This window comes from Brevibacillus sp. NRS-1366 (assembly GCF_050467985.1).
On sequence record NZ_JBITPN010000042.1, the window covers coordinates 1 to 56,180 of the forward strand.

Here is a 56,180-nt window from a genome sequence, read left to right on the forward strand (position 1 = left end):
TTTCACGACTAACCTTGTGGTCTTTGTCTTTCATCCATCGTTGTTCTTTGTCGTCTACGTTGCGAATAGCGTTCACTTTCTTTTGTTTTCCTAGCTTTTTGATTCTCCAATCAAGCTGTTAGAAAAGTAAGCAAACCCCAATCCATATAGAGACATAAAGAAAACCATTCCAATCATCATAAAAAATGAAATAGATAGAATCACAAATCCCTTCCTAGATTTGTCATAGGGTAAAGATAAAGCAATTTTCTTAGCAACCGGACCAACAATGAATACTTCCAATAAGAAAGCAACAATAAAGCCTAGAATAAATTGAAAAAGTATATCTTTCAGAGATACCGTGCCAATCAAGCCATTTTGAATTAAATTATAAAGCGTCATGATTACGACCATTCCAAAGCACATCATCAACCCAAAATAAAAATCTTCTCTTTTAGTTGTTGGCAATTTCCATCATCCTTTCTTTTTCCCCTTGTTATTATAGAGATAGTGAAAAACTCCTCATAAGTGAAAAGTCTGTGAACATTTTGGCGATGAATGTTTTTTTACTTCATTTGATCCATGATTGCCCTTCAGCACATAATTTTCTGTCTTTTCCAACTATTTAAAAATTACGGATTGACTACCCAACTAATATCCAATATATTGGTTTTATGAACACGACCTTTATAAAACACATCAACCGCCCCTCTCTGCGTGATCAAGTGTATCAATCGTTAAAAGCAGCGATCGTCATGCTGCAAATGGAACCGGGACAGCGTCTGAATGACAACGAACTCGCTACCCAATTTGGAGTAAGCAGGACACCTGTCCGGGAAGCATTGAAGCGGCTCGAGGACGAAGGATTAGTAGAATCCATCCCGGGCTCTCTCACTCGCGTAACACCATTAAACATAGAGGAGGCTCAACACGCTTTTCCTGTTGTTGCCGCATTGCATGCATTGGCTGCACGTTTGGCAGTCCCACAAGTAAAGGAGGCTGATATCGCCGAATTGGAAAAGTGGAACGACAGCTTGTATGACGCACTGGAACAAAAAGATGTTATGAAGGCAATCGAGGCGGATGACGGATTTCATGAGGTTTTTTTACACATTGCGGGAAATCGGGAAATCTACATTGCTCTCGAGCGAGTTGTACCCAAAATCAGACGGCTTGAGTTTGCACGATTCGGCTCTTTGGAAGGTCTAGATTCATTTGAGCAGCACAAAAAAATAATTACAGCGATGAAAAACAGTCAAAGTCAGACTGCAGCTGAACTCGTTGAAGAAAACTGGCTCAGTCTTGGCAGGTTACTTACTGAGGATACAATTTAATTGAGTAGGGGGTAACACGCATGAGCACTGTAGATCTGAAAGGGGAAGTTCACGATACCAGCGTTCTGGCACGGGCGCGCGAAATCATTGAGAATAGTCCGTCGCCCCGATTGGTTCAGGAGGAAATCGTAAATGCAGTCAATCGTAATGCCATTTGGCGCGGAACTGAGTGTCTGAATCTTCTGGCACCAGAGGCACCTGCGAGTCCGCTTGTTCGTCAGCTCTTGGCATCAGAAGTAGGTACCCGTGCTGCTGAAGGACATATCGGCTCCCGGCAGCGATGGTTTGCCGGCACCAAATATATTGATGAAATTGAAGCCCTTTGTGTTGAGCTGTTGAAGAAAGTTTTTCAAGCCAATTTTGCCGATCACCGTCTGGTAGCAAGCATGATTGGCAACATGACCGTCTACTCCGCCTTGACTCAGCCCGGCGACAAAATCATGACCATCTCCCAACCATTCGGCGGACATTCCAGCAATCGCATGGACGGTCCCGCTGGAGTCCGCGGCTTACATATTACGGACGTGCCGATGGACCCGGTTGAACTGACGGTTAATCTGGATGAATTCGCCAAAGTAGCCAGACAGGTTCGCCCCAAATTAGTCACACTCGGGGCGTCCATGACACTGTTTCCTTTCCCTCTGAAAGAGATGTCAGCGATCGTGGCAGAGTGGGGCGGAAAAATTTTCTTTGACGGTGCCCATCAGCTCGGACTCATTGGCGGCGGACAGTTCCAGGATCCTCTGCGCGAAGGTGCCTGCGTCATTACCGGCTCAGCAGGAAAAACGTTCAGCGGACCGCAAAGCGGCATCATCGTCTGGAACGATCCAGAACTTTCCGTACCGATTACAGATGCCATCTTCCCTACACTTGCAGCAACTCATCAAGTAAACCGGGTCGCGGCGCTCGCTGCTGCTGCTGCAGAATTCCTTGCTTTTGGCAAAGAGTACATGGCGCAAATCGTTGCCAATGCCAAGGCGCTCGGCAAAGCTCTCCACGAGCGAGGCGTCCGTGTACTGGGCGATCATAAAGGGTATACGCAGACTCATCAGGTGATTCTGGACGTACGTGATTACGGCGGCGGATACAAAGTCGCGAAGCAATTGGCAGAGTCCAATATCATCACAAACAAAAATTTGATCCCAGGAGACAATCCAGAAGATTGGGATTATCCAAGCGGCTTGCGCATCGGCACCACCGAAGTGACACGGTATGGAATGAAAGAAGCCGAGATGGATATCATTGCGGACCTCATCGTGCGGGGATTGACGGAAAAAGACAAGCCAGAAGTGATCAAAGCCACAGTCATCGAGCTACGAAATTCCTTTACCAAGCTGCAATACTGCTATCAAGATTAGAAAACCTGGCTACGCCATGCCTTTTGGCGGAGTCGCGGTTGCCCTTATACTGGATAAGAATTTTATAAATTCTTATCTGTACTAGATAGACAGTCGGGGAAGTAATTCCTCCTCCTTGTCAAAACGAAAACCCAGTCTAAAACGACATGACGTGTTTTAGACTGGGTTTTTACCCTGCGAGATGAAGGGCCTCGTATTTAGCCAAACAAGTAATACCGAGAGAGATCAATCCGATACTCTTTGATGACTTGGTCAATCTCCTGTTTTCCCCGCATTAGGATTTCATGGTACTTTGCGATTTTTTCTTCCGGCATCCGGTAAAGCGGGCCAGATATCGTCAGCGATCCCATGATATGACCATCATAATGGAACAACGGGCAAGCGATAGCCAATACGTCCGGTGTATATTCACCCGTGCTCCGCGCCCACCCCTCTTCCCGGATATGAACCAGCTCTGCACGCAATTGATCTGGATCTGCAATCGTATTTTTGGTGTACTGCCTGAGGCCCTGCAAAATAATGCGCTCGATGTGCTCCTTCGGCAAATAGGCCATAATGGAGCGATAGGACGCCCCTACGAACAAAGGAGAACGGCTGCCTATCGAGACCGAATATTTCACGACATGATCAGGCTCGAGTGCATCCAGGGTCAACCCCTCATCCCCGTCCAGGCAAGTCAAAAAGATAGACTCTCCCGCCTCGACCATCATTCGCTCTAAAATGGGACGAAGCAGTCGTGAAACATGGAACGACTCTTTCATTGTCAGACCCAGTTCCCACAGCCGAATACCCAAAGCGTATTTTTTCGTCTCCGGATCCTTCACCAGAAAGCGATTTGCCTCAAAAGTGGACAAGACGCGGTAAACATTCGTGTGATTCAAACCGGTTTCCTTGGCCAACTCCCGGGCTCCCCACTCTGGCTTTTCTTTTGTGAATAACTGTAACAATTTGAGTGATTGATCCAATGTTTTTAACACGACGACTCCCCTTATTTTGTTTGATGTTGTAAGATGGGCAAAAGCTTAAGCTCCGTCCTGCCCATGCAAAAAGTCAATGGCTGCAGCCACATACACTTTCGCGCAGCGAATGACGTCTTCTACGAGCACTTTTTCATTAAAGTTGTGAATGCTTGGCAAATACGCCGGTCCGTATTGCAGGACTGGAATGTTGTAGTCGCGGAAGTGTCTGGCGTCACTGCTCGCCCACTGCTGCACCCCGTATGCATGCTCTCCGGTTACAAACGTAATGTTGTCGACAATCGCGCGGCAAACAGGGTCGGAAGGATCGGTGTAGTTCGCATGACTCATAATGCCAAACGGCTTGATATCATAGTCAATCTCCAAAGCATCCAGCTTCCCGTGAATATACGCCATCACTTCTTCTCTCGTTACGCCAAATGGCAGACGGCAGTCCACCTCGACCGTGCAGGTGTCAGGAACGACATTTGACTTCGTTCCACCCTGGATCGTTCCAATATTGCAGGAAATCCGCTCCAGTACGCCTTGATACGGCTCGCGTTCTGTTCCGAGCATGTATTCCTTGGAAATTTCGACTAGTGGTTTCACTTCGTCCGGGATCGTTACGGGATAATCCCACACGGTACGGATGCATTCGACCGCTCTCATCGCATCAATGATTGCATTTTTTCCGGCAATCGGTCCGAGGCTGCCATGCGCAGGCTTCCCATATACAGTCAGTTGGAACCAGCAAGATCCTTTTTGACCGAGTGTCGGATTGTATGGTGATGAAGGTTCAGCGATGAGGCAGCCATCTCCCTCTACCAGCTTGCGTTCCAAAATCCACGGTACGCCCAGCTCTCCGCCCGTTTCTTCGTCAGGAACGATTGCCAAAATCAATTCCCCGGGCAATTCTATTCCGAGCCTTTTCAAAATAGTGGCTGCAAAAATCAGACCAGCCAGCCCGCCTTTCATATCGGAAGCCCCACGGCCTAGTATCCAGCCGTCTTTGACTTCTCCGCTGAACGGATCGAATTCCCACTTGGAGAGATCCCCAGCCGGTACGACGTCGGTGTGACCGCAATAAATCAGGCGTTTACCCCCAGCATTGCCAATTCGGGAGATCAGGTTATACATTTTTGTACCCGCTTCATGCCACTGCGTCTCAATTCCAAAACGCTCGAGGTATTCATGTATATAACGGCTGATCGGTTCAGAATCGCCCGGCGGGTTTTCGCTCGGAAATTGAATCAGGCGACAACACAGATCAATCAGCTCATCTTTGTTCTCTTCAACGGCGGCGACGGCTTGGTCTTTTAGTTGTTTGATTTGATCGCTCATGCTTCGCTCACCCTGCCATCCAGTGTCAGCAGATGCTTCATGCTTCCATACAACGAGCTCATGATCTCAAAATCTTTCTCATCGAAGAACGCGCACTTGCCGACTCCGTAAAGCTTGGCCACTTCAATCACGAAACGAACGACTTGCTCGACATGAATGAGGTGGGTAGCGCCCGTTGCACAACCAGCTACTGGCACTTGGGTCGTCAGAGCAATCCCTACGACAGGACTGTCCGTTACCACGCACGGCTGCATGATACTGTTGATGTGATGTACATTGTTGCCGTATGGGGTGATATCTTGCGTCGTAATTGGCAGTGTCACTGGCATGTTGCCAGAGGTTTGCTTCATTACTTCAAGCAAATCCGTGCTGATGCGCAGAATATATCCTTCTTTTACCGTAGGGGTAATGGCATATCCGGTATGGTTGAGGATCATGTTCCCTTTTGTGGTGTCGATGGACAAGATCGCATCCATCTCTTTTGATACTTCGTATTCATTCATCTGTTTCATATCGACAGGCGAATTCATGAAAGGCACCGGATCATGCGGCAGAGTCGGCGCATCCGGGCAAATGTGGGTGGTGAGAATGACATCCCCTTCCAGGATGTCACCCCGCTGCTGCATATCTGCCAGTTTTGCGGCAGCAGCCATGCAAGCGAGGGCACCGTCCCCATCGGAAACAAATCCGATTTGCTCAGGACGTGCTCCAATTCCTCCCAGTCGGCCAATGATGCCGAGCGTCGGCGCATTTCCGCCATTGCTCTTTCCATTTTTGCCTTTAATGGTTACTTTTACAAAATCGGTCTTTCCTTTTTCACCTGTTACGGTAGAAACTTCCACATTTGAAAAATGACGCTGCTCAAAATATTCTTTCAGGTCATTCCCGCTAACAAAAGCGCTATCCATCAGATCATACATTTCAATAACGTGTTTGAATGACATAGAACAAATCTCCTTCAGTTATTATGATATATCTCCTAGTAGATGACAAGAAACCCGATGCTGCCCCTCAAACAACTCCAGCGCTGGTGTTTCTGTCTTGCAGCGATCCGTGGCATAAGGGCAGCGCTGGTGAAAATGACATCCAGAAGGCGGATTCATCGGGCTTGGTACATCCCCGGTCAAAATCATGCGTTCTTTTTTAACCAGCGGGCTTTCTTTTGGCACAGCCGAGAGAAGCGCGCGCGTGTAAGGATGCTGTGGATTGTGATAAATCTCTTCGTATGTCCCCATCTCTACGACTCGACCCAAGTACATGACAGCGATACGGTCACTGATGTAGCGAACGACGTTCAGGTCATGAGAGATGAAGATATAAGTGAGATTAAATTTGGCTTGCAGCTCCTTCAGCAGGTTGATGACTTGAGCCTGGATGGATACGTCCAGCGCGGATACAGACTCATCGCAGATCACAACGTCCGGATGCAGAGCGAGTGCGCGGGCGATATTGATCCGCTGTCTTTGTCCACCACTGAATTCATGGGGATATCTGGTGGCGTGATAGTCGCTGAGCCCCACTACTTCCAGCAATTCCTGCACCTTTTTTATCCGCTCCTGCTGCGTACCCACCTGATGAATCACCAGAGGCTCCATCACGAGCTGCTCTACTGTCTTTCTCGGGTCCAGCGAGGCATACGGATTTTGGAACACCATCTGAATCGATTTCCGCGCCTTTTTCAACTCTTGATCGGACAAGGCAGCAAGGTCTTGGCCACCCAGGATGACAGAGCCGGACGTCGGACGGATCAACTGCATGACGAGCCGGGCCAAGGTCGATTTCCCGCAGCCGGACTCACCTACGATGCCGAGCGTTTCCCCTTTTTTCACCTCAAAGCTGACATCGTCCACTGCCTTGACGAACTTAGAAGGTTTAGCGAACAGTGCTGATTCTTTTACAGGAAAATACTTTTTAATGTTATTCACCTGAAGGATTGCTTCACTCACTCGCTTCTCCTCCTTCCCGCTTTAGTCGCTGATCAGCTGTTTGAAAATGACAGGCCACCATATGCCCCGGGCTTACTTCCACGAGCGGCGGCCTTTCGGTAAAACACTTCTCCTGCGCGTACCCACAGCGAGGAGCAAAGTAGCAGCCTGCAATTTCATTGCGCAGATCAGGGGGATTTCCAGGAATGGAAGGTAATTTGCCCACTGTATCGGACTTGATTTGGGAATCAAGCAATCCCCATGTATATGGATGAAGCGGATTTTGGTACAAATCCTCGACGTTTGCGTATTCAACCGTGTTACCGGCATACATGACGAGTACCTTTTGACAGCTCTCCCAGACTACTCCCAAGTCATGCGTGATCATAATGATGGATGTCTTTAGATCATCCTGGAGTTTCTTCATTAAATCTAAAATTTGTGCCTGAACCGTTACGTCCAAAGCAGTAGTTGGTTCATCGGCAATCAACAGCTTGGGATTGCAAGCCAAAGCAATCGCGATCATCACTCGCTGTCGCATCCCGCCAGAAAATTCATGCGGATATTGCTCCAAGCGCTTTTCCGGTTCGGGGATTCCTACCAGCTTCAGCATCTCAATCGCACGGGTCCGTGCTTCTTTTTTGTTTACTTGCTGATGCAAGCGTATGACTTCCATAATTTGATTTCCTACCGTAAATACCGGATTCAGAGAAGTCATGGGATCCTGGAAAATCATCGAGATCTCATTCCCGCGAATCTTCCGCATCTCATCCTGGGAGAGCTTCGTCAGGTCCTTCCCCTCAAAGAGAATGCTCCCTCTCTCGATTTTTCCAGGGGGAGACGGAATCAGCCCAAGTATGGCGGTAGAGGTTACGCTTTTTCCCGATCCAGATTCTCCCACAATTCCGATCGTCTCTCCCTGTCTCAAGTCAAAACTCACGCCGTTAACCGCCTTAACGACTCCAGACGAGTAAAAATAGACAGCCAAATCTTTCACACTGAGCAATACATCTGGTTTTGCCAATTCCCTTTCACTCCTTTGTTACACTTTCATTTTCGGGTCCAGGGCATCTCGCAATCCGTCACCGAACAGGTTGAAGCCAAGTACGGACAGGAGAATCGCTAGACCGGAGAAAGTAGCCATATGCGGCGAGAGCACGAGAAAATCTTTACCGTCCTTCAAGATGCTGCCCCAAGAAGCAGTAGGTGGTTGGACACCCAAGCCCAAAAAGCTCAAGGCTGCTTCGGAAATAATGGCTCCTGCCACATTCATCGTTGCGTACACGATGATAGGCGCCATACAATTTGGCAGGATATGGTTAAAAATAATGCGAGAATCATTGGCACCGAGTGATCTCGTTACTTCGATGTACTCTTCTTCTTTTACAGCGAGTACCTGGCCACGCACGATCCGGGCAAACCCTGGAATGTTGGCAACCCCAATCGCCAAAATGACGTTAAACAATCCGGCCCCAAGCACAGTCATCAAAGCGATCGAGAGCAGGATGAACGGAAAGGCGAACAATCCATCCATTAAGCGCATGATGATCGCGTCCCATTTACCCCCGTAGTAACCGGCTACCAGACCAAGCAGTGTACCGATCATGCCTCCGAGTCCGATCGCAAAAATTCCGACGATCAACGAGATCTGGGTTCCATAAATGATCCGGCTGAACAAATCGCGGCCGTAGTTGTCTGTACCCAGAATGTGTCCATCAACACCCGGCTCTGACAAGGAGTTGGCGAGATCCATCGCGTTCGGCGGATGCGTTGCAATAAGCGGAGCAAACACAGAGAAAATCACCATGATGGCAATGATGATCATGCCGACTAAGGCAAGCTTGTTTTTCAAGAGGCGTCTCCAAACACTGTTTTCCTTGCTTTTTTTCTTTACAGGAAGCGGTACTGAAACTGGCGAGAGATTTTGGGCATGGTTACTCATGTCGTATCAGCCCTCCCCTTTATTGGAAAAATTCACGCGCGGGTTGACCACCGTGTATAAAATATCAACGAGCAGATTGATCAATACGAAGATCACAGCGATAAACAAAACCGTTCCTTGTACCACGACGAAATCACGGTTTTCGATTGCGTCTACCACCAAACGTCCCATCCCGGGCCAGCTAAAAATTGTTTCTGTCAAAACAGCACCGCCAAGCATAGAGGAAATTTGCATCCCCATTACCGTCAAAAGCGGCGTCAGAGCATTTTTCAAAGCATGCTTCCAAACGACGAAAAATTCACGTAAACCTTTTGCTCGCGCTGTCTTGATGTAATCCTGCCTGATCACTTCAAGCATGCTGGAGCGTGTAATTCGCGCGAAGGTCGCCATGGGAATGGTAGACAGCGCAATACTCGGCAAAACAAGGTGAGTGATGACGCTTCCAAAACCTTCTGACAGTGAACCCATCCCTGTCGCTGGTAGCCAGCCAAGATGAACACTAAAATAGAGAACCAGCATCACCCCGAGCCAGAAAATCGGCATGGAAACCCCGACCAGAGACAAGATCATGACCGTGTAATCCCAAACCGAGTACTGTTTGGTCGCAGAGATGATGCCTGCCGGAATTCCGATCAGAAGTGCGATGGCGAGAGCACAAACGGAGAGAAGCAATGTATTCGGAAAACGCTCCAAAATCAACGATAAAACGGGCTGATGGTACCCAAGGGATGTCCCCAGGTCCCCCTTCAAAAGATTGCCGAGAAAATCAATATACTGGAGGTACATCGGCTCGTTTAAGCCAAGTGTCTCGCGCATCTTCGCTATTTCGTCGGGAGATGCCTGCGGTCCCAAAAGCACCGCCGCCGGATCACCGGGAATCAAGCGAGTGATAATAAACACGGTGGTAGCAACCACCAACAAAGTCGGGATCAGGTCGACTAATCGTTTCAGAATCAGTTTAAGCAATCCTTCTCTCCTCCTTCCTGGTATCTATGGGCTCTCTTCGAGAATAAGAATGTTCGAAGAGAGGAGCTTGGCCCTCTCTTCGATCTGTTGATTTCGCTAGATTGTTATTTGTTCAACCAAACGTTCGTCTCTTCATTCACCAAGAAGATCGAGCTATCAGCACGTACTTGGTAGTCTTGTACATATTTCTTCATGCCCGTCGCCACATCGAGCAGACCTAGCTCTACATGGACAATATCATCGTTGATCATTTTCATGGCTTGGCCGTACATTTCTTTGCGTTTCGCTTCATCTGTTGTTTCGGCCGTCGCACGATCGAGCAGCTTGTCTACTTCCGGGTTGCTGTAGCCGTAACCGTTTCCGAGCGAGCCGATTTGCTTCGAGTGGAACATTTGATAGAGGAAGAAGTCAGGATCTGGATACCAGGACCAGCCCATGATATACAGTGGCGCTTTTCCTTTTGCTACGACATCGCTAAAGGTTCCCCACTCTACAGTCTTGATTTCAGCATCAATGTTCAGGTTGTCTTTCAGTTGCTGAGCTACGATAGTTGCTTGCGGTACACGGGAAGCAATGACGTACAGCTCCGTTTTAAATCCATTTTGGAAACCCGCTTCTGCCAGCAACTGCTTCGCCTTTTGTGGATCAAAAGCAGGCACTGCAGATTCGAGAGCAGGATCATAGCCCCAAGATGCTTTTGGCAAAGGCAGATAGGACTTCTCCGCTCCACCCCATTTGAACACGCCTTTAACTAGTCCTTCTACATCGACAGCGAGGCGGATGGCTTCGCGAACCTTTTTGTCTTTGGTTGGACCCTCATTTTGATTCAAGCCCATATATTCAAGCGAAAGACCTGGTTTGGTCTGTAAATTCAAATTTTGGTCCTTTTCAATGACCGCACGGTTTTGGCCTTTGACATCGGTTACAACATCAATGTCTCCGGAACGCAGCGCATTGGTCATCATGTTGGCATCCGTGATGAATTTAAACTCGACGCCATCCAGATGCGGTTTGGGTCCCCAATATTTGTCCGCGCGTTTCAACGCTACGGAATCGTCTTGATTAAACTTGTCCATTTGGAAAGGACCGGTACCGATCAGGTGTTGGCCAAACTGGTCACCCCATCCTTCAACCTCTTCACGAGGAACGACGATGTTGCCACCGTCTGTCAGCATGGCAAGCAAAGCTGCATTTGGCTGATCAAGATGCAGCGTTACCTCGTTTGCGCTAACGACTTCTACGCTTTGCACACCGCGAAGACGTTTCAGCGCGGATTGTTTTGCGGAACGCTCCAAGCTGTATTTCACATCTTCCGCTGTCATTTTTCGTCCATCCTGGTATTTACCTGGTTGGAAATACACATTGTCACGCAGCTTGAAGGTGTACATCTTCATGTCATCCGATACTTTCCACTCTGTTGCCAAGCTGGGCTCGATCTTGGACAAGTCATTGCTGTAACGGACAAGCGTGTCACCAATACTGCGGATGATGTTTGATTCGTAAGCACCTGTGTAAGCAATTGGATCCAGTGTTTTTGCCGTAGAAGACAAGCCGATTTTTAATATTCCGCCATCTTTCGGTTCGCCGGCAGCGGTTTGTTCTTGTGCAGCCCCTTTTCCATCTTGCGCGGGAGCACTACTCTGTCCGCCACAAGCAGCCAGTGCCATCATCGAAACGACCGTGACAGCAGAAAACAGTGCTTTTCCCCTAAGAAATTTCCTCACTACGAATCCCCCCAGTAGTTTAAGGTGTTTCAAATAATGAACCATATGTTCAATATGTGTTACGTTTTGGATTATAGCAAATCATTAATTTAGTGTAAATACTCAAAAATCTAAAAATTTTTATCTTGATGAACAGTGTTTCCATTCAGTACAATCAGTTATTATTTCAATTCTTTTGGCGGGAGTGTCTGAAAATGAACCATTTGGTTGAGATTAGCCGTAATCTGATCGCTACTTGTTTAGGGGTAAAAGAAAAGGAAGAACTGGTTATCGTGACGGATGAAGAAAAGCGCCCGTTGGCTGAAGCCCTTTACCAAGCCGGACAACAGCTCGGTGCAGAGACCATTCTGTTGGTGATGAAAGAACGTGAAAAATCTGGACAGGAGCCTCCTCAAGCGATTGCCGAAGCGATGAAGCAGGCGGATGTAGCCATCTGTATTACCAAACATTCCCTCACTCACACGCAGGCACGAAAGGTTGCTGCGGCTCATGGCACACGCGTAGCTACCATGCCAGGCATTACCTCTGACATGTTCACAGCCGGAGCGATTGCAGCCGATTACAACGAAGTGAAACGATTGACAGAAGTCGTGACGGACATACTCACCAACGGCAAACTTGTGCGCATCGAAAAGGATGGACATGTGCTGCAATTTTCCATTGATAAGAGATACGGAGTTCCCAGTACTGGGGTGTATTTGGAAAGCGGTCAATCAGGGAATCTGCCTTCTGGTGAAGCTTATATCGCACCAGTAGAGGGCAGCGCCAACGGACAAATCGTGGTGGATGGTTCAATCGCCGGAATCAGCATGGTTGATGAGCCGCATTTGCTGACGGTAAAGGACGGGCGCCTCATTGACGTCCAAGGTCCCATGGCCGCACAGCTTCTTGGCACATTGGGAGAGCAAGACGGTCGCCAGCTCGCGGAATTCGGCATTGGGACCAACCATAAAGCGAGAATTATCGGGATCGTATTGGAGGATGAAAAAGCTTTCGGGACGATTCATGTTGCTTTCGGCAGCAATATTACTTTCGGGGGAACGATTGAGGCGAGGGTACATATTGACCTGATTGTGAACAAACCGAATGTGTACATTGATGACGTAAAAATACTGGAAAACGGGAGCTTTACTTTTTCCAGCAAATCGTAGACATTCCAAAAGACAATCCTAGCTTAAAAAAACGCGGGAAGTGCGCCCACGTCCTTTGACTAAGTGGTCGGTGAGACTGTGGTGGTAGAGAGGAAAAAGAAGAAAACGCTCCAGCTTCCCCAGTCCCTTGTTGTTTATCTCCTGTCATTCCCGTTGATTGGGTATAGCGCTCCAGATGCTTTGTGATCCTGACGAGTTATATCAATCCATACATAACTTACCGCATCAACAAGCGCGCATATTATGCTATCCTAAATAGTGGATAGCTGTCAGCTACATAGACAAAAGAACAAATGGGGTAGTACGTGAATGATAGAAGGCGACAGCTGCCATGACCACAGATGAGATCCATCTGTGGTCTTTTTCATGCAAGTGTACCCAACCAAACACCAAACGGCCAAAGAACTGTCACTTTGGCCGTTTATCTATACACATACGCAAGTCACACGCTGTTTACTGTCTGCAAACCAATTTCCCCAAGTGCTGGCTTAATTTTAGATTCTCTTCGGCATCTACGGGAATTTCTACGATAACGATGTCATTCATGCTTATGGCTTTTCTCAATGTCGGCTCCAGCTCGTCAGCATGATTGACACGCAAACCAACGATCCCGAAGCTTTCCGCAAAACGGACAAAGTCCGGATTCTCAAATTCTACCCCGTAGCTTGCATTAAACCGATTTTTCAACTTCCACTCAATCAAGCCATACTTGGAATCGCTGAGCACAAGGATGGTAAACGCCAATCCCAACCGTTTTGCCGTCTCGATTTCTGCCCCATTCATTAAAAACCCACCATCACCCGTGATGCATATGACCGGATCATCGGCGCAAGCCAGCTTGGCGCCAATCGCTCCCGGTACTGCGATCCCCATGGCAGCAAAACCATTGGAGATGACTACGCGGTTTGGAAGCTTGGGCTGATAATTTCGGGCAATCCAGAGCTTATGGGCTCCTACATCCGAAATCACAATCGTATTCTCTGACGTGATTTTCGATAATTCCTCCAGGATTGTCTTTGGCTTAATCCGCGTGCTGCCATCGCTTGCATCCGCATTGATTTGGGCCAGCTCCTGCTTCAGCTTTTGATGGAGGTCACCACTCGGCGTCCATGCTTTCGCTCCTGTGTGATTTTCCGTCAAATATTCCAATGTGGCTTTGATATCTCCAACCAATTCCGCGCCAACTGGATAATGCTCGTCGACCTCGGCCGGCTCTGTATCAATATGGACGATGGGCTTTGGCTCATGCTCATTCCAGTAGATGGGGAGATACTCGACAAAATCGTAGCCGACGGCAATGATGAGATCAGCTTCATGTATCCCACACAATACATAATCCTTCATCTGCAATCCTACTGTATACATGTTCAAGGGATGATCGGGAGGCAAGACTCCTTTTGCCATGAACGTGTGTGCGACCGGCGCCTTCAACGCCTCCGCAAATGCTCGCAGTCCTTCTGACGCCTGCTGTCGCAGTACTCCGTTTCCTGCGATGATAAACGGTTTTTGGCTTTTCTCCATTAACTCCAGAGCCTTGTTCATGCTGTGCGCCGTGGGAACAGTGATTGGCAATGGTGTTTTCGGAAGGATTTTCGCGTCAATATCGTCTGCCGCAATATCTTCGGGAAGCTCGATCAGCACTGCGCCGGGCTTCTCCATTTCAGCCAGCTTAAAAGCTTTCCGGACAATTTCCGGGATTGTTTCCGGTCGCTTGATCTGAATGGACCATTTTGTCACGGGTTCAAACATGGCGACTACGTCAATGTACTGGTGCGATTCTTTATGCATCCTCTCCATCCCGGCTTGTCCAGTAATCGCAACCACAGGTGCATGATCCAAATGGGCGTCGCCAATACCAGTGAGCAAATTGGTGGCCCCCGGTCCCAGTGTGGCTAAACAAACCCCCGCCTTCCCGGTTAACCTGCCGTATACGTCAGCCATAAACGCCGCTCCTTGCTCATGCCTGACTGCCACAAATTGAATCTGCTCAGAAGAAGCCAACGAGTGAACAAGATCAATGTTCTCTTCCCCCGGAATTCCGAATATGTACCGTACTCCTTCATTTTCCAGGCAATTCACCAGCAAATCCGTTGCTTTCATCATTTCACCCCAAAAATGGATTTTTCATCCCTATTTGCTGTCCCAATGGAAGCTTACGAACTTTTCTTCCATCATATCCATCATCGCGAACCTGACTCCTTCCCTGCCGGTACCGCTGTCCTTTATTCCGCCATACGGCATATGATCCAAGCGGAAGGTCGGAATGTCATTGATCAATACTCCGCCCGTTTCAATTTGGTTGACACAGGCAAAGGCGCGATTGATGTCGCGCGTATACGCTCCCGCGTTCAGTCCGTAGCGCGAGTCGTTCACCAACCGAATCGCGTCCTCGATATGTTCGAAAGGCATGACACTGACGATCGGACCGAATACTTCTTCCTGAATGACCTTGGCCTGATGCAAAACATCAGTGAGGATAGCGGGAGTCATGATTTGACCGTCCACATCACCTCCGTATACCACCTTTGCGCCAAGCCCAACTGCCTCTGAGATCCAGGTGGCGAGCCGCTCCAGCGAGTCTTTGGTGATCACCGCCGTAATATCCGTATTTTCATCGAACGGAGAACCGATCACGAGCTGCTTTGTTCGAGCAATCATTCGTTCAAGGAACGTCTCATACAAGGAATGGTGCACATAAATACGCTGGATGGAAATGCAGACTTGGCCGTTGTACGAAAAAGCCCCCTCCACTACTCGATCCATGATGCTGTCTACGTCAATTCCTTCATCGACGATCAACGCCGAATTTGACCCCAGCTCCAACGTCACTTTGCGAAATTCAGCCAGCTTGCGAATTTCCTTCCCCACTTTTGGACTGCCTGTGAACGTAATATTTTTCACGTACGGATGAGTTTCTAAGATTGGTCCCAGTTCTGGTCCCAACCCCGGGATGATATTGAGAACGCCAGCCGGCAATCCCGCCTCTTGAAAAAGCTCCGCAAGAAACAGCGAGCTGAGTGGTGTTTTCTCTGCCGGTTTCAACACAATGGCATTGCCTGCTGCTATTGCCGGCCCCACTTTGTGAGCCACCAAATTAAAAGGGAAATTGAAAGGAGTGATCGCCGATACCACGCCTTGCGGAACTCTCATCGTGAAACCGACCCGGTTTTCTCCACCGATGGCTGCATCCATGGGAATCCGCTCACCGTATATTCGTTTGGCTTCCTCTCCGGCAAATTGGTATGTCTGGATGGTGCGTACGATTTCCGTTCGCGCTGCTTTTATCGGCTTTGCCGCTTCCGTGGCAATAATTCGGGCTGCCTCTTCTTTTCTTTGTTCCAGAAGTTGCGTTGCCTTCAATAAAATACGAGAGCGTTCATGCGCTGGCAGCCGCTTGAATTCCTGAAACGCACCATGTGCCCCTTCGATCGCTTTTTTTGCATCTTCAGGTGTGGCCTGGGCGATCAGGGCGATTTCTTCTCCGGTATGGGGGGCGTGCAGCGGTTCGTATTTTTCGGCCTCTTCCCATTTTCCATTGATCCACAAATGCCATTTATCCATGCAACAGCCCTCCTTTACATTCTGTTGTCCAGACAAAGCAATTACTGCATACCTTTCTTAACCCACTCGGCTACAGTCACAACACGCTTGGCCTGATGCTGTACTGCCCCTCTGACGTCCTCTTTCATCTTTCCATCCTGGTCTACCGTTACGCTCGTTCCGTACGGGTTTCCGCCAGCAGTAAAAACAGATTGATCGGTATACCCTGGTGCAACCACAATGGCTCCCCAATGGTACATGGTTGTGTAAAGAGAAAGGATGGTTTGCTCTTGGCCCCCATGGGGATTTTGAGCCGATGTCATGGCGCTGACTACCTTGTTCACCAGTTTTCCTTGAAACCAGAGTCCCCCTGTTCGATCTAAAAATTGCTTCATTTGGGACGCGACGTTTCCGAAACGAGTCGGTGTACTGAAAATAATGGCATCCGCCCATACTAAATCATCTTCGGAAACAGTCGGTACGCATGCCGCTTCCTCTACATGCGCCTTCCATGCCGGATTCCCAGCTATAACTGATTCTGGAGCGAGTTCTGGAACCTTCAAAATTCTTACTGTTGCCCCCGCTTCTTTTCCAGCCTGAGCAGCCCAATCAGCTAATTGATAGTTCGTACCAGTGGAACTGTAATAAATAACGGCAAGATTGATGGACATAGCATCAAAGCCTCCTTTATCGATAATTTCCATTAAAATGTTCCCTTGATAGATCGTTTCCATTCCTTATTGCTCTAAAAACCTGGCCCTTGCCTTCTCAAGGAGGAGAGGCAGCGTGTTGAACAACAAAAAGCACCAGAATAATCTGGCGCTAGCCGTACTCATTAGGCAAATCTATACGACCACTTCACGTAGTGTTTCAACCGATACCCGATTCCTGCCTCTTCTGCTCCTCTGCAGAAATTTCATGTGATTAAACTTTTGGTGTAAAAACCGGCAGGGTGAATTTCCAGCCCTGTTGCTTTCAGTTTTTCCTTTATTTCTTCCTCACGTTCACCCTGCACTTCCACATAAAGTTGTTTAAACGTGGTCATTTCAATTTTGGCATCTTTACCCACGATAGAACCAAGAACTGCCAACTGTTCTGGCCGAAAAATAGTTCCTCCTACTTCGAAACCGGGAGTAACCACAAATCTCTTTTTCTCCATAATAAATTGCCTCCCTTCCCTGCGTGTTTTATACTTTAACCCTTTGCAGTCGGATATATAGGTCAATAGGTTTTTACATAAAAAATGTGAGCGTTGCAATTTGAAAGCAAAAAAAACCGAGCTAACGTCAGGTGTGAAACCTGAAGCTACTCAGTTTTTGAATGACGATTGTAGCGAATGCTGACAGGCAATTGTCCGACAGCCTGGCACTTTCCAAACAAGACATCGGCTATGCGCTCGATTGCCTTTTTTCCGTGATCGTATACAGCGAGATAGGTATCCACTTCTGGAAATTCCATTAGGTCGTAGGGGTTACGAAGCGCCACTGCTACTACCTTTTTCCCCGACTGCTTCAGCCTTTGCACCAGCAGCGCCTGTCCTTTGTAAATGTGAGCGTTGTAAGTGAATACGATGACGATTTCTGTTTTGGCCACTTCTGTTACGATCCGCTCCACTTCACTCTGCAATGGATCGAGCGAGGATAAGATTTGGCCATTCACAGCGCAATATTTTTGCAGAGGTGCCAGTAGATCCTCTGAGAGAGACTGGTCATCCTCCGCCAAGGTAAGGGTAGTGACTCCTGGCAAAACCACTCCCAACTGACGAATGCTTTTGGCAATAGGAAGAAGCTGATTTTCATTTTTAACTAGAGTAACTGCTTGCGAAAGGGTTTCTTCCGCCATTTTTTCATGCGAATCTCGATCAAAAGACGGTCCCTTCTCTGCCAGGCAGCTTTCCCAGGAAAGAAATCGTTTTTTCAACTGAACCACGCGAGCTACCGCTTCGTTTACCCTGTTTAGCGAGATTTCTTTCCGATGAATCGCCTCAAGCAGCCTCGCATGGGTCTTTTTTTGAACATCTTGCGTATGGGATATGAGAACCATGTCAATCCCTGCTTGTATCGCCAGTACAGCTGCTTCTGGAACCCCGATTGAATTTGCGATTGCGGCCATTTCCATACAGTCCGTAATCGCAACGCCTTCAAATCTGAGAGAATTGCGCAGAATTTCAGTTACCATTTCAGTTGAGGTCGATGCTGCCGAGCCGCTTTCATCAATCATGGGCAAACTGATGTGACCCACCATCACCATCGGAACACCAGCCTCGATGCAACGTCTAAACGGAACCAGCTCTGCATCGGTCAATCGTTTCAGATCGTGCCTGAGAACAGGAATTGCTTCATGAGAATCGGTGCTGGTGTCTCCATGGCCCGGAAAATGCTTAACAGCAGGAATCACATTACTTGCGAGCAATCCTTGAACCGCTGCCTCTCCAAAACGGGAGACGCATTCCGGGTCTTCCCCAAACGAGCGCACCCCAATAACCGGATTAAGCGGATTGAGGTTCACGTCTATGGTAGGGGCAAAATTAATCGAGATCCCTGCTGATCGGAGCTCCTCTCCGGTCGCCTGATAGATGCGTTTCGCATGCTTTGGATTTCCTGTCGCTCCGAGCGCCATGGCTCCAGGAAAACGGGTCGCACCTCTTTGCAGCCTGGTGACGACGCCATTTTCCTGATCGGTCCCGATGAGCAGCGGATAAGGCTGCTTCGCTTCCCGTGCCCAGCTTTGTAAGACCCGCATCCGTTCAAACGTCTTCTCGGGTGTATCGATGTTGCGACTAAAGAGAATGACGTTTCCAATATGGCGCTTCCTGATCCATGTTTCCATCTCCGCAGGAATATCCATCGTTTGGTAGCCAATCATTAGGATTTGCCCTACTTTTTGCTCAACAGTCATCTGCTCCGCTCTCATGAAGAACCCCCTGTATCAGTCTAAACCACATGCCTTTTCTCTCATCCGAGCTCTTTGCTGTACTTTGCATACTGCTTCCAGCTCTGATACCCCAGCCTGGAATAAAAATCGACAAGCGTTGTCCAGTCGATCACGATCTGCCTGATCCCGCGACTCTGCAGCATGACAATTCCTGCTTCCACCATCGCCAACCCCATGCCTTGTCCCCGGTACCGCACATTCACTCCGAGCGGTCCTATTCCGCCTAGCTCATCTGGAAAAAGCGGCGCCCAGTAAACGTTTTGTGCAATAAAAGGAGACTGGCTGTCATTGATGCGGCAAAAGCCGATGATCTCTCCCTGCCTTTCCAAAATGACGAACTCCCGCCCTGTTCCCCCGCGCCTGAAATAATGAATCGCTTCATACTCCCACCGCCCAGGGAAGCAGCAATGCAAAAAGGTAAGGAACGCCTCTTTGTCTGCAGAGGTCAAAAGGCGGAAATGGCCATCCGATACAAGTGGTAGTTCTGCATAGGTTGAATCAGGATATCGGCAAAACAGGTCGTGTTCCAAAGGGGCAGCGGCAGAATAACCTTGCTTTTCGAACCATGTTTTTACATCTGGATACTCCTCGGGAATCCCTGGGAAATAGTGATAAGGATCACGTCCCAGTAGAATTCTTTGCACGCCTTGCTGTCGCAGCGCTGCTTCCGCCCTCGTCAGCAATTCCCCGCCAATGCCCTGTTTGCGGTATGTTTCGGCGACGAGCAGCACCTGTATCCAGCCCAATCCTTTTCCCATCTCTACAGCCAGCTTTTCCTGCCAGCATTTTGCCACCACGAAGCCGACAGGTCGCCGAGCATCAGAATCCCAGGCAATCCATGATCCTGTATGGAATACGTTCTCGTCATCAAAGCTGTTTTGTCGAAAAAGCTCCTCTCGCATGGGGAACCGCTCCCCCAGCTCCTGATTCCACAGCTCACACAGCGCCTCCAGAAAGGCAACATCCCAAGGCAAATAACGCATGACTCTTCACTGCCTCCCCTCGCCTTACTTCAGTCCTGATGTTTTGGAGCCCTCTACAAAATACTTCTCCGCAAAAAGGAAAACGATCAGAATCGGAATCAAGCTGATCAGGGCACCCGCCACCAGCAATTGGTCGTCCGTCTTGTACTGTCCGCGCAGTGACAAAATGCCGATGGGCAGTGTAAAATGCTCCTCTGACAGCAGGTAAATTACAGGTGCAAGGATTTCATTCCATTTTCCCATAAAGGTAAACACCGCCAGGGTTGCAAGAGAAGGCTTGCACATCGGCAAAAACACCTTCCAATAAATTTGAAACGGATTGCATCCATCCAGCTTGGCTGCTTCTTCATAATCCTTGGGGATACTCAAAAAGGCTTGCCTCATCAAGAAGATAGCAAACGGCTGGCCCAGCCACTCCAATATCCAGAGCGGCGTCAGCGAATCGAGCAAACCAAGATTTTTAAAGATAATAAATTGCGGAATGATCGTCACAATCCCGGGAATCATCATCGTCCCCAACACGATCATGAAAAGCGTATCGCGAAAAGGAAACCGCAGTCTGGCAAAGGCGAACGCAACCATGGAGCTGGAAAGAAGCGTTCCCACAACAGATAGGACCGCGACAATTACACTGTTCATCGTGTAGCTGCTAAAATTGGCCTGTTCCCACACCTGTGTATAGTTGCTCCATTTTGCAGGATCAGGCAGCCACTCCGGTGGGAATTGCATGTATTGCTTATAGGTTTTCAGCGAGTTAAAGACGGTGGTCAAAAACGGGATAAACATGATCAACGAGCTAATGAGCACAAATAAATATCCTGTGATTTTACCCAGAGGAAAACGTCTTTTCATGGCTACCTCCTTTTCCTCGTCTATAGCCACCAAATTTAGTCATAATGAACCCATTTCTTTTGAAGCTTGAATTGAATCAGGGTGATCGCCAGCAAGATCAGGAACAACACCCAAGCAATTGCAGAGGCATAGCCCATTTTAAAGAAGCTGAACCCTTGACGGAACATCAGAAGCATCAGGACCAGACTGGCGTTGTTTGCTCCTCCCGTTGAGCCTGCCTCCGTAGAACCGCCCGTCATGACAAAAATTTGTTCGAAGTTTTGGAAGGAGTAAATGGTATTTAGGATCACCACCAGAAACGTCGTTCCAGAAATCATCGGAACGGTCACTCGCCAAAACTTTTGCCAGGCGTTGGCCCCGTCAATCGAGGAAGCTTCGTACAATTCAGAAGAAATCCCTTGCAGGCCGGCCAGAAAAATGATCATCATATATCCGACACTTTTCCAGATCGCTACGACCACCAGAACGGGAATGACCCATCCCTCGTCAATCAGCCAGCTTTGCGGAGCGATGCCAAACTTAGCCAGAACGGCATTGGCAAAGCCGATCCGCTGGTTAAAAATCGCGTCTGCTACATAAGCGATCACCGTCCAGGAGGAAATCACCGGCAGAAAGTGTACCATCCTGAACAATTTCAGCCCTTTTAGCTTTTGGTTAAGCGCTACCGCCAAGAGCAGCGCCAAAAAGGTTTTGGCCGGAACATACAGGAGCGTAAAGTAGACGGTATTCCATAACGCCCGATAAAACAGCGGATCCTGAAACAGCTTTTCGTAGTTATCCAGTCCTGTCCATTTCGGCGGATTTAAAATATCGTAGTCGGAAAAGCTGAAATAAAGCGACGCGAGGGAGGTTCCTACCACAAATACAACAAAGTGGACAAGGTATGGAGAGACGAGGAGCAGTCCCCATCTCCCCTCGCCGTCCAACCATTTTCTGTTCTTCACTTCTGGCTGCGCCGCTTGGCTCTTTTCCAGCTTCAGCATGGCCCTACACACATCCTCACTGGCGGATTCCTATTTTTTAAAGAAATCATCAAGGACCTTTTGAATGCCTTGATCTGTTTTCGAGATATATTCATCCACCCCGTATTTGTCCATAAACAAATCTGAGAGATTATCGGTGAACACCTTTACCCATTCTGCAAATACGGCATTGGTGTCAATCGTTCCGGCAAACTCCAGGCTGTCGAGGAATACCTTTTTATTCTCCGGCTTAGTATCAGTTGTCAGGAACTTATCCGAGTTCGCCACCGATTTTTTCACCGGAATGGCTTCGCCTACCTGTGTCCACTCTATTTGCGCCTCATCAGAGGTCGTCCAGTACGTGATCCATTCCTGTGCAGCCTTCACCTTTTGTTCATTTGCTTTCTTGTTGATCACCCAAGAGTTGGCAATCACCGGGGCGAAGCGTTTCCCATCCGGTCCTTTGGGCAGCGGGGCGACATCGTAGTTCAAATCAGCGCCGTTCATGGCAGTAGTCGCTGCGTAAATATCAATCTGCATGGCGGAAGCGCCGCTCAGGAATACCTTGAAGTTGCTTTGGAATGCCTTCAGATCAGCCGGATTGGGGAAAAGCTTTCGTTTCATCCCGTCGGCCATCCACTCCACGGCTTTCTTGTTCTCGGGTGAGCCTATAATTGATTGGGTCATCGTTGGATCCAGCACGCCGCCGCCATACGCTTTCAAAATATTGAAGGCACCGCGGGAGCTGCCGAAAAAGGTAAATCCGTACTGCTTAACAGCATTTTTATCAAAGGCGGGATCGTCGGCGTTTTTCCCGTTTGCATCAAGCGTCAGCTTGGCAGCGGCTACTTTCAGTTCATCCCATGTCCAGTCTGCAGTTGGATATTTCACTCCAGCTTTGTCAAACAAATCCTTGTTGTAGAATAGAGCACCAACCTGAATGCCCTGCGGTACACCCCAATATTTCCCGGCTGCGTCCTTGTTGAATTCCAAGCCGTTTACCTCATCTTTGTTGATCTCTTTCGTGACATATTCAGTTATGTCGCGAATCGCGCCCCGCTGAGCAAACCCGAATACCTTTGTCCCATCGCTCTGCCAGATGTCAGGTGCATTACCAGCCGCAATCTGGGTAGTCAGCTTTTGATAAAAGTCTTCATACGGAGCGGTCTCTGTTTTAATCTTGATGTTCGGATGTGACTCTTCGAATTTTTTAATAATCTCTTCCATCTTTTTCTTCGTAGGCGGGTCAGAGCTGTAGCCGAGAAACAGCTCTACCTTGTTCCCCTGCTGCGTCGAGGTTTGGCTGCTACAGCCTGTGATGAATACTGCCGTCAGTAAACCGAAAATGCCGATCGCTGAAAATAATCTTCTCTTTTTCATGGAAAACCTCCCATTATGAAGAAATTTGACACCTGGCTTATTTGTACTGTTCGCGGACTGCTTTGCGCGTCTCACGCAAGTAAACAGATGAGGAGTCATAATTTTTGCCGGCAACTCCGCGAAACAGAATGTCAATGACATTGAGCTGCGCAATTCGGGACGAAGTGGCGGCACTGCGCTCCCCGGTCTCCGTCGTAAATGTGGTTAGGTGAATATCAACGACTTCTGCCAACAAATTATGACCGTATTTGGTAATACCGATGGTTGTCGCTCCCGATTTGCGAGCTTGTTTCATCGTCGTAATGATTTGCGAGGTTTCACCCGAATTGGAAATGCCGACCGCTGCATCGCCTGCTGTAAGTGTGACCGCAGAGGTAAGCTGCAGGTGGGAATCCGAGTGAGCCGTGCACATTTTATTGATCCGCAAAAATTTATGCTGGGCATCTTGGGCCACCAGCTGTGAAGCCCCTACCCCGAAAAAATCAATTCGCTTCGCCAGGTGCAATACCTCAATCGCCTGCTCCACTCTATCCGGTTCAAGAATTTTGATCGTTTCACGCAAAGAGAGGATATTGTTATACGAAACGGATTCAATCAATGTGCAAATAGCAGCGTCTGGACGAATCTCTTTGTATTCATCTTGTTCGGTACTGGACTGAATATCACCGGCAATTCTCATTTTTAGCTCTTGAAAACCATCTACACCGATTCTTTTGCACATGCGAATGATGGCAGCTTGGCTGGACTCGCTTCTTTCCGCCAGCTCTTTAATGGAAAGGCGAATGACCTCATCCGGTTTGGCCAGAATGTAGCGTGCAGCGTTTTGCTCTGACGGTTTGATCATGTGCAATGATTCGCGGATACGCAGCAAACCGCCATTCAACACGTAATCCACCCCTTTATCCCTGATTGTAAAGCGCTTTCAAATTGTGGTATTTTGTTACATATCTATGTGGGTTTGAAATGAAATATCATTAACAAAAATCGGGATTAAAATAAAATTTCAGACTCGAAAACTGTCGGAAAAAGAAAATGGCTGTCAACCTTACAAAAATGTAATGCGGTGTAAGAAAAATCAATTTTTCATTTCTCCAAAATCGAATAAGATTCTCCTATTGGAAAAGAAGGGGGATCACAAATAATGGATGGTATGGAAATAAATATTCATTATTTTAGACTGATTAATGACATGGGAAAGCAATATCCATCTCTGAACCCAGCGTTTTTTGTCATCGCAGAATATACCGTATATGTATTGGCATTGAGTGCCTTGGTCTACTGGTTCACGAGAAAAAATCGGAATCGAATCATGGTTGTTTGTGCGGGCTTCACTTTTGTACTCGCTGAAGTACTCGGGAAAATCGCGGGAAGCTTTCATTACAATGCCCAACCATTCGCAGAGCTGTCCGATGTGAATCAACTGGTAGTAAAAGCGGTAAACAACTCATTCCCCAGCGACCATACGATTCTGTTCTTTTCCTTTTGTATGACCTACTGGCTTTTCAAAAAGAAAGATGGATTTTTATGGATGATTTTAGCTATTTGTGTAGGAATTTCTCGTATTTGGGTAGGTGTTCATTATCCTGCGGATGTCATCGTGGGCGCATTGATCAGCATCGGGTCTGCCCTCACTATTTATTTGATCGTGCCGCGATTACGGGTTGTGCAGAAAATGCTAGAGCTATACGAAAAAGCAGAGCACGCGATTTTACCCTCAAAATCAAAGTCCAAAGGGTTTTGAACTGTCCCCTTCGTTGATTCCAACGCTTTCATCTATTCGTACCTTTAGGTAAAGTTATAGAAAAGCATTTGACTGTCGAACTGGGGTGTGAATCTTTGTCGAGATTAACCGGAGTAGAAATAAGGCCCTATACGGAAAAGGATTATCCTAACATAACCAAATACTCTTTGCCTGAGGAACAAGCCATCTACACATCTTTACCCATAGCTGTCATAGAAGCATTTCAGATGGATGCCAATAACCTGCCTTTTGTCATTTATTCTGGAGATGATTTGGTAGGCTGCTTTGCCTTGTATACGGATCAGTCAGGCAATGTTTACACGAGTAATGCGAGTGCCCTGCTTTTCAAATCGCTTTCGATCGACTCTCGTTTTCAAAACAGGGGATATGCACTTCAATCACTCAAATCATTAACAGAAATGGCAAAGCGACTTTTTCCTGACAAAAATGAGATCATATTAACCGTTCATCACACCAATACCCCAGCGATAACTTTGTATGTGAAGGCAGGATTCATGGATAAAGGTCTGCGGTTTGCTGGTGAATACGGCGAGGAATTGATATTCCATTATGCGCTCGAATAGGTGAAATGAATTTACCTTCCATTCTTTATTATCATCGTATGAACAAGAAAAGGTTTTGGCAGGAGACGCCCAAATATTCATTTTCCGTACAAACGCCCTAACATAGTTCGATATCCTGCATACCTTGATTTGGGGTCTTCCTCAATCAGAGCAAAGGGGTGATCGGAATGAGCTGTGGCATCTTTGGTGATAACTTTGCGTTAATCTTGGTTCTTTTCGTCCTTTTAGTTATTGTTGGTTGCGATTGCGATTAATTTTTATAGGTGGTGGGCGGCCTTTTGAGGGCTGCCCTTTTTCATTAGGTTCCATCGTTTCTCTGAACACGAGCATAGTAAATAGCAAGGCTTCCGATATTTTGCTATAATGCATGATATATTTTCCCCCTATTAAAGAATCAAGGTGAAAAAAGATGCTCTCATTTTCTAGATTAAGCAAGTGTAAACCCCCCATTCCGTAATTTCTTTCCAAGCTAATTGAGATTTTTGAATAATAGGGGGAATTAGCTTTGGAAAGAAAAATCTCAACACCATCACTGCTGCTGTTCATCATTCTTGTGGGTTTCCCACAAATTAGCGAAACGATTTACACACCTTCCTTACCGGATATAGCAAGCCATTTACATGCAAGCAGTAACATGATCCAGCTGACTCTCAGCATTTACTTCATGGGTTTCGCCCTTGGCGTTTTTTGCTGGGGTAGACTCTCAGATTCCATCGGACGGCGTCCCGCATTGCTTTGGGGGATTTTCGTATATGCGATCGGAAGCTTTGGGTGCTATCTATCTGACTCGGTTGAATGGCTATTGCTGAGCCGGTTCATTCAGGCCTTTGGCGCTAGTACGGGATCTGTCGTTACCCAAACCATTTTGCGTGAGAGTATTGATGGAGCCAAGCGGCATGCTGTGTTTGCCCAAATATCTGCTGCTCTTGCCTTCACTCCGGCGATCGGACCATTGATTGGCGGGTGGGTAGATCAATCCCTTGGATTTAGAGCTGTTTTCTTTACGCTTGTCGTAATGAGCGTAGCGATATTCATGTACACCTTTGTTTCTCTGCCTGAAACAAGAGTGAGCTCAGGCCCAAGCATCCACACCCGTTCTGTGGCCAAGCGCTTGTTTTCTGACAGGAGAGTATGGTCATTTGGCTTTCTCATAGGAACAACGAATGGCATCTTGTTCAGTTACTATGCCGAAGCTCCGTTTATTTTCATGGAATACTTTCACATGAGACCTGGCATATTTGGCTTTTTTGGTATTTTTGTGGCGTTGTCTTCCATTTTCGGCGCCATGCTTTCGAAAAAAATGCTAGCCACATATTCAGCAGAAAAAATCATTCTGCTTGGCTCCATGGTCACGACGATAGGCGCTGTATGTCTCGCTGGCCTTGCTCTTTGTGGGACGAGTCCTACCGTGATGTTTTTGATTCTGATGGTCGCCTCTATCTTCGTTCTCCTCTTGGGGATTGGGATGACGATTCCGAACTGCCTTAGCTTAGCGCTCATCCATTATGGGGATGTACTCGGTACTGCGGGTGCCATTTTTGGATTGGGCTACTACGTGGTCGTCAGCTTGATTACAAGTGGGATGAGCTACCTTCACAATGATTCATTACTTACCATGCCCGTGTATTTTCTCGTATTGGCGATTGCCATGGTGTTGGTGAGTAAAAAGATTGTGCGGGATGACACATAGTAACTGATTTCCCCAAAAAGGGACAATCTGTAAATCGCTCCTTATCAAGACAAGGCCCTCTTCGGAAGAAGGGCCTTGTCTTCTATGTCAAGACGCCATTAACGATCGCACAAAAACATTGAAAGTCCCTCCGCCCCTCCCCAATCGGCACAACTGGAAAGAACTGATTTTCGATTATGCACGCCAATTACAGGAGATAGGTCACTTACAACAATAAAAAATCCCCCGGGATATCCCGAGGGCCGTTGATGGACTTTCGTTTGTGCCAAATGGTTTTGTCTCTCGTCCCAGCATCTACCGATGTCTTCTGATCGGCAAAAAAAGCAGCTTAACCATCCTGTTCTACGTAAATGGAAAACTCATACTCTGGTTTGTTGATGAATCCTACATCAAGCGTAATCTTTCTTGCTTCAGTTTTGGCAATAATGGGCAGGCCAAGCCAACGCCCTGTAGTTTTATTCCATACATCTGTGATACTTTCACGTCATACTGGACCATCGTCGAAAGTAAATTCGAACTTACTCTCATTCAGAACCTTCCCTGTCAAAACAGGTGGCGCTGCTGGCTCCGGCACTTCGATCTCTACAGAAGCATCTTTATATCCTGTGGCGGATACGACAAACTCGTAAATACCCGGCTCATAGATATATCCTCTCTGAGAGATTGTTGTTCCTATTCTGTCTGCTAACTAAAGTTAACTCTAATTGTGCCCGAAAAACACCCTCATGTGAGTGAGTCTTTGGTATAATATGGCTTGTACAATAGAAACGGCTCCTCAAGGGTGGTCGGCTCATCCCTTTTTGAAAGGGGGTGAGGCCATGACGGTATTTGAAGCACTGAGTCTAATGATTGCCTTTGCAACATTGATTGTGCTGGTACTGTCCTTCCACAAAAAGAAGTAGATCACCCTTGAGCTTCCCAACTCAGTGATCTACTTCACCCTGAAAATATGAGCCGCCCCCTGCGGGGAACGTCTGTTGTGCAAGGCCGGAGCGCTGCAACGCTTCGGTCTTTATTAGTGTAAGCAGAGTGATTGTTCTTTATGAACGATCATACTTTTGTTACATCCATTTTACCCGTTATACATGCTCAAGTAAACTCACGAACTCAAAAATTTATGATGCAGTAATCACCCCTTTACCTTCTTGAGAAAGGCTTCATCCCCGGAGCGATTGTCTTTTCCTAGTTAGGGAAAGACCCATTATGCAAGCCAATTACAGGCAGATAAGGTCACTAACGAATGCCCCACTGTTTATATATCAAAAATCTTGATTGTGCCGCAAAATCTTTAGCGTCAATGGAATGATCATTTTGCAAAAAAGCAATGTGTTGTTCAACAGCAGCAACAACCTTTTCATCGTCGACACTCAGATTGTTCCTCAACGCCTCTGCCATAAACGTGATAAACGCCGTTGCTTCAGCAACCTTTTCATTCATTTCATTGACATCTACTTTGTCTGTATCCAACTAGAAACCGTATTTTTCTTGCAGATGCTCATTTTGTATGGCAATGGCTTTTTCCCATTCTTCTTGGTTTAATCCTTCGAACCATTTTAATCCGCTCCAGTGAAAAATCAAGCTCACGGTAAAACAGTATCTGTTGTAGTCGTTCCAATTCCTTTTCGCCATAATATCGGTAACCATTTTCCGTAATTTTCTCTGGCAGAAGCAACCCTACTTTTTGATAGTGGTAGAGCGTTTTGATTGTTGTACCAGAAAGCTTTGCTACTTCATGAACGGTGTACAGCATTTTGGATCACTTCCTGAAGTTGAGTTTGAGGTCTGACCTTAGGGTGGAGTCAAGTAAAAAAATACCCCCGGGATATCCCGAGGGCTGTTGTTGGAATCAACATTTAATTCTTCTTTGTAATCCCCGCTTGTATTAACTATAATGGCCGTAGTTCCTTCTGCATGGAACGCGCCATTTAACGAACCATTTTTACTAAAAGGTACGTCCGCTCCCCCCACTACTATCCGGTCTAATATAGTAGCCTCATGATATACACTCGCAACCTGTATTTCGCTATTCTCGACTTATCCCCTTCTTCCGAGGGTTTTTCGTTCGAGCCTACACCGTATGAGCGCCTTTCAGCGCATACGGCGTTCCATCAATGAATAAGAAGTTTTTTACAACGGGCGATTAAATTGTATCAATCTTCTCTTTAATTGTGACCTAACCAAAGTTAGTACTTATTATCGCCCGCAAGGTACTAAGCTGGCTCACAGTCTTGGTTCTAGAATAACTATTTTTTATAAAGCAAAAGCCTTCTGGGTGGTTGTTATCAATCGAGCGGGATCTCGAAACGCAACTGTCGGTCTACCTCGATGCTGATAGAGCGGGAGTCAGCGGAAATCGGGTGGAAGTCCTTTGCGAAGAAGGTAACGCCCACGATGCCGCCTCGTCTATTTCCATTTTGGTCTGTAATGCTGGAAAGAGGAACGCCATTTGAATCGAAAACGCGAATGCCATTCGACAAAAGCTCGATCTGATTTATTTTTTCTTCTTCGGTCAATTTTAAGGATTCACTTTCACCCTGCACCCCAAAAACAATTCTGGTAGCACTAGGCGTTCGAATAATTTTTTTGACCGAAAGTACGAAGCCTCTCGAATGACCCGAAATCCCCGGCTCCGTCACCTTCGTCACCGCATCTGTAGCTTTTCGGGAAAGTGGAATGTCAAATTGCCAAGTCCCATCTACGCCGCCTATTTTCTGCAACGTCAATGGCAGCGTCCATTCCTCTGGCAATTCTTCCATGAAAAACGGCTGGAATGTTCCGTAGTACGTATTTCCTTTGACATGACGCCAATGCAACAGATAGCTTCTCTTGGCTTCTTCCGGTGTGAAGGTTCTAGTTATCGTGCTCCCTCCCCAATCGTAACTGAGTTTCTCTATATGCTGAAACCCGTTTTCGTTCGGCGGAAATGTAACGGCAAAGCCGATGGAGAGGTTCAGACGATCGTAATAGGCCTCTCTGAGAGCCACAGTAATCCCCTGGTCCGTCACTGTTTGATCCAGTTGTTGAGTGAGACCTTGCTGATCTGCTTCTTTTACCCCCGAATCCCCGATAAATCCGAAGATGGTGCCTACGTAGGGCAAGCTTTTCAGCATGTGAGCCATGGTTGGGGAAACTAACCCCGTCCCGGTCAATAAGAACATCCCTAAAAGGAGACAAGCTACCGGTATCAACCACTTGTGCTTTCTTCTGTATGGTTTCTTTTGTGGCGGGCGGATGGGAAGAGAGTCCAACACACAATCGATGCCAGCGGAAAATGGCGCTGGAACATCCACAATCGCTTTCTTTGCCATTTGGCGAAGCTCTTTATCAACCTGTGATTCATTCATGGCCTGTCCTCCATTCTGTAGACTCCGAAGTGAAATAGGCAGCCAATTTTTTTCGTGCCCGACTCAATCGAGATTTTATGGTTCCCTCGGGTTGGCTGAGTACGATCGCCATGTCCTTGACTGCCATATCTTCAAAGTAGTAAAGAACGATGCAAAGTCGAAGCTCTTCCTCCAGGAGCTGGATGGCTTCTTGCACCTCGATGTTCTCTTCAAAACGGTAGGAAGATGCTTGCTCTTGCCAGTCATCAAGCAATACGAGCTTGCTGGTTTTACGAGTCAGGCGGTGGCATTCATTGACGAGAATTCGCATGAGCCACGACTTGAACAAACGGGGGTCCCGCAAAGCAGACAATGAATGGTACGCTTTAAAAATGGCTTCCTGGGCAGCATCCAGACACTCGTTATCGGAGGACAAAATAGAACGGGCAACCCTGTACATGCTCTTCTCGTGTTTCTTGACCAGTCTTGTAAAAGCCTCCACATCTCCCGAACAGGCAAGCTCTTCATCGCAATCATTCATCGGTTCTCTCATTCCATTCACATCCTGTTTGAGGTCTCTATATGAAAGACACAAGAAGTGAGCCATTTGGTTCTCATTATCCCAAAATTTGTTTCGAAGTGAACCGGTTAAATAAGTATAGGGCTAGCTGCTAGGTCTGTCGGGAAAGGAAATACCCCTAGGATTTCTCCATAGGGGACGTTATCAATAAATATAGAGCGCTATTCCGACAATGCAAGAATATCCATAACCGATAAAGCTACAGTAGATAGAGTATTAAATGATTTTTCAGGTATGGAGCTTAAAAAAGCAACTGATTCTAAGCCACCAGGAGCGTATGCAATCAGGATTTATGCTAATAAAGAAGAAATAGTTGGTATGGAGATTCTCGAAGACAATCATTATATATGGATCAATATGGATAAAAGCCCTGCTAAGAAACAGGGCTTTCTCGACAATCTGAGTCCCCTCGTGAAAGAGGTCTCGTTTTTTCATTGATCAAAAAGGAATTCGTTTTGAATGAATCACGTATTGATGTTCAGCTGTCCAAGCTTCCAACCCATTCCAGAAATCTTCGCAGGCGATAACTAGTTTCGACGGTTCTGCCAAATCTCCGGACATCACCCGTCTGGCCACATGGTCATATCCTGCCGGACGATTCGGCAATTCCAAGGATTCAGGCAAAACCATGGCCCCAGTCGAGTAAAGTTTTTGATTGTGTAGCCCAATCAACATGGCACCGTATTGGGCTAACTGCATGGTCAAGTAGGGCAGGTAGGTGTGGGAGCCGTTTAGATTTGCATTTCTCAGCTTCCCTATAAACTCGTACATTTCACCGACAAGCACTTCGTTGATTGCATGCGTGAAATCTTCCTTTGTGGACGATTCTGCCGCTTTCTTCAGCTTCGGAAAAAAGCCCTTGGGATCATACAGACTAAGCGGGGCAAAGAAAGGACCATGTGTTAGGGGCCAATCTCCCTCGACCGTAGCGGCTATATTTAGAAGAACATCCGCACTGCACACGTTCACTTCAGCTTTCCAGGGCCCTGCTGACCATTCATAACTAAACTCTACGTCTTCGTTTGATTCATCTAGTACACAAAACATCTCTATATCCGAAAAAGGACCGTCTGTACCTCTGGAAACAGATCCGTAGACCCCTATGGCCAGTATTTTGGCTTTGTATACCTCATGTAATCTCGCAGCAATTTCTTGGCAAGTTTGAAGTCTTTCATTTCGAGAAATTTTTACAGGTCCATTCATGTTCATTTGCGTACATCTCCCTTTGTATATTTTTAGGGTGAGCTGACACAAATAACGGAATGGAGGACCACGGGACTAACGGGGGACTTTTTTTGGATGCATGAGGACTCCTCCAATACCTTTCATCGTTTGGTTCTTACTCAGTTTTATTTTCTTGAGAAGGGGTAAAGGAAATGCTGCAGCTTCCATGGGGAATTTCCCTATCTTATCAATCCCTAGCAAAACGCTGCTATTTCCAAGAATTACCTTACATATTATAGCATACCCATTACAACTAATGCTTGTGCATCAGAAAATGAAGATGCCTCACTTTCGTAGCTGATGCACACCTAATTACCTGGTCTTGAATGCATTCTGGCAGATCATTTTTCGGGCTTCCCGCCATTGCCGGTACTAGATAGGCTTTCATTAGTTCCTGGCCATACGGCACAAGTAGCCACTGTAACAAGCCAGCATCGGACTAAGGCTGAAGTCATCGATGTGGCACGTAAATTATGCAGACCTTGTTTTCTGAAATTGTTATAGATTCGTATGGGAAGCCGCAGGTGGACCAGGTCGACGAGTGGCTTGTGAAATTAAGTCATTTAAGACGAATTAAGAGACGGTCTCCCGCCTCTTATTACCCATTTAATCCCAGACGAATCTTTGTTCTTTCCAAGGATCGCCGTACAGATCCCAAAGTAGCGATTGAGATTTACCTTTGAATTAGTTGTTCCAAACCCTTAGCGTAAAACACGTTTTGCGATCCGGTGCAAGTGCTGAACGCTTATCGATAGAATCTCTTCCTGAATATCAAATTTGGGATGATGATGAGGCGCAGGTATCTCACATCCGATATTCATATAGGTTCCTTTTCCCCCGCGCTCTTGAACGCGTCGAATCATGAAGCTCGCATCCTCACTTCCCAATACGCCCGCTTCTTCCAAAACTAGCGTAATCAATTTTGGATCACAGGTGATGGGGAGCGCCGCTCCGATCACTTCAATCGTATGATCCAGCTCATGCATACTTGCGCTATGCGCAATGATGTTCCTCACACGATCTTCCAGCTCGTTATTTACCACTTCCGACACGGAGCGTGTTTCGATATGCATCTTTGCGTACGAGGGAATGATGTTTGCGGCAGTTCCCCCTTCCAAAATTCCTACGTTTATCCGGGTAGTTCCTGTACTAAAGCGAGGAATCGCATGAATATTCAACAGAGCGGTCGCCGCTCCTAAAAGCGCGTTCCGCCCTTTTTCCGGAGTGGCTCCAGCATGGGATGACACGCCATGAAAATGGGCAACCAATTTTGTCGTAGCCAGAAATCCGGAAGATCCACCCCGGATTTCGCCGAAGGGCCGGTCTCCGCCTAAATGCTGGCAAAACAAGTAATCCACATCATCTAATAATCCCTTTTGAACCATTGCGAAACCCTCAGTAGCAGGAAAATGATCTTCTTCCGCGCTTTCTTTGACAGGCAAAGCATCCATATCAAAGCGGAACGCTACCGTGGGGCCCTCTTCCTTCCCTTTCAAAATACCCACAACCGCTGTGAATCCACCTCTCATTTTCTCCACAATCTGCGGATTGGAGTAATGTTTTGTAAGGCAGTTACGTTTGTAACTAGAAATGCTTTTCCATAGCTTCTTGAGATTTTACAAACTGATTTCTAGTATAAAACTGTACACTGTTGCTACTTGGCCAAAGGATCAGAAACTCAACATTATTTTCTCTCGACCATTGCTCCATGACTTGGTGAATCATCGTTCCAATTCCTTTGTTCCTATATAAAGGACGAGTGTATACATTAGTTACATATCCAAAATAAGGATCTTTAGATTTTCCAGGCCTAGGTACTTTGTGAATTAGTTGCAAATACATATGCGATACTAGCTTCCCTTCTGCTTCAGCTACCCAAATAAACCAGTCTCCCCCATGAATTGCTTGGGTTAAAAATTCACCACAAGTACGGAAAAAATCACTGTGATCAGATTCTGAAACTCTCTCTTCTTCTGAAAAGTCCCACCGCATTCTGACCAATTCATCGATATCATTAAGTGTAGCTAAACGGACCCGTACCATTATTTCATCCCCTTAGCTTTCTGAATTATGTTAATACAATTTTACTCAACGATTGTTAATTGAGCCAATACTGTGATAACTATTGAGCATCCACACCACTGATGGTAATATTAGGTAATTTAATCCAGGAGGTACCAACCTTGAAACGTGTTAGTGAGAACATCATTATCTTTGAGAATACATGGTTTATACTCATTCCGATTCTTCTTGGTATTATTGGTTTTTCATGTCTCGTTGTTGGACTTTTCAAATTAGATAAGGTTAACTTAATTGTTTCGGGTCTGTGTTTTTTCGCTCTTTTCATTTTCTTCATTTCAAGTTATTTTTTCTTGCACCTGCCTAATCTGATCATAATTACCGTTTAGTTAAGATGAAATAATATTTATTTCCAATACTGTTTTTTTCTGTTTCCTATCCATTTATTGCACTTTATACTGTTGTTATAACGTCTCCATGTCTTATTAAGGAGGAAACTATTATGAAGAACAGTAACACCTCGTTACTCCTTGCTATTACTGCGAACTTAGGATTTATTTTATTCTTGATACTTGAACAGACAACTCTCAGCAATTGGATAGCCAAAGGGTGGATCTTAAATGCATTAATCTTTCTCTTTCTACTTTCTCTTCTGTATGTTTTTCTAGAATCTCAAAAGAAAGTAGATAAAATTAAACTCTCTTTAACGCTTTTCATTAATATGGTTGGTTTTATAGTTTTCTTGAACTATTGGTTTAGGCTTTAACAATGTAACTATTGAGATAAAACGTATTATTTAAAGAAACAAGAATGTACGTTGCAAAATAAATCAACCAGAAATTGGAGGCAAGTGAATATTATGTCGAGCTTCGGAATATTTGGATTGCTACTGATTGCATTTATCGCTCTTATTGTTGTGAGATACTTTTGTGACCCTTATCCTAAAGGAAGTAACTTCTGAAAACTGGGAAGAATGTATTGAGTTACAGCCCAATGAAGACCAAAAACAATTTATCGCCTCTAATCTATATTCCCTGGCACAGTCGAAATTTTTACCGAATTTCGAAACACTTGCCGTGTACAAAGATCAAATAATGGTTGGATTTGTGATGTTTGGGATAGATCCTGACGATTCGCAATACTGGATTTATAGACTTATGATCGATTCCAGTCACCAAGGGAACGGTTACGGAATTGAAACCATGAAACAGGTTATTGAAAGAATCAAAGCAAAACCTGATACCACAGATATTATGGTAGCCTACCACCCTGAAAACCAAGCCGCTGCCACTCTTTATGAAAAACTAGGATTTAAAGTTATTGGAAAAGCTCCATGGGGCGAAATTATGACACGTCTTTCAATAGTTGATTAAACAAAATGAACATTTTGATAAGTCGCCCAGCGACTAAATATGAATAGCTTCTTCTGTTATCAAAACTAGTAATCTCGGACCATCTACAAAGGGGCATAGCGATGAAGCGCAGAGCTAGAACAGCCAAACAGGAAAGCGATAAGCCGAAGGTGCCCAAATATAACAACAAGATCACTTATGTTGACGGCATCAAGTTCGATTCCAAGGCTGAATCAGAATACTATCTTGTCCTGAAAGGTAAGCTGGCTGCTGGTGAAATTCAGGAAATGAGGTTGCAACCAGTTTATGTTCTCCAGGATAAATGCTCACGGAATGGTAAGAACCTTCAGGCAATAACATACAAAGCAGATTTTGAAGTGCTTCACTTGGACGGATCGCTGGAGGTTATCGACATCAAGAGGGAAGAGACAGAAGCATTCAAGATCAAGGTGAAGATGTTCCAGTATAGATATCCAAATTTAAAACTCACTTTGCTGAAAAAAGTTGATAAATACGGCGGTTGGATCACTACTGACGAGTATAAAAAGATAAAACTCGCAGAGAAAAAAGCCATATAAACAAGGGAGAGTGTAGAAGATGAGCTACATGGGATTTAAACCACTGGTAAAGAAAGTGAACATGAAACCAAAGGGCATCGTTGAAATCGTTCTGGAAACAACGATTAGCGACCTGAATGGAAAAGTAGAAGCTTTAGGTAGCAGTGGGTGGTCCTGTTCGTCGTGTACCGTGTGAAATAAAATCATTTAAAACGAATTAAGAGGCGGTCTCCCGCCTCTTTTTATTTCCATCTAATCCCAAGCGAATCTTTGTTCTTTCCAAGGATCGCCGTACATATTATACCCGTTCTTCTCCCAAAATCCTTGCTTGTCACCCGCCATAAACTCAATCCCACGCACCCACTTGGCACTTTTCCAAAAGTACAGATGCGGGATGACAAAGCGCAGTGGCCAGCCGTGATCAGGTGTCAGCTCCTCACCGTTGTGCTTATTGGCAAACAGATTGCCAGCTTTCATGAAATCGGCGAGCGGGATGTTTACCGTCCAGCCGTGCTCTGCGTGCAGCATGACGTATTTGGCTTCCGGCTTTACTTTGACCAGCTTCAGCACTTCTTCAACGGGGATGCCTTCCCATTCGTTGTCCAGCTTGCTCCAGCCGGTAACGCAGTGGATGTCGTTGGTCGTACCGCCCTTTGGCAATGCCATCATCTGCTCATAGGAAAGAGTTACTTCCTCTTCTACAAGTCCAAACAGACGAAAGCTCCATTCGGCCGCCAGGTCTGTATATTCGGGTACCTCGCCATAATGAAGAACAGGAAAGCCTGTTGTCTGCTTCTGATTGGGTGGAATGCGGTCTCGCTGGGGGTCTGTCGATTGATTGAAAAACATGTGAGCCCACTCCTTACTGTCAGCAATCGCTTATATCGCTTATTTCCCGATACGTAAAAGCGCATGATCTACTTTGATGCACAAATCGTTGACGACCTCGATGCCATCCTCGCCAACGAGCTTTGCTGCCTCATCGTTGGAAATTCCTTGCTGCATCCAGAATACTTTTGGTTTGTGCTTCATTTTGCGGGTTTCTTCTGCTACGGGGAGAATATCCTCGCTTCTGCGGAACACATTGACGATGTCGACCTGCTCAACGATCTCAGACAGGCTGGCAAGCACTTTCTCACCCAGAACCGTTTCACCTGCGATAACAGGGTTGACCGGAATAATGCGATATCCCGCATTTTGCATGGCAGCCGAGACCATGTAGCTGGTCCGGTCAGGCTTGTTGGAGAGACCTACCACCGCGATGGTTTTGGATCCTTCGAGCAGTTGCCTGCGCACTTCGTTACTTGGATTTTGGACCATGATTCAACACTCCTTCTTCCAATTAAGATTGACTGCGGCTTGATACAAATTGGGCAATCGTCCGTGTCATGACACCGGTACCGCCAGCAGGCTGCATGTCACCCGTACTGGATGTGTAAGCTGTACCCGCGATATCCAGATGCACCCACGGCGTCTCGCCGACGAATTCCTGCAGGAAAACCCCTCCGATGATGCCGTGACCATAACGCCCGCCTGAGTTTTTCAGGTCTGCAAAGCGGCTCTTGTTCAGGCTGCGATATTCCTCAAAGGTCGGGAGCTGCCACAGGCGCTCACCTGCCACGTCTGCTGCTGCCAAAAGCTCATCCATGAGCGCTTTGTCATTGGTCATGGCACCCGAGCAGAAATGCCCCAATGCGACGACGATACCACCTGTCAAGGTAGCGGCATCCACCAGGCAAGAAACACCTTGCTGTTTGGCGTATGTAATGCAGTCTGCCAGTACCAGGCGACCTTCTGCATCCGTCGTAATGATCTCGACGGTTTTGCCACTCATGGTGGTGATCACATCACCTGGACGAAAAGCAGTACCGGACGGCATATTTTCCACCGTACCGATGACGGCGAGTACATTTACCTTTGGTTTGATCTGCCCCAGAGCTTCCATTGCACCGATCATTGCGGCTGCTCCGCCCATATCGGATTTCATGTCTTCCATACCTGCTACCGGCTTGATTGAAATTCCGCCCGTGTCAAAAGTGACGCCTTTTCCGACCAGGCCAATCACATCGTCCCACGTTTCTCTTCCTTGATAGGTTATGGCGATGACATATGGCGCAAGCTCGCTCCCTTTTGCCACTGAGAGCACTCCGCCCATGCCTAGCTCTTCCAGCTTTGCTTTTTCCAGCACTTCTACGCCCATGCCATAGCGCTCTGCTACAGCGACCGCCGCATCTTTCAAGGCGCGTGGAGTCAAATAGTTGGCTGGCTCATTGACCAGTGTACGAGCCAGATTGGTACCGGAAACAAGTGCGTTTCCAACATGCACGCCTGCCTGCACCACTTCGACCGCATCGTCCGCTGCCAAAATCCGTACAGCTGCGATCGGGTCAGACTCCCGCTTCGCTTTTTGCCGGTAGCCCTCGTAGTTATACTCAGCCAATCCGAATGCTTCTGTAACCGCTTGCGCCAATCTGTCGGCTCCAAGGTGTTCCGTCGTCGGCAAATCAATCACAACGGTTTTGCCTGTTCCTTTCGAAGCAACGGTCTTGGCTGCACGGCCCCAAGCATTGCGAGCAGCGACAAAATCAAATTTTTCCGGCGCACCCATTCCGATTACAATCAGCTTTTTGGCTGCCAGTCTGCCCATACTGTGTATGACCGCGATTGCCTTTGCATCGCCGCTTATTTCTTTATCCTTTTGCAAGTCGCCAAGCGTTCCTCCAAAAGCTGCTTCCAGATCAGGGTATACCTGTGACAGCTCTTCGCCTTTCCAAAGAGGAACGATTAATTCATCACAAGCCATATTTACGAGTTGTAACCGTTTTTCTATTGTTACTTCCATATACTCTTCCCTCTTTCTCTGTGATAGGATACAATTATGGGCACATTTGTGTTTATCACAAAGTGTCTACATGCAAACGCAAGGACGGAAACGACATGGCTTTGGCCTCTGCATACGAAATGACATCAACTTCCGGCAAAGATCTCTCGCAGGCTTCTATGTAACGAATGACACCAGACACGTCCAGGCCCCAGTGAACGGGCTCGTAGCGGGTCAGGTACTTTCTCGCGTTGCCAAACATCCAGCGGGCGCCTTTTACATTGCCGTATTCCTGGTGATACAACCCGACAGACAACTGCAGCAAGCCTTGCAGGAACTTGTCGGATTTGTCTTCCATCCAGATGTCTTCCAGCAGATCGTGGCATTCGTAGTACTCACCTTCATTGAATTTGTCAATGAACTGAAGATACTGCCCGGGATATCCCATGGATGCACGCCTCCGTTTCAAACCTTTCGTCTACATGGTAACACAAATTGGCAGTGACTTTAAATCCAAACGAAAACTTCACGGATTAAGGGAACGCCCTTCTGTTACAATAATCTAGAGAAGCGTACAGTAGAAAGGAATGGATTTTCCGTGGCGGATATTTTTGAAAACTTCCCCTTATGGGCTGCGCTGCTTGCCATAGGAATTGCCCAATTCATCAAAATTCCACTTCATTTTTTTGCAACCAAAACATGGCAATGGTCGCTCTTATTGAGTACTGGTGGCATGCCCAGCTCTCACTCCTCAGCCGTGACAGCTCTCTCCACTGCGGTTGGACTTCGTGAGGGATTTTCCAGCAACATGTTTGCCATTTCCGCTATTCTGGGTGTAATCGTCATGTTTGATGCTGCTGGTGTACGCCGCCACGCAGGTATGCAAGCAGTCGTGCTGAACAAACTCGTTGACGAATTCAATCATCTCCTGGAAGGCATGAAATCATTCAGGGTCCGCCCGAATCAGGAAAAAGCCAAAAAGTTAAAAGAACTTCTCGGCCATCAACCGATTGAGGTGCTGATCGGTGGCTGGTTAGGAATTATGATTGCGCTTTTGGTACATCCGTTTTTCTAGGATTTTTCCACAGGGGGGAATCACATGCGCATCGTTTCCATCTGCCCAAGCAATACAGAGATTCTTTACTATCTGGGGCTTGAAGAGCACGTAGTAGGCTTGGACGACCATTCAGATTGGCCTGCCCAGTGGCAGCACTTGCCTCGCGTAGGACCTGATTTGACCATCAACATGGATCAGGTAGCTGCACTCAGGCCCGATCTGGTCGTTGCTTCCCTCAGCGTTCCCGGTATGGAGAAAAATGTGGAGGCCCTTAAAAATCGGGGGATTCCACATATCGTACTCAATCCATCGCGGATTGGTGACATTGCCGCTGACATTCGGCTAGTCGGGGAAGCGACGGGAACCGAAAAGCAGGCAGAGCAGCTCGCCACTCATTTTGACGAAAAAGTGGAAACCATCAGGCAAAAGACTGCAGCGCTCCCCGCTAAACCAAAGCTGTACTGGGAGTGGTGGCCCAATCCGATCTACACGCCTGGTCAGGAAAACTGGCTGACGGATGTGAGCGAAATTGCTGGCGGCATCAATGTATTCGCCGACTATCCGGTAGCCAACGTCAAGGCCACCCGGGAAATGGTTGCAGAGCGTGATCCCGACCATATTTGTGTGGTCTGGTGCGGCATTGAGCTGAAGCGCATCAAGCCCGCGATGATTACGGATCGACCGGAATGGCAAGAAATGAAGGCAATTCGAAATCATCAGGTGCACTTACTGGAGGAAGGGCTCTATTGTCGTCCCTCGCCACGCATCCTCGATGGCTTGGAAAAGCTCGTCGAATTGATTCATACATAAGCACACCAACATGCAAAAACGTTCAAAGCATTCCGCCTTGAACGTTTTTCTTTTTACTCTTCTATGCCACCTACGCGGCATTCCATCATTTTTTTCGCTATTTAATTTTCCTGATCAATTCGCAGCCTCCGCCATCGCAGCGATGCCTTTTTGATTCAAGTTGTTCAAAAATGCTTCCGTCAGCTTGCCTTCGCCTCGTTTTACAATATAGACATCCACAGATTTCTTGCCCCATTGGGTAAAGACGTCCTGCTTGGTCTCGAAATAGAGGTCGATTTTGTTACCGCGAATCGCCCCGCCTTTGTCCGCTACTACCCCGTAACCGTAGCCCGGTATGTATAAAACCGTGCCCAGTGGAAAGATGCGCAGATCGGCAGCAATCGTAGAATAATCATCCCTTCGTACCTTGACGCCTGAATATGTAATTCCATAAGACGGGTGGGACGGGTTTTTTCCCGTCGACTCGTATCCGGCGTAATAACCTGTAGCGACGACACGCACTTTTGGATACTGATCCAACAGCACGTCATTTTTATCAATGACTTGAGTGAGTGAGCTGGCCGATACGGTCCGTTTTTTTACGACCCGCTGCCCCTCTTTGGTTTCCCTAATGCCAAATGTGGATTGGATGCTGCGATCCCCCACTGCGTTGTAGCTGTATCCATCGCTTACAAAGCTTGTCAGCACCATAATTGTAAGGACGACGATACTCACTAACAGCTTCCCATTCATTTCTGGTAAACCTCCTCTCGGTTCTAGTCATGTCCCGAAGAGGAGAAATGTATACACAAATTTTGGATAGTTAGATAAATATTCAGTATGTTAGGTCTTGTCTGACGTCCGTATATTAGAAAACCTGGCTGCGCCATGCCTTTCGGCGGAGCCGCGGTTGCACTTATACTGGATGGGAATTTTATAAATTCTTATCTGTACAAAGAAAAAACAGGCCTATTTCAAGGCCTGCCCAGCGTTTCATTAAAACATCCGATATCCTTTTTTCCGAAGGGTATGGATCGTCCAGCCACTCGCGACTGTGCCAATCATTCCGCATCCAAGAATGAGAGAATCCCATATTCCTGGAACGATTTTCTGATAGACCAGTGCCCCTACCAACACACCTACTGCGATCACCACAGGAAGCCAGGTTGTTTTCAAAATCATGTTTAAAATGAATCCGATGCCAAAACCCAGCACGGTAAAGAGAACGATAGATACCATAAATTGAAGCAAGCTCATCGACCGTTAGACCTCCTGCCATCGTCTCCGGCTTTTGCGCACAAGCAGATGGCAATTGCAGGAAAGACGGGCTGTTTTCGCTTTTAAGTGTAGCCGAATCGCAGGGAAAGGTCAATATGAAGGAAAAAGGTGAAAAAACCAAAAAAACCGTCGGGATATCAGTACCCGACGGTTTCTCGTTGCTATGCGAAACAATCATTAATGGTTAGAAGATAGAGCTTCTTGCTCTGCATGTGTGCCTGCTCCATCACAGTTCGGGCAATTTTCCGAGCCCCCCAGGAGCAGCTGGAAATACCCTTGACCATCACAATACGGGCATTGTTCTTGTTTCTGTCTCATGATGAGCTCCCCTTTCGCCATACATGCGCCAAAACAAATTGCATGTATATTCAGATTATTTTGATGTATCTAACTATAACAGATTCTTTGCTGATTGCACAACATCTCTACATCTGAAAAAAAGCAAAAAAACCATGGTGTAAGCGGAAACATCACGGTTTATCTGTCTTATTCTCATTATTTTAGCCAGTTCTGCATTCTCGACTACTTGAAGACTTTATAAGAAGTGTACTGAAAGACGGGGTCAATCTCGTACGTGCGTCCGGTCATGCCTTGTTCACGGTTTGCATAGCCGGGCAAAATAATTTTCAAGTACGTGGATGAAAGCGGATCGGTAAAGAGCTCGTGAATCGGCATGAAGCGCGCTTCCTCAATCTCGCCCTCCTGTGCTCGCGGCTCCCCGCTCACGTAGTCCATCCAAAAAACCACCATATTGTCGCTAATGCTCTCCTTGATGACACCCGAACGAATTCCCGCTACATGCCGGACGACTGCTTGTACACCTGTTTCCTCCAACACTTCACGAACGGCTGCCTCATCTACGGTCTCAGACTGCTGAACGAATCCCGCAGGAAACGACCATTGCCCTTTTAAGCCGCTGTACGCTTTCTTGACGACCAGAGCCTCTTCGCCGCGAATGACAATCCCGCAAGCACCCAGCCACACTTTTCCTTCTCTCACACTCACCCGCTCCCTTCTTCCCACACGAAACCCCCGACATTATTCGCCGGGGGCACCCAAACTTTAGTCATCCTCGTCATCCAAAAGCCCATTATCAATCATATAGCGCAGATTTTCTCGGTCCCTCTCCCGTCCCTTTTCCTTGAGACGGTCGATAGCAGGCAGGATGAGAATATCAACTTCACGCTGGACGTTCCAAGCCAGGTCATGTCGGCCCTGTTCTTCCAAAAAGGCCCCCACTTCTATCATGGCATTGTAGCGTTCCATTTCTTCGCGGGTCATGAGCCCTCTGACCTGAATACTCGCGTGACGCATAAGGCTACAGTTTTACTTTCTTGAGCGCTAGACCAACGCCACCGATTTTGTACAGGTAACGCAAATCGCTCGCTTTTTTCATCATGGCTGCTGTGCTGCCAAACAGCTTTTTCGAACCAACCTGGCCGATGCCTTCTCCTCTTCCCAGAGAAGCGAGTGTACCTTGCAGATGAGGGGTAAACTTTTGCGTGAGCTCTCCGCGTATCATAGCTGTCAGGTTGTCACCCAATCTTTCCCCTTCCTGCACGGCGATTTGTGCAGTTGGCGGATAAGGGCGTCCTTCCTCATTAAAGATGAGAGCGCAGTCTCCCACCACAAATACGTTTTCGTGTCCTGGTGCCCGCAAATACTCGTCTACCTTGACGCGCCCGCGCATGACTTCAAAGCCTGCTTTTTCCACGATGCTGTTGCCGCGTACACCAGCTGCCCAGATAACCGTCTTGGACTTGATCTCTTCACCGGTCGCCAGCAATACCCCATCAGGCGTGCACTGCTTGATCGGGGTGGCGATCTTGAACTCAATCCCTTTGCGGCCCAGCACATCCATTGCGTAATTGACCAGCTCTGGATCAAACCCAGGCAATGCAGTAGGCGCAGCCTCGATGCAGTACACTTTCACCAAATCCGGGTCAACGTCAAATTCCTCGCACAGCTCTGGCAGACGATCTCCCAGCTCTCCGCAAAATTCAATACCGGTAAAGCCTGCTCCCCCTACTACAAACGTGAGGTAGTCCTGACGATGCGGCTCGTTTTTATACTTCGAGAACATGTACTCGATGTGCTCGCGAATATTGCGCACGGCATTGATGCTGCGAATGCTGAATGCATGCTCTTTCAAGCCCTCGATGCCGAATGTCTCCGGTTCGCTGCCCAGCCCGATGACCAAGTAATCGTAGCTTAGAACGTCCCCATTTTCCAAGGTCACCGTCTGTGCCTCTGATTGAATGGATTGAACTGTTCCTTTTACAAAGTTGACTTTATCTCTGTTTAAAATTTCATCCAGACTGACACGCGCATGATCGGCTGAAGCGGTACCAGCCGCCGGTTCGTGTAGCCAAGTAGTGATATAGTGATAATTGTGTTTGTTGACCAGGGTGATCTCGGCTTCATTGTAGTTCAGCTTTTTTTGCAGCTGCAACGTGGTGATCAACCCCCCGTAACCAGCGCCAAGAATGAGGATTTTGGGTGTACTCATTGGTATCCCTTCCATTCATCATGATAATATTGAAATAAAGGATGTAAAAAAAGGAAGTTTGTGCGAATTTTCACGAGGCTAGTTACTTAATAACATGCCCAGAATGATTGCAGAAGCTACCACGGAATAGATTCCCTTGTTATGTTGTATGATGCAATCTGTGAAAAAAAGCACAAACTAAAGTAAAAATGTGACAATATTATTACAGTCACCCTCATATTATCGGCTGCCGATTTGATTTGCAAGGGTTTTTTGCCTATACCACCGAATTTTACCTGCTTTTTTTCGATCGGAAAAATAGAGTATAATGAAATCTGAGTTCGTTTCACGAATATTCGGAGGTGCTTTCGATTGAATTTTCTGCAAAAGGACGAGCAAATCTACGACATTACGATCATCGGCGGCGGCCCTGCAGGTTTGTTTACCGCATTTTACGGTGGCATGAGGCAGGCAAGTGTAAAAATCATTGAGAGCATGCCCCAGCTTGGCGGGCAATTGTCTGCTCTTTATCCGGAAAAATACATATACGATGTAGCCGGATTTCCCAAGGTTTTGGCCCAAGATTTGATCAATAATCTGAAAGATCAGATTTCACGATTTCAGCAAAATGTTTGCTTGGAAGAAAAAGTGGAAAACGTCGAGAAAAAAGCGGACGATGTGTTTGAAATCAAAACGGACAAAGGCACTCACTACTCCAAATCCGTCATTATTACGGCTGGCGTAGGTGCGTTTGAACCCCGCAGGCTGGAACATCCAGATGCCGTCAAATTTGAAAAATCCAATCTGCACTATTTTGTTACCGATCTGAACTCCTTCAAGGGACAACGCGTAGCCGTCATTGGCGGTGGCGACTCTGCACTTGACTGGTCCCTGATGCTCGAACCAATCGCCAAGGAAGTATACCTCATCCATCGTAGAGACAAATTCCGTGCACATGAGCACAGTGTAGAAATGCTCATGTCCTCCAAAGTAAAGGTGACCACGCCTTACGAAGTTTCGGCATTGCATGGTGAAGAAAAAATCAAACGCCTCACTTTGTTGAACAGTACGACCAAAGAAGAAGTAAATTTGGATGTAGACGCTGTGATCGTCAATTTTGGCTTTATCTCATCGCTTGGCCCTATTAAAAATTGGGGACTCGATCTGGAAAAAGGCTCCATCGTCGTCAACACCCGCATGGAGTCCAACATCCCGGGTATTTTTGCCGCTGGGGACATCGCGACTTATCCAGGCAAGGTGAAATTGATTGCCGTCGGTTTTGGCGAAGCCCCTACTGCCGTGAATAACGCTGTTTCCTATTTCAATCCCGATGCAAAATTGCAGCCTGGTCACTCGTCCAGCATGGACAACTTCAAATCCTAATCCAGGCCAGACTTCAAAATCCCTGTTTGCTTTTAAATCAAAGCAAAAACGGGGATTTTTTCATCCCGTTGCTACGTTTGCTGCATAGCCCCTTCCGCTTCCGTGCAAAGTAGGAAATGCCCCCAATCTCAAACCCATCCCGTGGAGGAGAGTCAGATGAATCATCTCTGCCCTGTTTGCAACGGACTTGCTGCTCTGCATGAGAACTGCCCCCGCTGCGGTCAGCAGATGACTGATGCTGGCCGCCTGTACGATTATTATGGAGCCTACAGCCCTTATCGAGAGATTGATGATGCCAAAATGGACAACGGCGTACGTGACCGTCTGCATCACCAGTGCCAACATACTGGCTGGTGCCCTAACTGTCAGGAGGAGAGAACTGTCGTTGTAGAAGAATGGACATCCGATATGCTTGTGGACCACAATAATGCAACTATTTTCTAAAGGGATTCATACAAAAAGGACGTGTAACTGTGACACGTCCTTTTTGCAATCAGCTTTTATTTTTTCTTGCTCACCAGCTTTTGCGCTAGTCGTTCATTTTTGCTTTTCAATTGCTCCAGCATTTTCGGCAGCGATTCCTTGATTTTGGCGGAATCACCCGATTCAATGGCCGCATTAAATTCTTCGCGGGTCTGTTTGTACTGCTCCATACTCTCACGTCTTGCTTCGCTGTCTTCCTTTTTTCCCTGCTCGCCATTCTTTTTTTCTTTTATATCCTCACCCGTAGTTTGGCGGGATGCCGCCAACTCGCCCATGAGACGCTCTCTTTCCTTGAACGCAGCTTGCCATTCTCCGACTTTGTTTGGGGTATACTTTTCTGCGAGCAAAGTCATGTACATTTTCTGATGAGCTCCGCTGTGCAGACCATGACGCATTTTCGCATGACCGTTGTAGTCCCCATGATCTCTATGCTTAGGGTATACACTACTTGTCTGCATAGGGATTGATTGTTGTTCGCCTGCTGTAGCTGCTTGAACTACGGCAGGAATGGTCATGCTCATAACCAAGGCGGTTGCCATCATCCCTTTTTTCCAATGCTTCATGTCGTTCACTCCTTTTTCATGATAGACGGGTGCAGTTCCCGCTTACTTTCGGTGGGAATGCTAAAACGGACGCAATTCGTCTCTGTTCAGTCCAAACAGCTTGACCAAGCCCATCTGTTCGAGATCCTGCTTCGTTTTTTCTGTGCCATGCTGATAAATCAATTGATAGATGGCACGCAGGTTGTCGTCGTACTCATCATTGTCCCGATCCGGCATGTCTGACCATAGCGTATGACCATGCATCCACATCATGAAGTCACCATGGACACAGTTGTTGAACAGGTCGCGCATCATCCCAACCTCGACATCAGTTGCCTCGATTTCGAAATCATAGGTGGAAGTGCCTTTTTCATCGCGTATTTCAGCTACCGTCGTTCCAGCCTGCAATGTGACGTAATATCGTTTTTTCTCCAGGCTTGTCATCTCCTTTAGAAAATCTAGCTCCGCCCTCTCTTCTGTACCGATGGATGGCTTTCATCACCGACTTGCAAAGTTTTCCTTTATACTTTGCGCAAAAATGGAAAAAAACATGTATGGAAAAGGATTTGAAATGAAAAAAGGGCGACCATGAGATCGACCTTTTGCAGCTACTATTCCTTATAATTCAAATCACACTCTTGCAACGGAACGACCTTTGTTTTCTTCACGATTTTGTAACCGAGCCATAGTACCAGAAAAATCGGTAAGCCGATATAGGAGACGATCACGCCTTTCCAGTCAACGTTTTCTCCCATAAATGCACTGTAATTTTGACCAAGAATCACAATCAGGCACAGCACAAATGCAAAGATCGGGCCGAACGGATACCATTTCGCTTTATAAACTAGCTGGTTTAAATCTCTCCCCTGTGCAATGTACGCTTTCCGGAAACGGTAATGACTGATGGCGATTCCTAACCAAGCGATGAAGCCGGCCATCCCTGAAGCGTTCAACAACCAGACATAGACGGTACCATCACCAAACGAGGAAGATAAAAAAGCGGAAAAACCGATGATCGTCGTTACGACGAGCGCAAAGATCGGGACCCCCCGGGAATTTACCTTTGCGAACAGACGCGGGGCCTTGCCGTCTTTCGCCAGCGCCCAAAGCATTCGCGTCGAGGCATACATCGCGGAGTTGCCGACAGATAGAATGGAGATCAGGATCACTGCATTCATCACCGCGGCGGCAAACGCCATTCCTGCCCGCTCGAAGACAAGAGTGAAAGGACTTACTGCGATATTCTCCACGCTTGCTTGCAGCAAATTGGGATCGGTATAAGGAATAATCAATCCAATCACCAAGATGGAAAACACATAGAAGAGCAGAATCCGCCAAAACACTTGCCGGATCGCTTTTGGAACATTTTTGCCCGGATTGTCACTTTCACCGGCTGCAATCCCGACCAGCTCGGTTCCCTGGAACGAAAACCCGGCGATCATGAAAATGCCCATAATCGCGAGAAAACCGCCATGAAACGGAGAACCGTCCAACATGAAATTGCCAAAGCCTATAGCCGGTCCGTTCATGATGCCAAAAATCATCGCCACGCCGACGATCAGAAAGGCAATGATGGTTACTACCTTCACGATGGAAAACCAATACTCGGCTTCTCCGTATCCCCTTGCGGACAAAACATTCAAGGCCACCAGCAAAGCGAGAAAAATGACACTCCACAGAAAAGAGGGAATTGCTGGGAACCAGTACTTCATGACCAATCCTCCGGCTACCATCTCCAATGGAATGGTGATCGCCCAGTTATACCAATAAATCCATCCAAGCGAGAATCCAACAGCAGGATCGACAAATTTGCTGGCGTAGGTTTCAAACGATCCTGCCACCGGCATAAATGTAGCCATTTCACCCAGACTAGTCATAAGAAAATAGACCATGATCCCGATTGCGACGTAGGCGACAAGTGCCCCGCCGGGTCCGGCCGAGCTGATCGAGGCACCGCTGGCAATAAACAGGCCTGTGCCAATCGCTCCCCCTATTGCAATCATTGAGAGATGTCTTGCCCGTAGACTACGCTGCAATTTTTCGCCCTTCGGCGAAACTTCGATCTCGATCGGCGCTTTGCTCACAAGAACCCCTCCTGGGAAAGATGAATATTCAGAAAATACCTTTCCCAATGGTAACGCTTTCACAAAAATACGTCATTCGTCTGCATGACAGAAAACTAGCAAAAAATCCCCCCAACTTTTATACAAATTGTATAAGTTTTAGTATAATGACATTTGCTCCTCACAAAGAAAAACGCGGGAAGAGCACCCATGTCCTTTGGCTGTATGGTCAGTCTAACTGTTGTGGGGGAAAGGAAAAAGGAGAAAACGCTCCAGCTTCGTAGGAACACCTGCTGAGGGTCATCCCTGTCCAGCTACATTCCAAAAGCGAAACCGCGTCCAAAGCAGCCGTCTCAGGGTGAGTCTCAGAGGTGGACGCTTAAAGGCGTGTTTCACTTTTTACATTTCAGGAGGAGCGACCGCGTTTTAGCGGAATATTTCACCGAAGTAATACCGTGAGCGAACGCCGAGGTACCTTGTCATGCGCTCCAGAATTCATAAGCGTCGCGCTTATAAATTCTTCTACGTTGAAAAAACACCTTGACCCGCTTGGCAGGCCAAAGTGTTTGGTTACATTTATTTCACAACTAATTTGGCAACCATTTTGCCGTGATCTGGTCCGCAGATGACGTTGCAAAAAATGGTGTACTCGCCAGCTTCGTCGATTTTCAGAGTTTTGCTGCCTTCTTTTTGAATGTCTACATCCAGACCCTGGATACCGATTCCATGGAAGCCTTCTTCCGACTTGAAGTTGATGGTGAACTCTTCACCGGCTTTTACTTCAAATGTATCTTGATTAAATTTCCAATTACTCGCTTCAATATTGACTGCTGTACCCGTCGTTGCAGCAGGAGCCTCAGAATTGCCGCTCGCCGCTTGATCCTTGCTTTCACCGCCACATGCTGTCACCAGCATAGCAGACAGTGCAACTGCCGAAACCAATAGACCCCACTTTTTATTCACTTCTGACCCCTTCTTTCTATTTGTTCTACACTTCCATTGTACTGAAAAGGAGTCGTCCAAAATCTGGAACGTGTGGCTGATTGGTGACGAATTAGCTAACGATTCATGAACATTCAAAAGGGCGTCTTTTATTACTCACTCGGTAACTGAATTTGGTAGATTTTCGTAGGTCGACCGCGCAGCTTCTCTTGTTTTTTATACAAGATGAATACGATTGCAGTCGACACCGCTGGAACATTCTCCCTTCTCTTCCGTCCTATAGTTGATTGGAGTGATGTGTAGTGCAGGTACGTACTTTGTTAGCCGCCATATTCGCTGTATTCGTCGCCTTTTCCTTTTTATTTCATCCCCTCCCCGCGTCTGCCTGTAGCTGTGCACCCCCACCTGATCCACAAACAGCCAAAGACCAGGCAGCCGCTGTCTTTACAGGCAAAGTCATTCAGGTGTCGGAGCGCAGTGACTGGCGTAAATGGATACCATTTGGGAACCGTCCAAGCCGAGATGGATTCGACGTAGTTCTGGAGGTGCAATCTGCTTGGAAAGGAGTTGACCATACTCGGGTCCTTATTACCACTAGTGGTTTTGGTGGTTCTTGCGGTGTTCCTTTTCAGATTGGGACTGAGCACCTCATTTATGCTTACTATTGGGAAAGCGATGAGCTGGAGACAAACATTTGCACCCGTACCACACCATTGATCAATGCCAGTGAAGACCTGCAAGTATTGGGACCAGGCAGTGTTCCTAGCAATTCTAGTGGGATCATGTGGACACAGCAGTTTTCTATGTATAGTGTAATCGGTGCCATTTTCCTAGCAGGTACCGCAACCTTCTTCCTTTTATCCAGCAAAAAGCGGAGACGTTGAGTTCTCCTGTCTCCGCTTTCGCCTACTCGCTATTGTAGATACGGTTTTGCCCAATACCTCGCTAAATTAAAGGACTGCCAGCTTTTCTCCTCCTGCAGGTCCTCTTTTTTGTATTCCAGCCTGTATTGCAGGGAAGCCGCTACGGATTTGTCCTTGGCAAGCTCCATGATGACAGGAATGGCATCATAGGACAGTCTGCTCAAATACTCAATGTCGATGTTCCCTGTGGCATAGTAGCGACTGAGGTTGTTCTTAGCAATCATCGCGTCCATATTGACGTAGTTCAGCAGCACGTAGCTTACCAGCGCTACGATGGCATAATACTTCATCAGAGAGAAAGCGTTTCGCCATATTTTCAAAAGAGCAATCACGAACAGAACAAACAAGAAAATCATGAAGGCGTGTGCCAGTAGCCGCGCATGGGTATAACCGTACGCTTCCTCATACAGAGAAAGACGGAAATAAGCTGAAAAGAGCATAAAGCTCGTGCATACCGTCAAAAAGCTAAGAAGAATCTGGACCATGCGATACAAGAGAGGCTTGGCCCGCGATGCCAAGTGCATCGTACTCAGCAAGATGATGAAGTTGATGATTGTTACACTAACCAGCTCGTTAAACCCGTTTTTGGCATACTCCGCATAGGTCACTCCATCTGGTAGTGCCGCCTCTTCCCCGCTGAACAAGTAAGAGATCTGGATAAAGACGAAGGCCGCATACACTACGTTGATAATGGTCAAAATCGTCACCAGAATAATCCCATCCCAGACGATCTTGCCCACTTCATCTTTTGGCACGGGGAGCTCTACACGCGCCTCCCTTTGACCAAGGAGGGCATACATATAGCCGAATAATACAAGGGTGACCAGTCCAATTACTAACAATCGGAATAACGCTTCGGCGGAGCCTACGTCAAACAGCATACTCGGGATTTCGCTTAGAAAATGCCCAAACACACTATCTGCGTTTGATAACAGACCGAGCACAACAAGCAGAATGGGCACGGATATTCCCACTCCCGCCAGTACCTTCGTGATCACTCCATATTTTTCACGGTCCACTCTTTCCTTGATCCATTCCTTCGCCAAGATAAAAGGCAACCGCGTATACTTCAACGTGTAAAAAAGCACGGTTTCCAGCACTTCTCCGATAAAACTGATCGTATACCACTTCGCCCGATGCCGCTTTGTGAGCAGCATCGTTTGAACGACGAATAAAAACGGAACCAGCACAAAATTAACAAGGTGAAAAAACCCATTTGAATACAAAAAGAAGGTAAGCCCCAACAAGAAAATCGGCACGGTCAAAAGCCAAGCAAATGCCTGCCGAGAAGTAATCGTCAGATGATGCCGCTGCCTCGCCTGCCAAAAAAAGAAGGCATACATCCCGATCAAAAACAACGGATACGAAATACCGAACTCTTTTCCGTAAAACAAAAAGTCTCCCAAGCACCCGATTCCAAAGGCCCCAAGCAATAGCCATTGAAAGCTTTTCTGTCCCTGTGCCTCATCCGCCACATCATTCCACTCCTTGCCTGCGCGATCATCTAAAAAGCTACAAGAGCAGTCTCTTTTAAGAGCTGCTCTTTGTAAATACGTGGATGATGAGAGGGCGGATACATTTGCTGGAAAATTTATAGAGGGAACACGCTACCTATTTCAGCTTTTCCGCAATCGCCAACAGGTCTTCCTTTGTAATTTCGGCAGCGACCGTTCTCACTTCAAGCAGTTGCTTTTTCTTATCGTTGTAAAATTCCACGTACTTCGTTTCCTTGTCTTCTAGCTTTTGCACGTGATACAACGCCTCTTTTTTCTGAACCGTTACCTTTTCTACCGTTTCATCCGGGCCTGCTTCACTGCTGACCCATTTCACTTTTTCAAAATTGGTGAGGATCAGGAAGACTTCCCCCTTCGTACCCTTATACGTAATGTTTAGCCGATCGATTCTGGGATCAATCGGAAGATCTCGGACAACCACTTTCTTATTGTTCTTCTCCGCTTCTTGGATCATGGATTCGAACAGCTCTGGTTGGCTGTAGTTCACTTGATGATGAATAAACCCCTCAGAAAACTTGTAACCACCGACTAGCTCCGTAGGTATTCCGACAAAGCTCCCTACCTCTGTCTGCAGGGCGGAATGATTCGTTTGCATGAGAGGAGCTTGCATGAATCTGACATTTTTATCCGGGTTCTCTGGACCAGGTACATAAACGGCAACACTGGCTCCTGGCTTCAGCGTTTCTCGAACTTCGTTTATGATATCGCGCGTACTTTCCAAGACTTCAGGCTTGGTCTGAGTCTCATTTACTTTCACCACGACTTCACCCTGATCATTCTTTAGCTCATATACCTTCATCGCCGCAAAAGCGGTCGTTGCTCCCAGCACAAGTGTAGCCGCAAGAATCAAACTAATCTTTTTTTTCATAAAATACGCCTCCTTATGTTTTTTTTGCTCATGCAGTTTTTGAAGGACCTGATGCTTGACATCGAAGTCTTCGGCAACTGCATCCATCATTTGTTTCTTCCACTCATCGGACTGCTGAGATCGTGTCATGATCATCACCACCTTCTAAAACGAGCATGTGCGATTTGCATTTTTTCAGAGCCCGTTCATATTGTTTTCTAAGTGCAGCCGGTTTTTTATGGAACAAAAGGGAGAGCTCGTCGTATCCTCTCTCTTCTACTACACGCAAGATGATCAGATTGCGCTCACTCGCTGATAGCTTTGACAGAGCCAGATGAAGTGGATTGCTAAGATACTCCCGATCTATACGTTCCTCCCCTTCATGCCGGCTCACAGTGGGGAGACCCGCTTTCAAAAAAGTAACCACTCGCCCCAGCTTCGCTCTATTCAATAGGTTTAGACAATGATGATAGGCAATTTTATACATCCATGCCGAAAAGGAAACCTCCTGGCGGTAGCTCTCGATTTGCTCGTATGCTTTCAGGAATACCTCTTGGACAGCATCCTCCGCTTCCTGTCTGTGGCCCAGCATGTGGTAGCAGTACACAAACAGCGGCTTTTGCATCGCGTCAATGATGATCCCAAATTGATCGATATCCCCAGCCTTTACCTCCTTTATCGCCTGTTCGATTTCGTTCTTATCCAAGCCCTCTCACCTCCAATTGACTGGTATAACAAACAACGAACTCATTTTGTGACAACATGGGCATCTTTTTTTTCGCAAAAAAAAGACCCATACCTCTGTATGGATCAAAAAGTCTTTCGCCCTGCTTCTCCACAGAGAATGGGAGCTTAATCGTCACATTTCTCTTCTTTTCCTTTTGCCAATGCTGTCTTGAACGATGACCCGCAGCCACAAGAGGCAATCGCGTTTGGATTTTCGATGGAAAAGCCGCCGCCCATCATCGACTCCTTGTAGTCGATTTCCGTTCCTTTAATGTATAGGTAGCTGTCCTTGTCGACAACAATTTTCACACCATGTTGCTCGAAGGTCTCGTCGCCTTCCTTCATTTCATGATCCCAGCCCATGCCGTAGGTAAATCCGCTGCAACCACCTGGTCTGACACCCACACGCAAAAACATACCGGGCTTGCCTTCTGCTGCCAGCATTTCCTTGACTTTGAGGCTGGCTTGCTCTGTCAATGTAATCATGCTTCTTTCCCTCCCTTGCAGGCTCAATCCTAATAACAGCTGCTTTTTTATAACTTAAGTATACAAAAGAACCCTCCTCTCCCACAAGGTTCCCCTGCACTTATAAAGCCCATTCTCATGAGAAAGTACTTTCATAATTCGAATGGAAATTGCTCACAATATGCTTTGTGTAACGCAATATCAATCAATGGAGGCAGAGAAAACATGTCTGATAACCAAAATCAGTCGTTTTTGGAAACAACATCGGATACGATGAAAAAAGGAATCGAAACCGCGACGGATGCCACCCAAAACGCTTTGGAAACAGCCAGCGACGCTACACAAGTGGCTGTGGAAGCGACAGCAGAGCGGGTACGAAACATGACAGACGATCAAGAATAACTCTTTTACGGAAAGCCATCATATTCGCTTAGATGGCTTTTTCTTTATTTTTCCTTAAAGAACACAAAAAAAGAGGGTTTCCCCTCCTTACGCAAAAAAAGCCTTGTTTTCTAACAGGTAAAAACGATACTGTTTCTTTCGGTTGCCAGCCTTGGACAGATTATGATCTATCTGGTTCAGTTCGTTGTGTAGTTGATCAATTTGTATACTGTATTCTAGGACTTCTGGATGATCTAACCCAAACTCTAACCCAATATTTACCATACGCTGTCGAAGGAGTTCGATTTGTTCGAGCAAAACGTCCCGCATTTTGAAGCTCCTCCTATTAATAGTTCAGGCTTTCTTACCTATATTTTACAAGATGTGCTACATTTTCGCAAACAAAATTTCCCACTTTACCCAAAATGGAAGCAACATTTTGACGATAATTGTTAGAATTTTACAGATCGCAGTTGGTGAACTTATGATATTGTTCGCCAAACCTAAGAGGTTTATAATATAGGTGCCTTGTTGCCCGAGATTTTCATTTTGATTAGGTGATAACTCCCTTCCCAAGAACGCTATGTACGGGGACAAATTGGGACGAACTCACTAGAAATTACGACTATTCGATTTAGAAAGGAAGTGTTTGGAATGGCGGTTGAAACCCTTGCCATCCAAGATAAATCACTCGCTGGGATCGCAGAAAAGGTCATGCACGGCGAACGCCTTACCTTAGAAGACGGTGTCACTCTGTTCAACTCCAACGATCTGCTTACGATCGGGCAATTAGCAAATATTGTCAATTATCGCAAAAACCAAGATAATGTCTATTTTTTGCAAAACCTCTATATTAATCCTACAAACGTTTGTGAAGCTCACTGTAAATTCTGTGGGTTCCGTCGTGATGAAGGTGACGATGGCGCTTATACGATGAACACGGAAGAATTGCTTCATTATGTAGAAACGCGTTTCCATCCTGGTATCCGCGAATTCCACGTCGTCGGTGGACATAACCAGCACCAACCGTTCGAATACTATCTCAACACGCTTCGCACCTTGAAAAAAGCTTATCCAGATG

The 56,180-nt window shown here is 46.8% G+C and carries 63 protein-coding genes and 2 pseudogenes (1 of these 65 running past the window's edge); 18 read left to right on the forward strand and 47 right to left on the reverse strand.

Annotated features, from left to right (window positions below):
• Together ACIFQN_RS26855 and ACIFQN_RS26860 are read right to left on the reverse strand one after the other, a co-directional pair.
• Window positions 1-100: pseudogene (locus ACIFQN_RS26855) on the reverse strand (RNA-guided endonuclease TnpB family protein); the annotation flags it as partial.
• Window positions 91-408 (reverse strand): DUF2798 domain-containing protein, encoded by a 318-nt coding sequence (locus tag ACIFQN_RS26860; protein ID WP_429836199.1) that lies wholly within the window; start codon window positions 406-408, stop codon window positions 91-93. The pseudogene ACIFQN_RS26855 and the gene ACIFQN_RS26860, both read right to left, overlap by 10 nt.
• 245 nt (window positions 409-653) lie before the next feature.
• On the opposite strand from ACIFQN_RS26860, the gene ACIFQN_RS26865 reads away from it, so the two are divergent.
• Together ACIFQN_RS26865 and glyA are read left to right on the forward strand one after the other, a co-directional pair.
• Complete coding sequence (locus tag ACIFQN_RS26865) at window positions 654-1,313, forward strand: GntR family transcriptional regulator (RefSeq protein WP_429836107.1); 660 nt, start codon at window positions 654-656, stop codon at window positions 1,311-1,313.
• 20 nt (window positions 1,314-1,333) lie between these two features.
• A complete protein-coding gene (glyA, locus tag ACIFQN_RS26870; protein ID WP_429836108.1) occupies window positions 1,334-2,671 on the forward strand; it encodes a serine hydroxymethyltransferase in 1,338 nt (445 codons plus the stop codon).
• Window positions 2,672-2,868: 197 nt separating this feature from the next.
• Here glyA and ACIFQN_RS26875 read toward each other — a convergent pair whose 3' ends face one another.
• The 8 genes from ACIFQN_RS26875 to ACIFQN_RS26910 form a co-directional block, all read right to left on the reverse strand.
• Window positions 2,869-3,648, reverse strand: a complete 780-nt coding sequence (locus ACIFQN_RS26875) for an IclR family transcriptional regulator (protein ID WP_429836109.1) — start codon at window positions 3,646-3,648, stop codon at window positions 2,869-2,871.
• A 45-nt stretch (window positions 3,649-3,693) separates the two neighbouring features.
• Window positions 3,694-4,968 (reverse strand): M20 family metallopeptidase, encoded by a 1,275-nt coding sequence (locus tag ACIFQN_RS26880; RefSeq protein WP_429836110.1) that lies wholly within the window; start codon window positions 4,966-4,968, stop codon window positions 3,694-3,696.
• Window positions 4,965-5,912, reverse strand: coding sequence for a DUF1177 domain-containing protein (locus ACIFQN_RS26885; RefSeq protein ID WP_429836111.1), 948 nt, complete (start codon window positions 5,910-5,912; stop codon window positions 4,965-4,967). The genes ACIFQN_RS26880 and ACIFQN_RS26885 overlap by 4 nt, the downstream gene beginning before the upstream one ends.
• A gap of 21 nt (window positions 5,913-5,933) precedes the next feature.
• Window positions 5,934-6,914 carry an ABC transporter ATP-binding protein gene (locus ACIFQN_RS26890; protein ID WP_429836112.1) on the reverse strand — a complete coding sequence of 327 codons (981 nt, stop codon included), beginning with the start codon at window positions 6,912-6,914 and terminating at the stop codon, window positions 5,934-5,936.
• On the reverse strand, window positions 6,907-7,917 hold the full coding sequence (locus ACIFQN_RS26895; RefSeq protein WP_429836113.1) for an ABC transporter ATP-binding protein: 1,011 nt from the start codon (window positions 7,915-7,917) through the stop codon (window positions 6,907-6,909). The genes ACIFQN_RS26890 and ACIFQN_RS26895 overlap by 8 nt, the downstream gene beginning before the upstream one ends.
• 18 nt (window positions 7,918-7,935) lie before the next feature.
• Complete coding sequence (locus ACIFQN_RS26900) at window positions 7,936-8,835, reverse strand: ABC transporter permease (protein ID WP_429836114.1); 900 nt, start codon at window positions 8,833-8,835, stop codon at window positions 7,936-7,938.
• Window positions 8,836-8,841: 6 nt separating this feature from the next.
• Entirely contained in the window at window positions 8,842-9,801 is a 960-nt protein-coding gene (locus ACIFQN_RS26905) for an ABC transporter permease (protein ID WP_429836115.1), read from the reverse strand.
• Window positions 9,802-9,905: 104 nt separating this feature from the next.
• Window positions 9,906-11,471 (reverse strand): ABC transporter substrate-binding protein, encoded by a 1,566-nt coding sequence (locus ACIFQN_RS26910; protein WP_429836200.1) that lies wholly within the window; start codon window positions 11,469-11,471, stop codon window positions 9,906-9,908.
• A gap of 248 nt (window positions 11,472-11,719) precedes the next feature.
• On the opposite strand from ACIFQN_RS26910, the gene ACIFQN_RS26915 reads away from it, so the two are divergent.
• Window positions 11,720-12,676, forward strand: a complete 957-nt coding sequence (locus ACIFQN_RS26915) for an aminopeptidase (RefSeq protein WP_429836116.1) — start codon at window positions 11,720-11,722, stop codon at window positions 12,674-12,676.
• Between the two features lie 453 nt (window positions 12,677-13,129).
• Here the strand turns inward: ACIFQN_RS26915 and ACIFQN_RS26920 are convergent, their stop codons facing one another.
• The 10 genes from ACIFQN_RS26920 to ACIFQN_RS26965 all read right to left on the reverse strand — a co-directional run bounded on the left by ACIFQN_RS26920 (window position 13,130) and on the right by ACIFQN_RS26965 (window position 24,210).
• A complete protein-coding gene (locus ACIFQN_RS26920) occupies window positions 13,130-14,779 on the reverse strand; it encodes an acetolactate synthase large subunit (RefSeq protein ID WP_429836117.1) in 1,650 nt (549 codons plus the stop codon).
• Between the two features lie 27 nt (window positions 14,780-14,806).
• Window positions 14,807-16,237 (reverse strand): aldehyde dehydrogenase family protein, encoded by a 1,431-nt coding sequence (locus tag ACIFQN_RS26925; protein WP_429836118.1) that lies wholly within the window; start codon window positions 16,235-16,237, stop codon window positions 14,807-14,809.
• A gap of 41 nt (window positions 16,238-16,278) precedes the next feature.
• On the reverse strand, window positions 16,279-16,887 hold the full coding sequence (wrbA, locus tag ACIFQN_RS26930; protein ID WP_429836119.1) for an NAD(P)H:quinone oxidoreductase: 609 nt from the start codon (window positions 16,885-16,887) through the stop codon (window positions 16,279-16,281).
• A gap of 245 nt (window positions 16,888-17,132) precedes the next feature.
• On the reverse strand, window positions 17,133-17,375 hold the full coding sequence (locus ACIFQN_RS26935; RefSeq protein WP_429836120.1) for a hypothetical protein: 243 nt from the start codon (window positions 17,373-17,375) through the stop codon (window positions 17,133-17,135).
• 146 nt (window positions 17,376-17,521) lie between these two features.
• Window positions 17,522-19,129: a glycoside hydrolase family 3 N-terminal domain-containing protein gene (locus tag ACIFQN_RS26940; protein WP_429836121.1), complete on the reverse strand. Its 1,608-nt coding sequence runs from the start codon at window positions 19,127-19,129 to the stop codon at window positions 17,522-17,524.
• Between the two features lie 41 nt (window positions 19,130-19,170).
• Window positions 19,171-20,133 (reverse strand): GNAT family N-acetyltransferase, encoded by a 963-nt coding sequence (locus tag ACIFQN_RS26945; protein ID WP_429836122.1) that lies wholly within the window; start codon window positions 20,131-20,133, stop codon window positions 19,171-19,173.
• 24 nt (window positions 20,134-20,157) lie between these two features.
• Window positions 20,158-20,985 (reverse strand): carbohydrate ABC transporter permease, encoded by an 828-nt coding sequence (locus tag ACIFQN_RS26950; protein ID WP_429836123.1) that lies wholly within the window; start codon window positions 20,983-20,985, stop codon window positions 20,158-20,160.
• Window positions 20,986-21,020: 35 nt separating this feature from the next.
• Window positions 21,021-21,968, reverse strand: coding sequence for a carbohydrate ABC transporter permease (locus ACIFQN_RS26955; protein WP_429836124.1), 948 nt, complete (start codon window positions 21,966-21,968; stop codon window positions 21,021-21,023).
• 30 nt (window positions 21,969-21,998) lie between these two features.
• The gene (locus ACIFQN_RS26960) at window positions 21,999-23,327 is read right to left on the reverse strand and encodes an ABC transporter substrate-binding protein (protein WP_429836125.1); all 1,329 of its coding nucleotides are present in this window, start codon (window positions 23,325-23,327) and stop codon (window positions 21,999-22,001) included.
• A gap of 37 nt (window positions 23,328-23,364) precedes the next feature.
• Entirely contained in the window at window positions 23,365-24,210 is an 846-nt protein-coding gene (locus ACIFQN_RS26965; RefSeq protein WP_429836201.1) for a MurR/RpiR family transcriptional regulator, read from the reverse strand.
• Window positions 24,211-24,468: 258 nt separating this feature from the next.
• On the opposite strand from ACIFQN_RS26965, the gene ACIFQN_RS26970 reads away from it, so the two are divergent.
• From ACIFQN_RS26970 to ACIFQN_RS26980, 3 genes are all read left to right on the forward strand, one after another.
• Window positions 24,469-25,068: an undecaprenyl-diphosphatase gene (locus ACIFQN_RS26970; protein WP_429836126.1), complete on the forward strand. Its 600-nt coding sequence runs from the start codon at window positions 24,469-24,471 to the stop codon at window positions 25,066-25,068.
• A 95-nt stretch (window positions 25,069-25,163) separates the two neighbouring features.
• The gene (locus tag ACIFQN_RS26975; protein ID WP_429836127.1) at window positions 25,164-25,652 is read left to right on the forward strand and encodes a GNAT family N-acetyltransferase; all 489 of its coding nucleotides are present in this window, start codon (window positions 25,164-25,166) and stop codon (window positions 25,650-25,652) included.
• 167 nt (window positions 25,653-25,819) lie between these two features.
• Entirely contained in the window at window positions 25,820-25,906 is an 87-nt protein-coding gene (locus tag ACIFQN_RS26980) for a YjcZ family sporulation protein (RefSeq protein ID WP_429836202.1), read from the forward strand.
• Here the strand turns inward: ACIFQN_RS26980 and ACIFQN_RS26985 are convergent.
• Window positions 25,881-26,087 carry a hypothetical protein gene (locus ACIFQN_RS26985; protein WP_429836206.1) on the reverse strand — a complete coding sequence of 69 codons (207 nt, stop codon included), beginning with the start codon at window positions 26,085-26,087 and terminating at the stop codon, window positions 25,881-25,883. The genes ACIFQN_RS26980 and ACIFQN_RS26985 overlap by 26 nt on opposite strands.
• Before the next feature lie 70 nt (window positions 26,088-26,157).
• Between ACIFQN_RS26985 and ACIFQN_RS26990 the strand changes: the two genes are divergently transcribed.
• Window positions 26,158-27,342, forward strand: coding sequence for a multidrug effflux MFS transporter (locus ACIFQN_RS26990; RefSeq protein ID WP_429836128.1), 1,185 nt, complete (start codon window positions 26,158-26,160; stop codon window positions 27,340-27,342).
• An 818-nt stretch (window positions 27,343-28,160) separates the two neighbouring features.
• Window positions 28,161-28,244: a putative holin-like toxin gene (locus tag ACIFQN_RS26995; RefSeq protein ID WP_429836203.1), complete on the forward strand. Its 84-nt coding sequence runs from the start codon at window positions 28,161-28,163 to the stop codon at window positions 28,242-28,244.
• Window positions 28,245-28,575: 331 nt separating this feature from the next.
• On the opposite strand, the gene ACIFQN_RS27000 is transcribed toward ACIFQN_RS26995, so the two are convergent.
• From ACIFQN_RS27000 to ACIFQN_RS27030, 7 genes and pseudogenes are all read right to left on the reverse strand, one after another.
• On the reverse strand, window positions 28,576-28,809 hold the full coding sequence (locus ACIFQN_RS27000) for a hypothetical protein (RefSeq protein WP_429836129.1): 234 nt from the start codon (window positions 28,807-28,809) through the stop codon (window positions 28,576-28,578).
• 28 nt (window positions 28,810-28,837) lie between these two features.
• Complete coding sequence (locus ACIFQN_RS27005) at window positions 28,838-29,092, reverse strand: MerR family transcriptional regulator (protein ID WP_429836130.1); 255 nt, start codon at window positions 29,090-29,092, stop codon at window positions 28,838-28,840.
• A gap of 532 nt (window positions 29,093-29,624) precedes the next feature.
• Window positions 29,625-30,686: a DUF4179 domain-containing protein gene (locus ACIFQN_RS27010; protein ID WP_429836131.1), complete on the reverse strand. Its 1,062-nt coding sequence runs from the start codon at window positions 30,684-30,686 to the stop codon at window positions 29,625-29,627.
• A complete protein-coding gene (locus ACIFQN_RS27015) occupies window positions 30,679-31,218 on the reverse strand; it encodes a sigma-70 family RNA polymerase sigma factor (protein ID WP_429836132.1) in 540 nt (179 codons plus the stop codon). The genes ACIFQN_RS27010 and ACIFQN_RS27015 overlap by 8 nt, the downstream gene beginning before the upstream one ends.
• 465 nt (window positions 31,219-31,683) lie before the next feature.
• Entirely contained in the window at window positions 31,684-32,454 is a 771-nt protein-coding gene (locus ACIFQN_RS27020) for an ANT(4')-I family aminoglycoside nucleotidyltransferase (RefSeq protein ID WP_429836133.1), read from the reverse strand.
• Between the two features lie 716 nt (window positions 32,455-33,170).
• Window positions 33,171-34,022, reverse strand: a pseudogene (locus tag ACIFQN_RS27025) (peptidase dimerization domain-containing protein); the annotation flags it as partial.
• Window positions 34,023-34,053: 31 nt separating this feature from the next.
• Complete coding sequence (locus tag ACIFQN_RS27030) at window positions 34,054-34,512, reverse strand: N-acetyltransferase family protein (protein WP_429836134.1); 459 nt, start codon at window positions 34,510-34,512, stop codon at window positions 34,054-34,056.
• 905 nt (window positions 34,513-35,417) lie between these two features.
• Between ACIFQN_RS27030 and ACIFQN_RS27035 the strand changes: the two genes are divergently transcribed.
• From ACIFQN_RS27035 to ACIFQN_RS27045, 3 genes are all read left to right on the forward strand, one after another.
• Entirely contained in the window at window positions 35,418-35,861 is a 444-nt protein-coding gene (locus ACIFQN_RS27035) for a GNAT family N-acetyltransferase (protein WP_429836135.1), read from the forward strand.
• 101 nt (window positions 35,862-35,962) lie between these two features.
• Entirely contained in the window at window positions 35,963-36,418 is a 456-nt protein-coding gene (locus ACIFQN_RS27040) for a DUF1064 domain-containing protein (protein ID WP_429836136.1), read from the forward strand.
• 19 nt (window positions 36,419-36,437) lie between these two features.
• Window positions 36,438-36,593: a hypothetical protein gene (locus ACIFQN_RS27045; protein ID WP_429836137.1), complete on the forward strand. Its 156-nt coding sequence runs from the start codon at window positions 36,438-36,440 to the stop codon at window positions 36,591-36,593.
• Between the two features lie 56 nt (window positions 36,594-36,649).
• Here ACIFQN_RS27045 and ACIFQN_RS27050 read toward each other — a convergent pair whose 3' ends face one another.
• From ACIFQN_RS27050 to ACIFQN_RS27065, 4 genes are read right to left on the reverse strand one after another with little or no spacing between them, the layout of a single operon-like run.
• On the reverse strand, window positions 36,650-37,246 hold the full coding sequence (locus tag ACIFQN_RS27050) for a sulfite oxidase-like oxidoreductase (RefSeq protein ID WP_429836138.1): 597 nt from the start codon (window positions 37,244-37,246) through the stop codon (window positions 36,650-36,652).
• A 39-nt stretch (window positions 37,247-37,285) separates the two neighbouring features.
• Window positions 37,286-37,717 carry a CoA-binding protein gene (locus tag ACIFQN_RS27055; protein WP_429836139.1) on the reverse strand — a complete coding sequence of 144 codons (432 nt, stop codon included), beginning with the start codon at window positions 37,715-37,717 and terminating at the stop codon, window positions 37,286-37,288.
• Window positions 37,718-37,739: 22 nt separating this feature from the next.
• Window positions 37,740-39,239, reverse strand: a complete 1,500-nt coding sequence (locus ACIFQN_RS27060; protein ID WP_429836140.1) for a leucyl aminopeptidase — start codon at window positions 39,237-39,239, stop codon at window positions 37,740-37,742.
• A 55-nt stretch (window positions 39,240-39,294) separates the two neighbouring features.
• Window positions 39,295-39,666, reverse strand: a complete 372-nt coding sequence (locus tag ACIFQN_RS27065) for a DUF309 domain-containing protein (RefSeq protein WP_429836141.1) — start codon at window positions 39,664-39,666, stop codon at window positions 39,295-39,297.
• 150 nt (window positions 39,667-39,816) lie between these two features.
• Between ACIFQN_RS27065 and ACIFQN_RS27070 the strand changes: the two genes are divergently transcribed.
• Both ACIFQN_RS27070 and ACIFQN_RS27075 read left to right on the forward strand, forming a co-directional pair.
• Window positions 39,817-40,293: a divergent PAP2 family protein gene (locus tag ACIFQN_RS27070; RefSeq protein ID WP_429836142.1), complete on the forward strand. Its 477-nt coding sequence runs from the start codon at window positions 39,817-39,819 to the stop codon at window positions 40,291-40,293.
• 24 nt (window positions 40,294-40,317) lie between these two features.
• Window positions 40,318-41,085, forward strand: coding sequence for a cobalamin-binding protein (locus ACIFQN_RS27075; RefSeq protein WP_429836143.1), 768 nt, complete (start codon window positions 40,318-40,320; stop codon window positions 41,083-41,085).
• 114 nt (window positions 41,086-41,199) lie between these two features.
• Here ACIFQN_RS27075 and ACIFQN_RS27080 read toward each other — a convergent pair whose 3' ends face one another.
• The 6 genes from ACIFQN_RS27080 to ACIFQN_RS27105 all read right to left on the reverse strand — a co-directional run bounded on the left by ACIFQN_RS27080 (window position 41,200) and on the right by ACIFQN_RS27105 (window position 44,851).
• Window positions 41,200-41,817, reverse strand: a complete 618-nt coding sequence (locus ACIFQN_RS27080; RefSeq protein ID WP_429836144.1) for a 3D domain-containing protein — start codon at window positions 41,815-41,817, stop codon at window positions 41,200-41,202.
• A 243-nt stretch (window positions 41,818-42,060) separates the two neighbouring features.
• Window positions 42,061-42,321: a YuiB family protein gene (locus ACIFQN_RS27085; protein WP_429836145.1), complete on the reverse strand. Its 261-nt coding sequence runs from the start codon at window positions 42,319-42,321 to the stop codon at window positions 42,061-42,063.
• 198 nt (window positions 42,322-42,519) lie between these two features.
• Window positions 42,520-42,681, reverse strand: a complete 162-nt coding sequence (locus tag ACIFQN_RS27090; RefSeq protein WP_429836146.1) for a YuiA family protein — start codon at window positions 42,679-42,681, stop codon at window positions 42,520-42,522.
• Window positions 42,682-42,864: 183 nt separating this feature from the next.
• Window positions 42,865-43,341 carry an NUDIX domain-containing protein gene (locus ACIFQN_RS27095; RefSeq protein WP_429836147.1) on the reverse strand — a complete coding sequence of 159 codons (477 nt, stop codon included), beginning with the start codon at window positions 43,339-43,341 and terminating at the stop codon, window positions 42,865-42,867.
• Between the two features lie 63 nt (window positions 43,342-43,404).
• A complete protein-coding gene (locus tag ACIFQN_RS27100) occupies window positions 43,405-43,656 on the reverse strand; it encodes a hypothetical protein (RefSeq protein WP_429836148.1) in 252 nt (83 codons plus the stop codon).
• A gap of 4 nt (window positions 43,657-43,660) precedes the next feature.
• Window positions 43,661-44,851: an NAD(P)/FAD-dependent oxidoreductase gene (locus ACIFQN_RS27105; RefSeq protein ID WP_429836149.1), complete on the reverse strand. Its 1,191-nt coding sequence runs from the start codon at window positions 44,849-44,851 to the stop codon at window positions 43,661-43,663.
• A gap of 360 nt (window positions 44,852-45,211) precedes the next feature.
• Between ACIFQN_RS27105 and ACIFQN_RS27110 the strand changes: the two genes are divergently transcribed.
• Window positions 45,212-46,213 (forward strand): NAD(P)/FAD-dependent oxidoreductase, encoded by a 1,002-nt coding sequence (locus ACIFQN_RS27110; RefSeq protein ID WP_429836204.1) that lies wholly within the window; start codon window positions 45,212-45,214, stop codon window positions 46,211-46,213.
• A gap of 156 nt (window positions 46,214-46,369) precedes the next feature.
• Window positions 46,370-46,657: a hypothetical protein gene (locus ACIFQN_RS27115; protein ID WP_429836150.1), complete on the forward strand. Its 288-nt coding sequence runs from the start codon at window positions 46,370-46,372 to the stop codon at window positions 46,655-46,657.
• Between the two features lie 56 nt (window positions 46,658-46,713).
• On the opposite strand, the gene ACIFQN_RS27120 is transcribed toward ACIFQN_RS27115, so the two are convergent.
• From ACIFQN_RS27120 to ACIFQN_RS27135, 4 genes are all read right to left on the reverse strand, one after another.
• Window positions 46,714-47,259 (reverse strand): hypothetical protein, encoded by a 546-nt coding sequence (locus ACIFQN_RS27120; RefSeq protein ID WP_429836151.1) that lies wholly within the window; start codon window positions 47,257-47,259, stop codon window positions 46,714-46,716.
• Window positions 47,260-47,319: 60 nt separating this feature from the next.
• Window positions 47,320-47,682: a hypothetical protein gene (locus tag ACIFQN_RS27125; RefSeq protein ID WP_429836152.1), complete on the reverse strand. Its 363-nt coding sequence runs from the start codon at window positions 47,680-47,682 to the stop codon at window positions 47,320-47,322.
• Window positions 47,683-47,849: 167 nt separating this feature from the next.
• The gene (locus ACIFQN_RS27130) at window positions 47,850-49,322 is read right to left on the reverse strand and encodes an amino acid permease (protein ID WP_429836153.1); all 1,473 of its coding nucleotides are present in this window, start codon (window positions 49,320-49,322) and stop codon (window positions 47,850-47,852) included.
• A gap of 555 nt (window positions 49,323-49,877) precedes the next feature.
• Window positions 49,878-50,264 (reverse strand): cupredoxin domain-containing protein, encoded by a 387-nt coding sequence (locus tag ACIFQN_RS27135; RefSeq protein ID WP_429836154.1) that lies wholly within the window; start codon window positions 50,262-50,264, stop codon window positions 49,878-49,880.
• Window positions 50,265-50,545: 281 nt separating this feature from the next.
• Here ACIFQN_RS27135 and ACIFQN_RS27140 point away from each other — a divergent pair, with 281 nt between their 5' ends.
• Window positions 50,546-51,127: a hypothetical protein gene (locus ACIFQN_RS27140; RefSeq protein WP_429836155.1), complete on the forward strand. Its 582-nt coding sequence runs from the start codon at window positions 50,546-50,548 to the stop codon at window positions 51,125-51,127.
• A gap of 29 nt (window positions 51,128-51,156) precedes the next feature.
• Here ACIFQN_RS27140 and ACIFQN_RS27145 read toward each other — a convergent pair whose 3' ends face one another.
• From ACIFQN_RS27145 to erpA, 4 genes are all read right to left on the reverse strand, one after another.
• Window positions 51,157-52,641 (reverse strand): DUF4153 domain-containing protein, encoded by a 1,485-nt coding sequence (locus ACIFQN_RS27145; RefSeq protein ID WP_429836156.1) that lies wholly within the window; start codon window positions 52,639-52,641, stop codon window positions 51,157-51,159.
• A 136-nt stretch (window positions 52,642-52,777) separates the two neighbouring features.
• On the reverse strand, window positions 52,778-53,677 hold the full coding sequence (locus ACIFQN_RS27150) for a hypothetical protein (protein ID WP_429836157.1): 900 nt from the start codon (window positions 53,675-53,677) through the stop codon (window positions 52,778-52,780).
• Window positions 53,652-54,233 (reverse strand): RNA polymerase sigma factor, encoded by a 582-nt coding sequence (locus ACIFQN_RS27155; protein WP_429836158.1) that lies wholly within the window; start codon window positions 54,231-54,233, stop codon window positions 53,652-53,654. Before ACIFQN_RS27155 ends, ACIFQN_RS27150 begins: the two co-directional genes overlap by 26 nt.
• 146 nt (window positions 54,234-54,379) lie before the next feature.
• Window positions 54,380-54,739, reverse strand: coding sequence for an iron-sulfur cluster insertion protein ErpA (erpA, locus tag ACIFQN_RS27160; RefSeq protein WP_429836159.1), 360 nt, complete (start codon window positions 54,737-54,739; stop codon window positions 54,380-54,382).
• A gap of 204 nt (window positions 54,740-54,943) precedes the next feature.
• Between erpA and ACIFQN_RS27165 the strand changes: the two genes are divergently transcribed.
• Window positions 54,944-55,120, forward strand: a complete 177-nt coding sequence (locus tag ACIFQN_RS27165) for a hypothetical protein (RefSeq protein WP_429836160.1) — start codon at window positions 54,944-54,946, stop codon at window positions 55,118-55,120.
• A gap of 87 nt (window positions 55,121-55,207) precedes the next feature.
• Here the strand turns inward: ACIFQN_RS27165 and ACIFQN_RS27170 are convergent, their stop codons facing one another.
• On the reverse strand, window positions 55,208-55,429 hold the full coding sequence (locus tag ACIFQN_RS27170; RefSeq protein WP_429836161.1) for a Spo0E family sporulation regulatory protein-aspartic acid phosphatase: 222 nt from the start codon (window positions 55,427-55,429) through the stop codon (window positions 55,208-55,210).
• Between the two features lie 324 nt (window positions 55,430-55,753).
• On the opposite strand from ACIFQN_RS27170, the gene mqnE reads away from it, so the two are divergent.
• On the forward strand, window positions 55,754-56,180 hold the 5' end (the start) of the coding sequence (mqnE, locus tag ACIFQN_RS27175) for an aminofutalosine synthase MqnE (protein WP_429836162.1). 677 nt of this gene lie beyond the right edge of the window; only the first 427 of its 1,104 coding nucleotides appear in the window; its start codon is at window positions 55,754-55,756; its stop codon lies beyond the right edge, outside the window.

What these genes read in the sequence shown, in the direction of transcription:
- wrbA (WP_429836119.1), bottom strand. Translation starts at nt 16,887, where the DNA reads ATGTCCATCAATCTTGCCGTTATTTATTACAGTTCCACTGGTACGAAC.
- glyA (WP_429836108.1), top strand. Translation starts at nt 1,334, where the DNA reads ATGAGCACTGTAGATCTGAAAGGGGAAGTTCACGATACCAGCGTTCTG.
- ACIFQN_RS27120 (WP_429836151.1), bottom strand. Translation starts at nt 47,259, where the DNA reads ATGAAGCATTGGAAAAAAGGGATGATGGCAACCGCCTTGGTTATGAGC.
- ACIFQN_RS27055 (WP_429836139.1), bottom strand. Translation starts at nt 37,717, where the DNA reads ATGGTCCAAAATCCAAGTAACGAAGTGCGCAGGCAACTGCTCGAAGGA.
- ACIFQN_RS27065 (WP_429836141.1), bottom strand. Translation starts at nt 39,666, where the DNA reads ATGGGATATCCCGGGCAGTATCTTCAGTTCATTGACAAATTCAATGAA.
- ACIFQN_RS27040 (WP_429836136.1), top strand. Translation starts at nt 35,963, where the DNA reads ATGAAGCGCAGAGCTAGAACAGCCAAACAGGAAAGCGATAAGCCGAAG.
- ACIFQN_RS27020 (WP_429836133.1), bottom strand. Translation starts at nt 32,454, where the DNA reads ATGAACATGAATGGACCTGTAAAAATTTCTCGAAATGAAAGACTTCAA.
- ACIFQN_RS26885 (WP_429836111.1), bottom strand. Translation starts at nt 5,912, where the DNA reads ATGTCATTCAAACACGTTATTGAAATGTATGATCTGATGGATAGCGCT.
- ACIFQN_RS27105 (WP_429836149.1), bottom strand. Translation starts at nt 44,851, where the DNA reads ATGAGTACACCCAAAATCCTCATTCTTGGCGCTGGTTACGGGGGGTTG.
- ACIFQN_RS26995 (WP_429836203.1), top strand. Translation starts at nt 28,161, where the DNA reads ATGACGGTATTTGAAGCACTGAGTCTAATGATTGCCTTTGCAACATTG.
- ACIFQN_RS26950 (WP_429836123.1), bottom strand. Translation starts at nt 20,985, where the DNA reads ATGAAAAGACGTTTTCCTCTGGGTAAAATCACAGGATATTTATTTGTG.
- ACIFQN_RS27080 (WP_429836144.1), bottom strand. Translation starts at nt 41,817, where the DNA reads ATGAATGGGAAGCTGTTAGTGAGTATCGTCGTCCTTACAATTATGGTG.
- ACIFQN_RS27125 (WP_429836152.1), bottom strand. Translation starts at nt 47,682, where the DNA reads ATGACAAGCCTGGAGAAAAAACGATATTACGTCACATTGCAGGCTGGA.
- ACIFQN_RS26970 (WP_429836126.1), top strand. Translation starts at nt 24,469, where the DNA reads ATGGATGGTATGGAAATAAATATTCATTATTTTAGACTGATTAATGAC.
- ACIFQN_RS26925 (WP_429836118.1), bottom strand. Translation starts at nt 16,237, where the DNA reads ATGGATAAATGGCATTTGTGGATCAATGGAAAATGGGAAGAGGCCGAA.
- ACIFQN_RS26945 (WP_429836122.1), bottom strand. Translation starts at nt 20,133, where the DNA reads ATGCGTTATTTGCCTTGGGATGTTGCCTTTCTGGAGGCGCTGTGTGAG.
- ACIFQN_RS26910 (WP_429836200.1), bottom strand. Translation starts at nt 11,471, where the DNA reads ATGATGGCACTGGCTGCTTGTGGCGGACAGAGTAGTGCTCCCGCGCAA.
- ACIFQN_RS26920 (WP_429836117.1), bottom strand. Translation starts at nt 14,779, where the DNA reads ATGATGAAAGCAACGGATTTGCTGGTGAATTGCCTGGAAAATGAAGGA.
- ACIFQN_RS26915 (WP_429836116.1), top strand. Translation starts at nt 11,720, where the DNA reads ATGAACCATTTGGTTGAGATTAGCCGTAATCTGATCGCTACTTGTTTA.
- ACIFQN_RS26900 (WP_429836114.1), bottom strand. Translation starts at nt 8,835, where the DNA reads ATGAGTAACCATGCCCAAAATCTCTCGCCAGTTTCAGTACCGCTTCCT.
- ACIFQN_RS27075 (WP_429836143.1), top strand. Translation starts at nt 40,318, where the DNA reads ATGCGCATCGTTTCCATCTGCCCAAGCAATACAGAGATTCTTTACTAT.
- ACIFQN_RS26935 (WP_429836120.1), bottom strand. Translation starts at nt 17,375, where the DNA reads ATGGAGAAAAAGAGATTTGTGGTTACTCCCGGTTTCGAAGTAGGAGGA.
- ACIFQN_RS27085 (WP_429836145.1), bottom strand. Translation starts at nt 42,321, where the DNA reads ATGAGCTTGCTTCAATTTATGGTATCTATCGTTCTCTTTACCGTGCTG.
- ACIFQN_RS27015 (WP_429836132.1), bottom strand. Translation starts at nt 31,218, where the DNA reads ATGAGAGAACCGATGAATGATTGCGATGAAGAGCTTGCCTGTTCGGGA.
- ACIFQN_RS26880 (WP_429836110.1), bottom strand. Translation starts at nt 4,968, where the DNA reads ATGAGCGATCAAATCAAACAACTAAAAGACCAAGCCGTCGCCGCCGTT.
- ACIFQN_RS27170 (WP_429836161.1), bottom strand. Translation starts at nt 55,429, where the DNA reads ATGCGGGACGTTTTGCTCGAACAAATCGAACTCCTTCGACAGCGTATG.
- ACIFQN_RS27060 (WP_429836140.1), bottom strand. Translation starts at nt 39,239, where the DNA reads ATGGAAGTAACAATAGAAAAACGGTTACAACTCGTAAATATGGCTTGT.
- ACIFQN_RS27115 (WP_429836150.1), top strand. Translation starts at nt 46,370, where the DNA reads ATGAATCATCTCTGCCCTGTTTGCAACGGACTTGCTGCTCTGCATGAG.
- ACIFQN_RS27150 (WP_429836157.1), bottom strand. Translation starts at nt 53,677, where the DNA reads ATGACACGATCTCAGCAGTCCGATGAGTGGAAGAAACAAATGATGGAT.
- ACIFQN_RS26865 (WP_429836107.1), top strand. Translation starts at nt 654, where the DNA reads ATGAACACGACCTTTATAAAACACATCAACCGCCCCTCTCTGCGTGAT.
- ACIFQN_RS27030 (WP_429836134.1), bottom strand. Translation starts at nt 34,512, where the DNA reads ATGGTACGGGTCCGTTTAGCTACACTTAATGATATCGATGAATTGGTC.
- ACIFQN_RS26860 (WP_429836199.1), bottom strand. Translation starts at nt 408, where the DNA reads ATGATGTGCTTTGGAATGGTCGTAATCATGACGCTTTATAATTTAATT.
- ACIFQN_RS26980 (WP_429836202.1), top strand. Translation starts at nt 25,820, where the DNA reads ATGAGCTGTGGCATCTTTGGTGATAACTTTGCGTTAATCTTGGTTCTT.
- ACIFQN_RS27045 (WP_429836137.1), top strand. Translation starts at nt 36,438, where the DNA reads ATGAGCTACATGGGATTTAAACCACTGGTAAAGAAAGTGAACATGAAA.
- ACIFQN_RS27165 (WP_429836160.1), top strand. Translation starts at nt 54,944, where the DNA reads ATGTCTGATAACCAAAATCAGTCGTTTTTGGAAACAACATCGGATACG.
- ACIFQN_RS27005 (WP_429836130.1), bottom strand. Translation starts at nt 29,092, where the DNA reads ATGCTGTACACCGTTCATGAAGTAGCAAAGCTTTCTGGTACAACAATC.
- ACIFQN_RS26960 (WP_429836125.1), bottom strand. Translation starts at nt 23,327, where the DNA reads ATGAAAAAGAGAAGATTATTTTCAGCGATCGGCATTTTCGGTTTACTG.
- ACIFQN_RS27010 (WP_429836131.1), bottom strand. Translation starts at nt 30,686, where the DNA reads ATGAATGAATCACAGGTTGATAAAGAGCTTCGCCAAATGGCAAAGAAA.
- ACIFQN_RS27050 (WP_429836138.1), bottom strand. Translation starts at nt 37,246, where the DNA reads ATGTTTTTCAATCAATCGACAGACCCCCAGCGAGACCGCATTCCACCC.
- ACIFQN_RS27090 (WP_429836146.1), bottom strand. Translation starts at nt 42,681, where the DNA reads ATGGCGAAAGGGGAGCTCATCATGAGACAGAAACAAGAACAATGCCCG.
- erpA (WP_429836159.1), bottom strand. Translation starts at nt 54,739, where the DNA reads ATGATTACATTGACAGAGCAAGCCAGCCTCAAAGTCAAGGAAATGCTG.
- ACIFQN_RS27100 (WP_429836148.1), bottom strand. Translation starts at nt 43,656, where the DNA reads ATGCGTCACGCGAGTATTCAGGTCAGAGGGCTCATGACCCGCGAAGAA.
- ACIFQN_RS26955 (WP_429836124.1), bottom strand. Translation starts at nt 21,968, where the DNA reads ATGCTGAAGCTGGAAAAGAGCCAAGCGGCGCAGCCAGAAGTGAAGAAC.
- ACIFQN_RS26940 (WP_429836121.1), bottom strand. Translation starts at nt 19,129, where the DNA reads ATGAGAGCGGAGCAGATGACTGTTGAGCAAAAAGTAGGGCAAATCCTA.